The sequence below is a fragment of the Microcoleus sp. genome, assembly GCF_041354475.1.
GTDB lineage: Bacteria > Cyanobacteriota > Cyanobacteriia > Cyanobacteriales > Microcoleaceae > Microcoleus.
Map to the genome: position 1 here is coordinate 55,167 of NZ_JBGJZU010000014.1, position 42,784 is coordinate 97,950.

A 42,784-nucleotide genomic window follows, 5' to 3' on the forward strand; every position below is an offset into this window, starting at 1 on the left:
CCTCGCTTTGTCAGCTTAATTGGAGCAGGCGCAGCCCTAGAAAGAGCGATTATTCAATTCATGCTCGATAGGCACACAAAAGCTGGTTATGTAGAAGTAATTCCCCCATTTTTAGTCAACACTGAATCTCTCACAGCAACAGGTCAATTACCCAAATTTGCCGAAGAAAGTTTTAAATGCGACCAAGACGATTTGTGGCTAATTCCGACTTCGGAAGTTCCGGTTGTCAATCTGTATCGAGGTGAAATCTTGACAGCAGAACAGTTGCCAATTCATCACTGTTCCTTCACTCCTTGTTTTCGGCGGGAAGCTGGAAGTTATGGCAAAGATACGAGGGGATTAATTCGATTGCACCAATTTAATAAAGTTGAATTAGTGAAACTGGTGCATCCGAGTACATCCCCGGAGGAACACGAAAAGTTAGTGCAGGATGCCGAAGGAGTTTTGCAGGCGCTGAAATTGCCTTATCGGACGATCGAACTATGTACAGGCGATTTAGGTTTCGCGGCGGCAAAAACCTATGATTTAGAGGTGTGGCTGCCGAATGCCGGCAAATACCGGGAGATTTCCAGTTGTTCCAATGTCGCAGATTTTCAGGCACGGCGAGCAAATATTCGCTTTAAAGAAGCGGGCAAAAAAGGCACTCAATTCGTGCACGCGCTCAACGGTTCGGGTTTAGCTGTGGGGCGTACAATGGCGGCAATTTTGGAGAATTATCAGCAGCCAGACGGGACTGTAAAAGTGCCGGAAGTCCTCCAATCCTATTTGGGACGAGAGGTGTTATAAATTGGTTGGTAGTGAGGACTAAAGGGGTGCATCTCAATGAGTGCAAATATATTCGTAGGGGCGAAGCATGACCGCAGACAATTTATTAGTGATAACCAGAGATTTACAGCGGTCATGCTTCGCCTATGCAAAATCGAGATGCTCCCGACTAAAGTCTTCACTACCAACTGGGAAGAAATATTTTAATGCTTATTATAGTAGTCGCAAAACATCTAAAACCCCAACTCCTTGCATAAGTTGGGGTTCTAGATTTAGTATTCATTTTCAATTTTTTCGTTATTCTAGATGATTGACAATTATTTTTACCAGTTAAGCTGCAACTGTGTTGGAGTTGGACGCTGCTATCGGTAAATTCTGATTCACCACTACCCACTTGCCTGTCATGGGATCGCGGTAAGTAATAAATGGATTAGATTTCAATGGTTTAGTCGCTGAGGTTAAAAGCATTTTGATACACTCCTAAGAACCGATCCTGAATCAAAAAATAACTTGATATTTATGATAATCGCAGATTTTGAATTAAATACGTGTGATTAATACCTCAAAAAAATGTGATAAATCTTACACTTTTAGGTGATATATCGCACTGGCTAATGTGATCTATTACCGCATTTTTAGTGAGAGATGTCACTTGCTAAAAAAACGAAAGTTAAAGTTAGCTTGTAGGCGATCGCTTTTAACTTCGACAGTGCCACTATTTTAACTGTACATCTGATATAACTAAGTAAGGTAAAGATGTTTATCAGAGATCCCCCTCACAAACCTATGGTGCTATTTGGATTTGGCAAAAAGTCGAGCCTGCCCTCTTCCCAGGACGCATTGCCGGGACGGGCAGAGTCGATGCCGGTACCGGCAACTCACTTTGTTAACGGCAATCCGCTCAAACCTCCTTTTCCCAACGGCATGGAAACTGCTATGTTTGGTCTGGGCTGTTTTTGGGGAGCCGAACGCAAGTTTTGGCAGCAAGATGGAGTTTTTTCAACCGCCGTTGGTTATGCGGCTGGGATTACTCCAAATCCTACTTACAACGAGGTTTGTAGCGGAATGACGGGACACAATGAAGTGGTTCTGGTTGTGTTCGACCCCCAAAAAGTTAGTTACGAAACGCTGCTCAAAGTTTTTTGGGAAAGTCACAATCCGACTCAAGGAATGCGTCAGGGAAATGATTCGGGGACTCAGTATCGATCGGGAATTTACACTTATTCAGCTACCCAAAAGCAGCTAGCCGAAGCATCGCGGGATGCTTACCAGCAAGCTCTCAAGGCAGCAGGTTACGGCAATATTACTACTGAGATTATTGACGCTCCTGAGTTTTATTACGCAGAAAGCTATCATCAGCAGTATCTGGCTAAAAACCCTAACGGCTATTGCGGTTTGGGCGGTACAAAGGTTTGTTTGCCTGCAATGTCTCAAGTTTAAAAAATTTAAGCTGAGATTGAGGCTGATTTTTGTCAACAGGCAAGATGCCTGTTCCACAATCTCGAAAAAATTATTGTGGGGCGGGTATCTTCTCTGTTACAAAAATGTAAATAGGCTAGTTAAAAACAGGTGAAAAATGCTGGCTGCTGTCATAATCATCAATGTATTCATATCTCTGGTTGGCTTTTATATAGCCTGGAAAATATGGCGAATGGGTAGGACGATCGCACTTTGTGAAGCGAGAATCACCGCCCTGGAGCGCTGTAGCACCAATGTCCTTGCCAAATCACCTAATTTCTTTGCTAGAAAGCAACAAGGTGCTCACCAGTTGCGGCGAAATTATCAACAACTGGAATGGCAACTTCAACAACTTCAGCAACTTTTGGGATTGCTAGGTTTGGGGCGAATGCTTTGGCGGCGGCGCGATCGACCATTGAGCTAATCAGAAATTATATTTATAAAGGTGGTAAAAGTATACTTTTGGAGGTCGCGATCGCAATGTCAAATAAACGTTCAGGATTATTTATTGGTGGTTTGCTGGTGGGTTCGGCCATCGGGGCTCTGACGGGCTTGCTGATGGCACCGAGAACGGGCAAGCAGACGCGGCAGATTTTGAAAAAATCGGCGGATGCTTTGCCGGAGTTGGCCGAAGATTTATCAACTAGCGTACAATTGCAAGCCGATCGACTTTCGGAATCGGCACTGCTCCATTGGGACGAAACTTTGATTAGACTTAAAGAGGCGATCGCCGCCGGTTTGGAGGCGACTCAACGGGAACGCCAAACACTTTCGGAAACTGAAGCAGCAGCGACTACCCAGTCGCCGGAGCACCGCTAATTCCACAACTGTTCGGGACTACCTTTGGGACTGATCCCACAATCAAGTAAAATTAGACCCACATATAAATTCCCAAACCCCCAATCCGAGATTTCAGTGCGCGAACCCATCTTTTGGTTAGGACTTTCGATTTTGCTAGTCGCAGTCAGTTTAACGGCTGTGTTAGTGACTCTCATACCTGCGGTGCAAGCCTTGACGCGGGCGGCGCACAGCGTGGAAAAGCTCGCTGATACCCTTTGTCGTGAATTTCCGCCGACTTTGGATGCCATTAGGTTAACGGGGCTGGAAATTAGCGAATTGACGGATGATGTTAGTGAAGGGGTGCAAAGTGCGGGGGAAGTTGTCAAGCAAGTCGATCGCAGTCTTGGTACTGCCAAAAAGCAAGCGCACAATGTCCAAGTTACAACTCGTAGCCTGGTGACTGGGGTTAAGGCTGCTTGGAAAACTTTAACTCGAAAATCGCCGCTGTCTGGGGGTAGGAGTCGAGGGGGCGATCGATTGTCACCCACTCAAAGAAGTGTAATTTCGCTGAGGGATTCGGGTTTAGATGACCGAAAACAGCCGGGATACAAGCCTAACGATTCATCGGTGGATCAATAAAAAAATTGATTTCCTGATATAGCAATCCTAAATGAGTCGCAAGTTTTTTACCCCACCCCAACCCTCCCCGAACTCGCGGGGAGGGAGCAAGAAATTCACAAATGATTTAGGATTGCTATAGTAATATCAAATCCTCTCTTCATTGGAATTATTAAACTCTCTCTTCTCTTCCTCTTTCCCCCCTTGGGGGGGGCAGGGGGGGGTCGTCCTTAGCGCCTTCGCGGTTAAATCATTCCGATACAACCGGAATTGATATAACCCACATAGAAAGAAGGTCGGTTACTATCAAGAAATCTGGCAGGTCATCACTTTGAAAGTTGACAGCAATGCCACGGGGCATTGCTATACATAATCCTTTTATTCTTCGGTAGTCAAGACTGAATCTGGCTGCTGGGAATTTCTGTAAAAACTGGCAATAATCGCTACCATCAACCACCACAGCATATTCACTTCCGGTCGATACCAAACTGTATCGAAAAAGCCGTGGGCCATCATGCCGACTAAAGTGGCGATCGCCGCTATCAACCAAAACCCCTGATTAGATGTGGGACTTGGGGATTCTTCCTGGGAGTTAAGCTGCTGAAATTGTGCATCCCGCAGATTTTTGATCTGCAACAAACCTTGATTGATGGTGACAGTCAGCAGCCACAGAAAACAAGTCAAACCGATAAAACCAGTTTCTACCGCTATTTCTAGAAGCACCGAATAAGCACTCAAAGCCGTGTATTTCGGCTTCATATACAGTGGATAAACTTTATTAAAAGCAGTGTTACCGGGACCAATGCCGAGAATTGGTCGATCGCGAATCATGTCAATCACCGCAGTCCAAACATTAATCCGAAAATTGTTGCTGCTGTCACCGCGGCCGATAAACATACTCGTCACTCGTTCTTGCAGGGATGGTACTAAAACTACTCCCAAAATTAACGCCACAGCTAAACCTCCTAACCCCAACGGCAGGGCTAAAGTCCGCCAGAACCGAGGCATTAAAGGACTATACCAATACCACAGCAGGATTAAAAACACCACCAGTAAAGCTACAAAACCGATCCAAGCCCCACGGCTGTCGGTGTAGCGCAAACAGGCGCAATTCACGACTAACATGGTCAATGCCAAAGCTTTAGTTCCCCATCCTTTCCACACAAAAAGTGCTGCTGCACTCAATGCAATTGCCGGTAGCAGATAGGAACCAAGCAAGTTGGGATTTCCTAAAAAACTGTAAACTCGCGTGACATTTGCTTGACTAGAAGTGGGATCGTTCCAAGTAGCTAGGGGTGGTACTTTATCAATCCACTGTCGCACGCCGTAGAAACTGACGATGAGAGAGACGTTCAAAAACACGGCGATTAACCACGATCGCCAACGGGGCGATCGCAATATCCTAGCCATCAATGCAAAAAACAGCAAATACAGCGTTAGCTTCGTCCAGCCTGTAAAAGCTGCTGCTTTCACTGGGGACATGGCGGTGGCGACGGTAGCAATGCCCCAGTACAGGAATACTAGCAGGTGAATCGGTGTCAGGGCGATCGCGCGATCGTCGGAAACCGTCAGCAGCACCCAAAAGGCAGCGCCAGCAGCCATCAACACACCCACCAGGGCATTGTTGACAAAGGGGCCCAAACCAAACGTCAAAGCCAGCAATACAAAACCCAGTGGTTCTGCCCATTGCATCAGCCAGCTACTTTGCCGCCAACTTCGCGCATTACCAATGGCGACATTCAATAAATAACTTCCATTTTGCCATTGTAAAAGTGGGAAGTTTGCTAGAGTTAATTTTTGCCAAACTGAATTCATTTCAATTTAAAATTAGGAAGTGGTTATTGGTGATTGGGGATGCCTGGTGATGGGTTATTAGTTATTCGTTATTCGTTATGAGAATCAGAAATAACAAATAACTAATCACAACTAACTTTACCTTTCCAACAAATCAGTAGCATTGACGCAAGGAAGCGAAAGCACATAGCGATACCCAGATTCCGGCGTTCCTTGAATTGAGAGTTTACCGCCTTGAATTTCCACCAACTGACAGCACAGCAGCAATCCCAAACGCTCCCTATCCCCGTAGCCAGCTAACACTGGTGTGGTATCGGCGGCATTTTCCGCTACCAAAGTCGCCAACTCAGAGAAAGAAAGCTTTAATGGCTGGGAAGCTTGTACTGCTGGCGAATATTGAGATTCAATTCCCAATTCTCGGCTGTGGGAGTTCCCTAGGGAAGTTTGACTCGATTCAAGTTTTAACAAGTGGTCGGAGTAGAGTTTAGCATGGGGCAAACTTTCTCCCAACCAAGGGTGAAACACCCAAACTCCCATATTGATGCCATCATCTTTGCGAACAACGTGTACTCGAATTACGCTACCTGCCCCAGCAGATTGAATCACGCTAAAAATTAAGTGGTGGAGCATTTGCTGAACTTTTTCTTTGTCTGCCAGCCAAATACGGGGCCCTGGACTGATAGACAGGTTAATTTCTTGCTCTCTTTTAGATGCCGGTTGCGATAGGTTAGTCACAACCTGCTGGCACAAAGTTTCTATATCTACTGCTGTTCGCTTGACGGTGAAACAGGATTCATCCAATTCTGCGAGTCCTAAAATTTCTTCAACTAGCGATCGCAAAGACCGACTACTATCTTGGATTACATCGATATATTCTTTTTGCTTACTTGTCAGGGGACCATAAATTTCTTGGTTCAACACACTGGCCATCCCATTAACTGAAGTGAGGGGAGTCAGCAATTCTTGGGCTAAATAATTCAGCAGTTTTATTTTTATTGAGTTACTAGACAAATTGATAGGTTTGTTACTCATTGCTTATTTTTCTTGGTTATTATCAAGGGTTTATTTTTTAGGGGTGGCTCAGACCTCTTTCCAAAGTTTATCAGGAAATTGGGTTGCGAACCCTGTCCTTATAGGAAGGCTTAATGACTACTGACTACTGACTCCTGACCATTCAACGAAGGTGAGCCGCCACCGCTACTGACTAATGACTAATGACTAATTAATTAGCCCTTCTAAAGCTGCTTGTAAGTCTTGAGTGAGTTCGGCAACTGCTATTCTGCGACTGGTTTGATATCCCTCCCAGCGATCGTCCACGGATATCGGTTCGCCCACGGTCATTGTTACTTGCTGTTTCCCCAAATGCGGTCGCCCGAAAGGATTTCCCCCTTTGATGCGAGCCAGTACGTCGGACAGTAGTAAAGTTGTTTCGGCGAGGCGTTCTGCCGTCAGTTGTTCTTGTACATATTTGCCCGTAACGGACACGAAGCTTTCTACCAGTCTCATGTGCCACATTCGGAGACTGGCTTCTTCGGCTAGGCGATCGGCTAATCCTCTTTCTAAGGGACAAAGTGCTGCAATATCTTTGATATCTTCTCGATAAATATAGTCCCATCCTGCTTGTTCCAATCGGCGGCATCTGTCGATCAAACTGCCTTTTGGCTTCAAGTTAAAATACTGTTCTGCCACTTGTAAAGCCACATCTAAAAGTGATTTTAATCTAGAGATAATCACTTCATTGTCCAAATCATTATTGGTGATTTCCGTCATCAGTTCTGATATTGATTTATCGGGATGTGGGGGTAAATCTTGATGATAAAATCTCCGATAAAACTGTTCCATTACTGACAATAAATAACTTCCCAATCGAATTAGTCGTAAATATTGAAATTTGTGATGGTGAATTTCGGAATTCGGATGATTCGTGTCTAAATTAGGAAAATTGTTACTATCTAATGTTGCTAATCCGCAATCAGTTTCTAACTGAGTTAAAAGTTTTTCTAGTTGTTCCCAAGGTGGCTGGACATAGCGGTATTGAATACCAAGTGGTACGATTACCACTTTTTCCGGGCGTCCGGCTTTTCGTAAATCTTCAACGCACCAGAATCCCATTTGAGCAATACCGGGTTCGAGGGGGCTAACTATTTCATTGTGACCGTTGGTGGCGCCTTCGGGAGCGGCGGCGATGGGAAATTGGCTGTTGGCAAATAAATCGCGTGCCGATCGCAATCCAGCTCGATCGATCTTACCGCGAACGATGGGAGTTCCACCGAGCCGAGAGTATAGCCAACCGACACCCGCACCAGCCCACAGAGGAATTCCGCGATCGTAGATAAAGTGGGAATGTACGGGAAATTTCAGGGGAATCCCTTGTTGGCGCGCCACTTGGGGTACGAGTTTCCACACCAATTGTCCCAAACAGTAGGGATCGTTTGAGTTGGGGTGGCGGAAGGCTAGTAAGAAGCGAACTTTCTGATTTTGAAATTGGTGAAACAGTTCGGCGAGGGTTTCGACATTTTCCGCTTGAATGTCGCTGATATTTGTCCGAAATCGCAGCCACCAGGGGAGTATTTGTTGGCAGCCTTGGACGATTAGGGGGTTGTACGCTGGGGGGATAAATTCCAGGGGTGGCTGAACTTGGCTAATTGAATTCGGCATTTGGGGATTGGAGATGGGAGATTTCTCGGCTGCTGTCAGCAGTAGCAATTTTGACTAACTTCCTACTCTATCAGGACTTACGCAGAAGAACTAAAGAAAATAGGTTTTTTACGCTATAGTCGTCCCTTCATCCGATGGAAATTTCTACTGTTTTACGTCGCCCAAATCCCAAACTCCAAATCCTAGGGCGCTGCTTGCAGAATTACTTCTTGGAATTGAATTACATCCGATCGCGGATCGCAATGAGTGACTTTAACTTCAAATCGATCGCCTATTTCGACCGATCGACCAAAGCGCATAGCTAATTCTAAACCCAACTCTTCCAACAAAATCAATCCCAGATTGCTATCTTCCCTCAGCCAGCGCAACATTAAAGCTTCCCAGACTTGATCTGGGTTGCGCCGCAAATATTCCAATCCCCAATAGCGATTGGTTTGGCGTTCAACACTAGAAGCTTCTCTGACTGCTGTACCCAGACACATCACAATGTCCTGCATTTCTTCAGCAGAAAAAGGCTGGGGTTCGCCCCGCAGATGAGCTTTAATTTGGAAATGAGTCAGTAAATCGGTATAACGACGGATGGGAGAAGTAACTTGAGTGTATGCTTCCAAACCCAAACTAGAGTGTCTTCCAGGGGTGAGATTCATTTCGCTGCGGGGCATACAGCGGCGCACAGCACAAGCACGGGCGGGGCCTGCCGGCACAGCTAAAAGTTCTTCCTCTGGTGGGAGTTCTGGCTGGGGCTGATGGCGATAGGGTATGGCTAGGCCGTGAGTTTGACCGTAGCGGGCGGCCACTTCGCCGGCGAGGATCATCATTTCAGCTACTAGCAATCGGGCGGTGGAGTCATCGATGACATAAATGTTGATGTCCTCGCCTTTGACTTTGATGACCGATTCGGGCATGAAAATGCTGATTGCACCTTGGGTTTCCCTCCATTTTTGCCGCAGTTTGGCCGCTTCTGCTAGTGCAGCTATTTCCGGTTCTGCTGGGATTCCCAACTCCAGCATCTCGTCTACCTCATCGTAGGTTAAGCGGTAGGTAGGTTTCACCGTGCTGATGTGAATGCTGTAATCTTGGGCTGCACCAGTTTCATCTAAGGTGACGCTGAAGCTGAGAGCGCTGCACTCTTTACCTTGAATTAAGCTCATTGGCCCGGTTGCCAACTCTGGGGGAAACATGGGTATCATCCCCGTGGGCAGGTAAACTGTGGTGGTGCGCTTCCTGGCTTCGAGGTCGAGTTCGTCTCCGGGGGAGAGTAAGCGGGTGGGATCGGCGATGTGTATCCACAGGCGCTGCTGGCCGTTTTCCAGGAATTCTAAGCTGAGTCCGTCGTCTATTTCTGTAGTGCTTTCATCGTCGATGGTGTAAACCTTGAGGTGAGTTAAATCGAGACGACTGGTGTCGGCATCGCTTGGGAGATTTTCTAGGCAGCGTTGAGCTTCTTCTAAAACCTTGGCAGGTAACTGTAGGGGAATTTGGCTACGCCGCAAAAACAGGTTTTCGTGGTGACTCCACAGGCCGAGATCGACTAATAGTTGAAAGGCTGCTTCCGGTGTTTCGGGACGTTCTAGGCTGGCTAATGTTTCTAGGGCTGGGGTGCGGTGTGTTGCTTCTTCTCCCAGGGTGGCAAATCGTTCTAGGGCATCGAGGCGATGGCGATCGCTATTTGCCCAGTCTACATTTTCCCCGACCAGTCGCTGCTTGACTCGATCCCAAAATCCTTGGGCTTCTTGATGTCGTTGCTGTTCTACTTCTTGCTGGTGTTTGATTTCTGCTACTTGGGCTGCGGAACGCGGTTCGTAGCGATCGCCCTTTTGCTTGAAATACAATTTATCTGTGGACAACAAAGAGTAAGCTGCGTAACACTGAGCTGGGGTTTTTTCGGAAAATAGTAGCATGGCTAAGGATTCCGGGTCCGCTGCTTCTCCGTCCCCTACTAGCAGTTCCCAAGCTACTTCGAGACTGGATGGATCTGAGTAAACTTCTACTTCTTGATGAAATTTTGGGATGTCCGAGGGTTTGTAGGTTTCTCCGGCAATTTCGTAGGTGATTTGTTTCGGCGGTATGCTGTGCGGTTGACCGTTTTCGTCTACCACCACCCAGTTTTTTTTGCCGTCTGGGCGATCGGCAACGGCTAGACGGCGGTCGCCGTGCAGTCTAAATTCTACTAAGGTTCCCTTCTCCACTTGCCAGTTATATAATTTATATTTTAGATTTTTACATGGGCTACTTGTCTGGTTTCGACTTGGGGATTTTAGATTTTGGAGAATTGTATTTTTTCTGGTTAAATCACGTAAAAAACGTTACTTTTGCCTAGTTTTTATGACCGTCCAAAATCTAAAATCTTAAATCCAAAATCCGATTAACCTTCTTGGTTGACGAAGGGCATCAAAGCTACAATTCTGGCTCGTTTGATGCTTCTGGTCAGGTCTCGTTGTTGTTTGGCTGTCAAGCCTGTAATCCGCCGAGGCAGGATTTTACCCCGTTCGGTGACGTATTTTTTGAGCAAATCGACATCTTTGTAGTCGATCGGATCTCCTGGTTTAATTGGCGATACACGCCGGCGAAAGTAAGTCATGGTTCTTTGGTAATTGGTAATTGGTAATTGGTAATTGGTAATCGGTAATCGGTAATCGGTAATTGGTAATTGGTAATTGGTAATTGGTAATCGGTAGACCCTCACAAATAACAAATAACAAATAACCACTGACTACTGACCACTGACCACTGACCACTGATTACTTGATCTCTTTGTGATTCGTGTGCTTGTTGCAATGGGGGCAGAACTTTTTGAGTTCTAGTCTGGCCGTCGTGTTCCGACGGTTTTTGGTCGTGGTGTACCGAGAAACGCCTTTTGAGCGTTTGCTGGCATTAGTTCGGCACTCAGTACACTCTAGAGTAATTATGATGCGGACGCCTTTAGCCATAATTCTAAATAAATTTCGACTAATTTAAACACAATTTATTATCTTCTCACATTGCTGTGCACTTGGTCAAGCAATCTTTTGACTTTGATGTCTAGGGAGTAGCCACGGCGGGTGCCGACGATGATCGTACCACCAAGGCGATCGTGAAATGCCTGGGGAAACCGGGCGGTGTCGGTGAAAGCAACGCTACAGTCGATCGCCAGGGGTAATAGGAGTAACAAAACGGCGGCATTGGTGGATGTGAGTCCCCCTATACCTAGGAAGGCTAGGGCTGCACAGCCACCAAGCACAGCCTCGCGTTTGCACAGTTCTTGGAGGCCGGGAGTGCGATCGAGTCTGGGATCGACAATTTTCATGTCCAAAGCCCAGCGGCCGAGACTTTGGCCTTTATTTTTCCTGACGATGGCTACTCGCAAGATCAGCCAGAGTATAACAAAAAAGATGATTTGGACGATCGGATTTGTACCAAGAAGCAAACTGGGTAGCCCAACGGCGATCGTATCAATGCAGAAAGCAGCGGCGCGACGGCCAATGGATACTTTGGGCAGGAGAGGAACTAGATCGGAACTCATGGGCAAAAAAGAATTACTTTAAAGTGCGTAAGTCCTGTTTATATCATAGCTGAAACTTCAGAATTTATTGCACCCTTTAATAAACGTCATCATGGCTTCCAATATTAATCAATAAAATTACTATTTCTAACAATTCCTCTCCCGATCTTCTACTGATAAACTTTGAACCAGATCGATAATTTCTTGTAAAGTCATCATACAGCATCCTTAATTATTCCAAAAAATATTAGCAATACCTTGAGTTGCCCTTTCCAAATCAGGCAAATAATTCTCTATAATATCCCAGATTCGATTAAGATCGATCCCGTCTAAATAATCGTGAACTAAAATATTTCTAAACCCCGACAAAGCCCGCCAATCAATATCTACAATACTTGTCTTTAAATCATCCGATAACCTTTGAGTCGATTCTGCCATCGTTTGCAAACGTCGCAAAACTCCATCTTGCACCAAATCATCGCGCATAAAGCGTTCCCGATCGTTGCCAGTATACTCATTTATCTTGTTGATACATTCCAAAATATGCTCAATATAAACCCGATCTCGTTCTAAATTCATAGAGACTTGGCCTCCGCCAAAACCCGATCCTTAATCAAACGACTTAACCCCTGTTCCGTGACAATATCTACCTTACAACCTAACATATCTTGCAAATCCATCAATAGCCCCCCTGGGAACCAAGGCGAAATTTTTTGTAAATCATAATCCACCAACAGATCGATATCGCTACTCTCAGTCTCCTCACCCCGCGCCACCGAACCGAACACCCGCACATTAAAGGCCCCATGTCGCAGCGCCACCGCCAGAATATCCTCGCGCTTGGACTGTAATAACTGCTGTAGTTTCATCATACAATTTCCTCAAGCATCAATTTAATTTGAGACTTTAAACTCGGCAACTCATTCTCCACAATCAGCCAAACTAAATCTAAATCAACTCTAAAATACTCATGGACAACCAAATTGCGAAAATCAATAATATCTTGCCAACTTACCTGTGAATAGCGTCTCCTAATATCCTCAGACATCGACCTTACCGCCTCACCAATAGTTTGTAGATTGAATAAAACCCAAGTCTGTACCAACTCATCATCTAAAAAATTCTGCTTTCCCCTGACAGTGTATTTTTCAATTTTTGCGATCGCCTCATCAATATCCTTGAGTCGTTCAGTATCACTTCTCATAACAAAATACAATCCTGCAAAACCCGATCGCGAATTCGATCCTTTAGCCCCTTCTCCGTCACCACATCCACCTTCCGACTTAATAAATCCTCCAAATCTCGAATTAACCGCACAGGAAACCAAGGCGAAATTTTCTGTAAATCATAATCCACCAACAGATCGATATCGCTACTCTCAGTCTCCTCACCCCGCGCCACCGAACCGAACACCCGCACATTAAAGGCCCCATGTCGCAGCGCCACCGCCAGAATATCCTCGCGCTTGGACTGTAATAACTGTTGTAGTTTCATCATACAATTTCCTCAAGCATGAATTTAATATAAACTGCGTAATGTCTCCAAAAGTGCGATCGCCACGCCCCAAATATCCATTAAAGCAAATAGTCATCAGATTTGCCACCGCAGTCATTGCTGCTTTGATTTTTATCAACATTCCTCACTCCTTAATTCCCATGTTTCCAGAATCCCCATCAATAGCTAGTCTACCGCCAGAAATCGAGAACATCCTCGCCGGCAAGCGCAGAATTGTCACCATTGGCGACAGCATCACAGAAGCCGGCAAATACCCCGGAGGTTACGTTTGGCTACTGCAACGCTATCTAAATGGTCTGTATCCCGATCGCGCGATCGAAATCATCAACGTCGGCATCTCCGGGAACAAAGCCACAGATATGCAAGCACGTTTCCAGCAAGATGTCATTGACAAAAAACCCGATTTAGTCATGATTAACGTTGGAGTAAACGACGTTTGGCACGCATTCTTTGACTTCCAAAACCGTCAATTTCATCCCCAAGGAAACTTATCCACCGGAGTAGGATTAGCAGAATACAAACAGAAACTCACACAAATGGTGGAAGCAGCCAAAGCAGCAGGAATTCGAGTGGCGCTACTTTCTCCTACTCCCATCCGTGAAGTTCTCGACGGTCCAGAAAACCAGCGTTTACAAGAATATATTATCGCCATGCGAGAAATTGCTTTACAGAATCAATGCTTATTTATTGATTTAAATAAACCTTTTCGGGAAGTGATCGGCACTTTTCAAAGACACGCTGGCAAAACTCTAAATTTGTTAGCAGCAGACGGAGTGCACCCGAATCCATCGGGCTATCGAATCATGGCTTTTAGTATTTTGCGAGGCTTGGGAATACCAACGAAAGATATTGAAAATTTGGAAATCAAGAATTGAATTGCCGAGAGTCTGTGCCTCAGTAAACATAAGTTTGGTAGGGGCGGGTTTTACCAACAATAATTGCCTAAAACCCATAATCTCATAAACCCGCCCCACCCAACTGAATTTCCCCCCTTGGGGGGGGCAGGGGGGGTGACTTCTTCCTTCTTCCTTCTTCCTTCTTCCTGAATTTCCCCCCTTGGGGGGGGCAGGGGGGGGTGACTTCTTCCTTCTTCCTTCTACTTATCGCTCGATTATTCAATTGGTGGATGATACCGTTTCAACCAACAACTACCAATAATCACCAAAGCCACGACTACAATAATTTCCGTCCAAAAAAACGATAAGAAATCACTGGCAGTTCCCACGGGAGGCACTCCCGGCTGAGCGTTACGAATAGCCGGAAAAGCAAACAACATCACAGCCGTCCAACTCAGCATTCCAATTTCCGGTAACTTACCCGATTTCATCACTTTCAATGCCAGCAGCAGTGCCATAGTTGATAGCACCCACATAATCACGATAATGGTTAAAGCAAAAAATTTTACCGGGAGCGATCGAGTTATGCGGACATCGATATAAATAAAGATAGATGAATTTTCTTCCAGAGGCTTGTATGTGATGTCAAAACCGGGAACATCGGCATTGAACTTAAATAGCAGCGGTACGGGGTTGAGTTCAAAAGGGGCAAATTTTTTCCTAATCGAAGGCAGCGGATCGATGGAAATAGCTATTTTAGCAATGTGCCTGTCAAAGGGATAATTGTTAATTTTACCCTTGACTAAATTGAACTTTAAAGCCGGAAAAATCATCGGTTTACCTGCTTTGAAAGTAATCTCTGAATCTTCTATATTTGCACCGTTAACTGTCATTAACAAATCTTGAGCTGGATAGGTAGGCCCTTTTTTGTAAATGCCTTTTAGTTCAAATTCTAAGCGTGTTTCTAATTCGTTTTTTACGGGATCGACTCCGATCGCAGTCATTGTCACCTCTACTAAGCCTTTGGGAGCCGCAGAGCTTTCTGGATTTGGGCTGTAAGGTTCTTGAGCATGAGCTACTGGAGAGTAAATAGATAAAGTAATTGCAAAAATTAGGATGAGATTGCAAATTAAAATAAGTATTTTTTTGAGGTTATTGTGGTTGACAATTTGCATGAATTAGATAATAATTCGGAATGATTTAACCGCGAAGGCGCTAAGGACGCGAAGGAAGAGAAGAGTGTGTTTAATACAAGACGATGAAGATAGGATCTTATATCAGAAACCGGATTTTTTACCAGGTTCGATGGTAATAATATTAGCGATGTCTTGTTCAGACATCGCACTTTTCCTTGAGATTCCAGCGGACTGCTAACCTATGGTTTAAGGAAGAAATACATTTGATGTGAAACTTCCATGCAAACCGTAGGGAATATGATATTTTAAATGCAACCGCGCCACAGGCCCTTTCGCGATATCCCTAGCATCTAAAATTACTAAGGTCGATCGATGATTAGCAGCATCGTACATCAAAACCAGGAGCCAGCCATCATCCTCAGCAACAGCATCGGGACGCGCCACAAACACTGGTTCCCCAGCAAAACCGCGCGGTGCCGCACTCCAAAGTTGCCTTTCACCAGTCAGGAAATCAAATTTGAGAATGGCTTGCAGAGGAGCATTGCCGGTGGGAGCATCGGCGGCACCAATGTAAAGATATCGGTAAGGCTGTCCGACGTTATTTGGATGTAAAGTTGGAAATTCGCAGCACCGAGTTTCAACTACTTGATGCTCCACTGTTTCCGCTTCTAAATTCAGCTTGAACCGCCACAATTCCCCGGCGGGAATGCTATCGAAATCAATCTCGCGAAAATCGCCATCTGGCTCGACATTGGGGAATGATTCGTAGCACACTGAGTCTACAAAGACTTCGCCGTCTTCTTCCCAGGCGTTGCAATGGTGGAAAACAAAACATGGTTCTGTTTCTAATATTTTCACTTTATCGGTGCCGTTGCGCGGAATTAAAATTACTTGCGTGGGCTTGTTGGGTGAAAATTGAATGCACTGGGCCGCACTCCGCATTCCTAACACGAAAGGTATAGGATTGAAGCTGACGGGATTTTGGAAAAATATACAGTAATTGGGGGTAATTACCATGTCGTGTAGAAAGGCAAAACCTGGTATTGCATGGGCGTGTTTTTGCAAAAGTTTGCCACTTTCGTCGAGTTCGTAAATGGTAATTACGCTAGACAAACCAGGTTTGACAGAAAAGTTTATGAGTCTGTCTCCGGCTCCATTTTTGCCTTTTTCAATTCTGGGGTGAGCGGCGAAAGCTTCACCGGGCTGCAAGATGCCGTCTAGGGTATCTAAGCCGATGGTTTCTAAGGTGGAAGGGTCTAGTCTGTAGGGTTCTGCTGCTTCCCAAAGTGCTAATAGTTTGTCTCCCCAATAAATGATGTTGGTGTTGGCAATGTTTTTGATTTTGAGGTCAAATATATTACTTAGCCAACCTCCTGGTTTCTGGGTTCCGAAAACGCCTCGATGGAGGATTTTTCCGGCTGTTTTTTCTGCTAGATAGCCTTCGGTGTGGATGAATCTGTTGCGGAAGTAGGCGCGCCCGTCGGAAATTGCGATCGCACAAACCATCCCATCGCCATCAAAGGGGTGGTGAATTTGTTCGCCGTTGATATCTAGCAAACCCGGCCCGTTGCGAAAGAATGTACCTTGTAAGTCGGGGGGGATTTCACCTTCTATTTCGTCTATCCAGTAGTCGGATTCGTTGCGCTGGGATTCGTAGCCGCGTTGCCAGTCGGTGCGATCGTATGATGAGGTTTTGGCTGTTGTTTTTAGTTCGGAAGTTTTTAGGTTTTGCATTGGTAGAATAAGCTTTTATTGATTTAACCACAGAGGCCACAGAGAGATGGGGAGGGTAGGCACGCACCATCCACTACCCCTACACAATCATTATTTTCTTGAGAATGAAACCGCCCTCCTCCTTGGGGGGTGACTTCTTCCTTCTTCCTTCTTCCTTCATTTACTATCTGCGGTTCGGCTTTCTGAGATTACTGTTGGTACTAAGTCGGGAAAATATTCCGGCATGAAATGTTGTCCTGTTGGTTTGGTTCTTCCCATTTCCACTTCTAATAATGGCAGTGTGTTTTGATTGTTTGGCTCGCCAGTTTCTGTGTCTTCAGCGGGTAGCCAACTTAGGAATGGTAGCGGTAGAAGTGTGGACAGGTTGGTGATGAGGACTAGCAGCCAGAGATTGTCGAAATTGCGATCGGTAATTCCTAACCAGTGAGTCAAAACTGCACCACCTTCGTAGGACAAAAGTCCGGCTAAATTGGTGATGGACATCAGCAGCGCAAATAAAGTTGCTTCTACGCCGGGGGGACACAATCGCGCGCACAATACCAGCACTGGCATATAAGCAATTTGCCCGATTACTGTTAAGATGAGGCTATCTCCGATGCTGAACCACTGGTCGTCTATTCCTAAAGCTCGGTTGGCGTGAGTTACTAATATTAAACTTGTCAATCCCAAGACTGTGGCAATTACTGTTGACCAGCCGAAAATTACTCGAAATGGAATTGTTTTGAGGAAGCGCTGAAACAGCCAGATACCGACAATTGCCGCCAGACTGGTAACTAGGCGCACGCGGCCGAGAAATTCTGGTTGGAAGCCTAATTCGTTGGTGGTGAAAAAGAAGAAGGCGGAGTCGGAACTTGGGGTTGCTTGCCACAGGAAAAGAAAGGCGGTTGGCAACCAAATTGTTTTTTGGCTAACAGCTTGTCGCAGTTGTTTGACTTTATTTTTTACTGTTTCAAAGTCGGTTCTTTTTTTGACTTTTTCTTCGCTAATTAACCAGGCTGTTGCTGAGACGATGAGCGGGAAAGATGCGGTGATTAAAAATATGGTGTGGGTGGAGAAGTTTTGGAGTAGGGAACCGCTGAGGTAGGCGGTGATTAGTCCGCCGAGGGCTGATGCGCCCCAGGATAGGGATTGCAGGGAACCGGCATCGGTAAGGGATTCTTTTCGGGCTCTTTCGACTACTAGGGAGTCTGCGATGACGTCGCTGACGGCGAGAGAGAGGGCACTGAGGGCGATCGCCCCTGTAGCGGCCAAGGGTGTCTGTACTATTGTGGCTAGCGCCACCCATGCTGAGGTTCCCAACAGCCCGGAAAGGACGATGTAAGGCCGTCTGCGGTAGCCAAATATCGGCAACCCGTCCGACATGAAGCCGAATAGGGGTTTGATCATCCAAGGTAGGGCGACGACGCCCAGCATGGCTGAGACTTCCGCGGGGCTCATGCCGAGTTCGTCTTTGAGAAAGAAGCTGACGGCTAAGCGGGCTAGTCCGAGGATACCTTGGACGAAGTAAATCAGTAATATGGCTATGAGTTCGGGGGTTGGCTCATTCCCAAAGAATACTTTTTCTTTTAAAGATTCTTTGAGTTTGCTGACACCGGAGGAGGAAAGGAGCATTTGAGAAATATTTCTTAATGAATCTCAATATTTATAACACATTCTTAATGGGTTGCGGGAACTGTCGGAGGTAGGATGCCACAGTGGTGCGGTTCTGGCAAGTGGTATAAAATTGTATTTATCTCGAATTAATGCGTGTTTTGTAATTATGAAAACAGAAATTAAAATTGTTTTTCTCACGGTGGCGGCGATGGTGGGGGGATGGGCTAATTTGGCCAGGGTAAACGCATCTTAACTTTAACCCAAAATATGCTACAGTTATATCCGACTAATTTTCTATGTAGTTTGTTGTAGTTTAGTGGTGCTATCAATGGAATAAAACCACCACAGAAGCTCGTTTTTACTTGAGTAGTTTAAGCAGTAATGCTGAGACAATTGCTGGGGCGATTCGCAGTCATTGGGGCATTGAAAATAGCTTACATTGGACGCTTGATGTTACATTTTGTGAAGATAAAAGCCGGATTCGCAAACAGAACTCTCCCGAAAATTTTGCACTTCTACGTCGGCTAGCCATAAATTTACTGAAACAAGAAAAAACTGCTAAACAAAGTCTAAAAATGAAACGGTATCGAGCCGCGATGGACAATAATTATTTAGTTAAAATTTTAAACTCTGCCAGTTAATACTCGAAATATAACATTTATCTAAGAAGGAAAGTTATCCGGCTTTAAAAAGTTCAGAAAATCTTAAGGTTCTGATTTAATCTGCTCAAGTCGGGTTAAAATTAATAATTTTCAGAAGGTTTTTTTAGTTATTTAGTAATGCACAAATTCACGTTTTTGTCAAATTAATTTAGATGCGTTTACCCTGGCATCACATCGCCTGCATTCAACTGTCTGACGATGGAGTTATTGGTGCCAGCGCCACTACGGCAGTTGAGTTTGTCAGCCCTTACTTGCCACAGGGAACCAGCCATCAACCGCGGGGGGCAATGCCTTTCTGGGGGGCTTCGTTGCTGTAGTAGTCGCCAAAGCGATCGGGCGCGTTTTCTGGGGGGTTTTGGCCGAGGCTGACGCTAGCCAAGCTAGACAGGTAAGAGGCAATGAGGGCAAGCGCTTGGAGACGGTACTTCATTCTGTATCCCCCCTATTGATCTGGTACACACTTAGACATTTTTCTGCGGAAGCTCTTGACAATTAATGCTATAATATTGTAATGTTAATTTAATATATTTTTAACTAAAATAAAAGTTTTAAAACTTTTGTTTGCGAAGGTATGCCACGTAAATAGTAGAAAAAGTTGCCTTTTTTTTAATTAGGGTGTAATTCAACAACACAAGTCTTACTTTTTTGGTAAATTTGATGACTCCCCAAATCAAGCCTAAGACAATTCGCCTAGAAGCATCAACCCATTGCCAGTTAAAATGCCCTTCTTGTGAAACAGCACAAGGAAAAACCCATGAAAAACTCGGTGGCGGTTTCTTAAAATTTCAAGACTTTCAAAAGTTGGTCGATCAAAACCCCTGGCTCTCCCATATAGAGCTTTCAAATTGGGGAGAAATTTTCCTCAACCCTGATTTATTGGAAATCATTAAGTATGCCAACAGCAAAAGCGTGGCGCTGACAGCCAGCAATGGAGCCAACTTAAATACAGTCAAAAAAGAACTCCTTGAAGCTGTCGTTAAATACAAATTCCGGCACATCACTTGCTCGATTGATGGAGCCAGCTCAGAAATCTATAGCATTTATCGCCAAGGTGGTAATTTCGAGCGGGTCATTGAAAATATCAAAACTATCAATGAATATAAACGTTTGTATCGCTCTCAGTTTCCACTGTTAACTTGGCAATATGTTGCTTTTGGTCATAACGAACATGAAATTCCCGCAGCTCAAGCCCTCGCAAAAAGCTTGAATATGAAATTTTACGTTAAGCTGTCGTGGGATGAGAACTTTTCTCCTGTTACCAATGGCGATTTAGTCAGGAAAGCGAGCAAACAGGGTGTCGCCTCCCGCAGCGAGTATTTAAAGAAGCATGGCAGAGATTACCTGCAAAAAAGAATATGCAGCCAACTTTGGCAAGATCCGCAGGTGAATTGGGATGGAAAGATTTTAGGCTGCTGCTACAATTATTGGGATAATTTTGGCAATGCTTTTGAAGACAACTTAGGAAAAAGCTTAAACACTGAAAAAATTGATTATGCTCGGCAAATGCTTTTAGGAAAAGTTGAGGCAAAAGCTGACATTCCTTGTACGAAGTGCGGCCATTACCAACAAATGAAAAAAGAGGGCAATTGGCTAACCATGAGTGACGTCAATTCGGCTCAATCAAAAAGTGAAAAATACCCCTACAGTTTAGGGAGATTCGGAGTCTGGCTAACCAATAACTTGCCGTTTGGCACAAAAATTTACTCCCTGGTTTTTGAGAGGTAGCTGGTAGCATGAGAGCGGCAAAGATAGATGAAAATTTTACTGATCCATGACTATCCTACCTTAGGGGGTGGTGCGGAATTAATGATGCAGACTTTGCGATCGGGACTGCGGCAGCGGGGACACGATGCTCGTCTCTTTACTAGCTCAGCGCGATCGCTAGCGGGCCCCAGTATTGCGGACTACGAATGTTTGGGTACGACATCGAGTTTCCGTACTCTGCTTCAGACTTTTAACCCGTTTGCTTTCTGGAAATTGCGCCAAGTTCTAGCAGAATTTCAGCCGGATATTGTTCATGTCAGAATTTTTTTAACGCAACTTTCTCCCTCGATTTTACCCTTACTCAGGGACATCCCCAGCATCTATCACGTCGCTTGGTATCGCCCTATTTGCCCCCTTGGTACGAAGATGCTGCCGGACGGGACGAGCTGCGAGTTCCCTGTGGGGGGGGCTTGCTACCGCCAGGGTTGTCTACCCCTACAGGACTGGCTACCATTGATGCTACAGATGAAATTGTGGCGGGAGTGGCGGGATGCTTTCAACTTAATTGTCGCCAATAGCTCAGCGGTTAAGGAGCGGTTGGTGGCAGAGGGGTTTGAATCCGTAGAAGTCGTCTGGAATGGCATTCCTATTCGGCCCCAGAGACCCCCCCTGACGAGACCGCCTACCGTTGTCTTTGCGGGGCGACTGGTGGCGGAAAAAGGGGCGGATGTATTGTTGCAGGCTTTCGCCCAAGTGGTGCGGGCGATTCCAGAGGCCAGGCTGTTGATCGCTGGAGAGGGGCCGGAGCGCGATCGCCTCACTTCTCTCATCGCTCAACTAGAATTGAAAGCCAGCGTTTCCTTACTGGGCCACCTCTCTCGTTCTGAGATGGATCGGCAGTTTGCTAACGCTTGGGTGCAAGTGGTTCCCTCCCGCTGGGCTGAACCTTTTGGTATTGTGGCGATCGAGGCGATGATGAGTGCTATTGCTGTGATTGCCAGTGGTGCCGGCGGCTTGGCAGAGCTCGTTGAACCGGGCAAGACAGGATTCTTGGTTCCGCCGAATGATGTGGATGGGCTAGCTGAAGCGTTGCTCAACCTCTTGCAAAACCGCGAATTAGCAGAAACATTTGGTCAAGCTGGGCGAGAGAGAGCGCTGGCTCATTTCAGTGAAGTGACGTTTGTCGATCGATTTCTCACGTTATATGATCAAAGCCTAAAAACCCCGCGTTAAGCTTACCCAAACCCTAAACCTTGATAAGTGCTGATGGAAACGCCTTTTTTCTCGATTATTATCCCGACTTACAACCGCCCGGAACGGTTGGGGGAATGTTTGCAAGCTCTTGCTCAACTAAACTATCCTCGCGATCGCTTCGAGGTGATCGTGGTGGATGATGGTAGCCAGGTGCCGTTAGATAGTGTGGTGGCGACCTTCCAAAGTGAGATTGAACTCGTGCTGCTGAGGCAAGCGAATGCAGGCCCAGCGACCGCCCGCAATTGGGGAGCCCAAGGGGCGAAGGGTGAGTTCCTCGCTTTTACTGACGATGATTGCAAACCGGCTCCTAATTGGCTGAGAGTTCTAGCAGCACGATGTGGCGAGGCTCCGGGCGGTATGATTGGTGGCCACACGGTCAACGCGCTGCCGGACAACCTCTATGCGACTGCGAGCCAGATTTTGATCGATTATATTTATAGGTACTATAACGCTAATCCCGCTCGCGCCTACTTCCTCACTTCTAACAATATCGCGGTGCCAGCAGAGCGCTTTCGGGCTATTGGGGGGTTTGATACCAGCTTTCCGCTGGCGGCGGCGGAGGACCGGGAATTTTGCGACCGCTGGCTCAGATGCGGTTATCCGATGATTTACGCTCCCGAAGCCAAGGTGGATCACGCCCATCACCTGACGCTCTCGACGTTTTGGCGACAGCACTTTGGCTACGGTCGGGGAGCTTTCAGTTTTCACAAAGTGCGATCGCGCTCCTTGCGGTTGGAACCCTCACCATCTGTCATTCAGCAGATCAAGGTGGAGCCTCTCTCGTTTTATTTCAATTTGCTAACTTATCCGTTTGTGCAGACATCATCTCAGTCGCCGCTGTTGCTGACAGTATTATTGTTCCTGTCGCAGTTGGCGAATACAGTGGGTTTCTTTTTGGAAGCTAATCAAGCTGCTTCTGCGAAGGTGTCCAACGGTTAGGTCATAGGAATTTCTGCTTCATTGATCATTCATAAAAATAACACGGTAAGCGGGAAACTCAGTGTCTTCAGACCTGAGAGGGAAGCGAGCGAGGCAATTTATTGCCTTTAATCTTTTTAGTTGACTATATTCACCGAATAAATGCTATAATGTAAGCATGACACAAAAAGCTTTCAAGTACCGATTCTATCCAACTTCTGAGCAAGAAACCTTGCTGAGAAGAACGATGGGTTGCGCTCGATTAGTCTATAACCGCGCTTTAGCCGCAAGGACAGAAGCATGGTATGAGCGTCAAGAGCGAGTCGGATACGTTGAAACCTCAGCAATGCTCACTAGTTGGAAGAAGCAGGAAGAGTTGCAATTTCTTAATGAAGTTAGCTGTGTGCCATTACAACAAGGATTGAGGCATTTACAAACCGCATTTACTAATTTCTTTGCAGGACGGGCAAAATATCCCAACTTCAAAAAAAAGCATCACGGTGGTAATGCTGAATTTACTAAGTCAGCTTTCAAGTGGAAAAACGGCAAAGTATTTTTAGCAAAAAGTACCCAGCCCTTAGATATCCGTTGGAGTCGTCAACTCCCCGAAGGTGTAGAGCCGTCAACCATTACGGTGAAGCTCTCGCCCTCTGGACGGTGGACTGTTTCTTTGTTGGTAGATGTCGAAATTGAAACACTACCTGAATCTCAAGAGTCAATTGGTTTAGATTTGGGTATTACTAGCTTAATGGCTTTGAGTGATGGCGAAAAGATCGCTAATCCTAAAACATTCAAAGCTAAGAAACGCAAACTGCGTCAAGCTCAAAAAGCGCTTAGTCGCAAGAAAAAAGGATCTAATAATCGCCATAAAGCTAGGTTGAAAGTCGCTAAAGTTTATGCAGAAATTAGCGATGCTCGCAATGATTTTCTTCACAAGTTGACAACTCGACTGGTTCGTGAAAACCAAGTGATTGCAGTTGAGGATTTGTCGGTGAAGAATCTGGTCAAAAATAGAAAACTCGCTCTCTCAATTAGTGATGCTAGTTGGGGTGAAATTGTCAGGCAACTGGAATATAAGTGCAACTGGTATGGTCGCACTTTTGTCAAAATCGACCGATGGTTTCCTAGCTCTAAAAGGTGTGGACATTGCGGCTACGTTGTTGATAAGTTGCCTTTAAATGTCAGAGAGTGGGATTGTCCTAAGTGCAGTACGCATCACGATAGAGATGTAAATGCTGCTAAAAATATTCTTGCCGCAGGGCTTGCGGTTAATGTCTGTGGAGCGACTGTAAGACCCGAACAGAGTAAATCTGTTAAGGCTGGTGCTATGAAGCAGAAACTCTAAGAAGCGATTCTTAGAATCTCAGTTGCTTCAGCGCTGAGAGTAGTCAACTGTCTCTATGCTCCACTCAAGCTGAGCGATCGCCAAGTTCCTAGCATCCTCAATGCGGTCAACCCAAGCTTTGAGGGAGCCTAAATCTTCAGAGATAAATCGGCGATCGCTCAAGGGGTCGTAAGCTTCCCAGTCTCCGCTAACTTCCCGAAATTATTTAGTTAAAATTTTAAACTCTGCCAGTTAATACTCGAAATATAACATTTATCTAAGAAGGAAAGTTATCCGGCTTTAAAAAGTTCAGAAAATCTTAAAAGGAGTATTTTTATGATTGTGAATCCTGAAAATGTGCCGGATATTACAGGCTCTAAATATCCTCAGCAATTTCAATCTGCGGTGGCGGGAAGGGTGAAAAAACGCTTGGGCGATACTGCCGGATTGCAGAATTTTGGGGTAAATTTGGTGAGACTTGCGCCGGGAAGTTGTTCTGCTCTGAGACATTGGCACTCTCGTCAAGATGAGTTAATCTATGTTCTGGAAGGGGATGTTTCTTTGGTGACTAATGCGGGGGAGCAAGTGCTAAAACCGGGTATGGCTGCGGGTTTTCCGGCTGGGGATGTTGATGGGCATCATTTAGTGAATCGCAGTAATTCTGATGTTGTTTATCTGGAAATTGGCGATCGCACTCCGGGAGATTCAGCAAATTATCCCGATGACGATTTAATTGCTAAAGCTGAGGGCAATAGTTGGATTTTTACGCGCAAAAATGGCGAAGTTTATGAGGATTAAAAAGTAATGAGTCAAGTCAATCTTTGGAGTTCTGCGGAACACGCTTTGTGGTATCTTGCTAAAGCTGATAGTATCCCCCACCGCACGGAAGGTGAAGCTGTACTTTTGGGGGAGGTTCCGCAAAATGTACGGCGGATTCTGGATATTGGTACGGGTGATGGGCGGTTGTTGGGTTTGCTTAAGTGCGATCGCCCGGATGTTGAATGTGTGGCGATCGACTTTTCGGCTACAATGCTGGAAAAAGTCAGAACTCGTTTTGCTGACGATCGCACTGTCACAGTAATTGAACATAATCTTGATGATTCTCTGCCGGATTTAGGCAAATTTGATGCGGTGGTTTCTAGTTTTGCAATTCACCACGTAGAGGACGATCGCAAACGTTCGCTTTATACCGAGATTTTCGAGCTTTTGGAACCCGGAGGCATTTTTTGCAATTTGGAACACGTAGCGTCGGCAACAGAGGCTTTACACCATAAATTTCGAGAAGCGCTGGGTATTAGCGATTCGCCAGACGATCCATCTAATAAATTGCTGGATGTGGAAACGCAACTGCGCTGGTTGAGAGAAATTGGTTTTACTGATGTAGATTGTTATTGGAAGTGGTTAGAACTAGCTTTGTTAGTTGGGGTGAAACCTGTTTAGCTGCGGGTAAGGACTGCATTGTCCTGTGCTTGAAAAATTGGAAATAGTCACAATTAGTAAGGTGCGTCAGATTTTTAAACCCTCAATAATCGTTCTAGAAATTATCCTGACGCACCCTACAGTTTGATTTTAGTATGGGTGGCTCGCACATTGGGATCTTACCCAGTTAGAGGGCTGTTTTAAGAGTTATTAACCAAACGATCGAATTAACAACAAACAAAAAGGTATAAAAAATATAGATTGATGGAGCGCAGATAGCTCGACCTAAAGAAGGCATTTTAATATTTTTTAATGAACCTAGCGGGTGAACAAGACCTTCCGGTATAGAACGGGTATTAAAACTTTCATCTAAGGCGCTTTCATTATTCAAGAATTCGGTAATTGCATGGACTCTTTGTATGTAATAAAATTGCACCTTCCAGTAGGTAGCTTCTAAAAACCAGAAACCAAAAATTATAACGTATCCTAGGGGAACCAACGCATCTATTTTACTTGTAAACACCCAACCAATCAACGCTACCCAAATGGTAATTGCCGCAGTTTTTAATTGGATCATAATTGTTGTGAAATTAGCTATTTTTTTCTCTAGTTCCTCTGCTCCTTTTTGGAGCATTGCTAGCTGAAATTCAAATCTATCCATGTTTGACTCGGCGAACGTTTATATTACATTTATCTAAAAAATTATAATCTTCTTTTCTTTAGGTGTCCTTAGAGAACTTCGCCTGACGCACCCTACAAGTCAATGTTATACCAATTTTAAAAAAGAATGCAACAGTAGTCTTGTCCCTCCCCTTTATAAGGGGGGGTTAGGGGGGGTCAAAGATTGTTGCACGATTTTAGAGAAATGGTATTAGATTATATAGTAAGGTGCGTCAGATCCCGAAATTCCCGATCGCCGTTAGAGAACTTCGCCTGACGCACCCTACAAGTCGATTGTTGTGTGAAATTTGCGTCCAGGACTATTAAAGTCACGCACCCTAATAAATCAAATTAGATCCGGTACTTGAGGTTTAATTCGTCGCTCGTACCAATTCATTAACGGCGTAGAACTAATGCCGTGCAAAATCACAGAAATCACGATCGTTGAAAAAGTAATCCAGGCAATTTGTTCTCCGAGTTCGCCTTTTAAACCTTTCCCAAAAGCATAGGTAAGATAATAGATAGAACCGACACCGCGAATGCCAAACCAACCGCACAGCCAGCGACTGGCGGGGTGCAAAGGACTGCCAATCGTACTGATCCAAGCTCCCAAGGGGCGAATCAAGAAAAACAACAATCCCGCCACTAACAGCGAATCTGCTGCAAAAGCCAACATAGGTTTTAGGCGCAACAAAGAACCTAAAAGTAAAATAGTGGCTACTTCCATTAACTTTTCAATGCGCTCGGTAAATCGCAATTGGGAAAGCGGTTTTTCTGGGTCGCGGTAACTGCGCTGCACTACAATTCCTGATACAAAAACTGCCAGAAATCCGTAGCCGTTGACTACTTCGGTTAGAGAATAAGTGAGCAAAATTGTACTCAGGGCGATGAAATCTTCCATTAATTCATCGGCTGGTCTGTAGCGTTGCAATCTTTTATCGATCCAGGTGACAGCTTTAGCTACTAAAATGCCCATGACAATTCCAGCGGCAACTGCCCAGATTATATCAATTACTACCCACTGCGAAAACCAGTTCGGCCAATTACCATCTTTTAGGGAATAAATTCCGAAATAAACAAAGGGAAAAGAGAGAGCATCGTTTAAGCCACCTTCTGAGGTTAAACCAAAGCGCAATTCATCTCGATCGTCTAAATGTGCTAACTGAACTTCGGAGGCTAAAACTGGATCGGTGGGAGCGAGAATTGCTCCTAATAAAATCGCAGCCCCCCAATCTAAATTCAAAAAGAAGTGACCGACTGCTGCTATACTAAAAATCGAAATAGGCATTAAAAAACCGATCAGGCGCGCTGTGGAATTCCAAGCCCAAAGTTGCAGGGGGCGGTTCATTTTTAGGCCGCAACTGAAGAGAGAAACAATCACTACAAATTCTGTGAGTCTTTCTAAAAATTGAGCATCAGGGCGCAATTCAATCAGTTTGACACCGTAGGGGCCCAATCCGATGCCAACTAACAGGTAAATTAAGGCATAAGACAGTGGCAATCGGGAAATCCATCCTGAACCTAATGTGACAATCAGCAGGAGGATGCCAATAACTAGCAAGTTGAGAATGTAATTATCCACCATAGCGATCGCACTTTAATCAAGTTGAACAATTGCAATCGTGGCACATAAAAGCCGCCCGCGCATCTGCCGACTGCTAGATTCTGCTATCTTCCCAAAGTTAGATTTATTTATTATTAGTTATTTATTTATTACTGACTTTTTTCCGTAGCGATGATGTGCAAATCTACGTGTTTGAGCGATCGCACTAATTGCTGAGTCAAAGAACCCCGCAACAACAACTTCCAGCGGGATTGCTGGCTTTCACCAATCACAATTTGAGTAATGCGATACTGTTTAGCTACATCAGAAATTGCTTTGGCTATATTCTGACTCTGCACCCGCAGGAATTGCCCGTTAAATTCTTGGCAAAGTTTCTGGCACGTTTCAATGTGTAAGCTTTCGGATTTTGTTAAAAAGCGATCGGGGTTCTCCACAAATAAAACATAAAATGGTGCATTCATGTAACTAGAAATTCTCCCACCCCGTCGGAGAAGCTGCAAAGAATTTGGATAAGTGGAAACGCATACTAAAACTCGTTCGTGAATGTTGCAAGCTTGACCTTTTAAAGTTGCGGCCTCCTCTTCAACGTTGTCTGCGACTTCTCGTAATGCTAGTTCTCGTAATGCAATTAAATGACGACGCTGAAAAAAGTTTTTTAAAGATTGTTCAATTTTTTCGGGAGCATATATTTTACCTTCTAGTAACCTTTCTTCTAAGGTTTCTGGTGTCACATCAACCACGAGTATTTCGTCAGCTTCTTCCAGAATGCGATCGGGTACTCGTTCTCGCACGACAACTCCGGTAATTCGCGCTACTAAATCGTTGAGACTTTCTATGTGCTGAATGTTGAGAGTTGAATAAACATCAATGCCAGCATTCAGGATTTCTTCGACATCTTGATACCGCTTTTCTCTGAGAGAACCGGGAATATTTGTATGAGCCAGTTCGTCGATTAATGCTAATTGAGGGCTGCGGGCGATGACAGCTTCTGTATCCATTTCTGTTAGAGTTGTTTCACCTCGCAGCATTTGTTTTCGTGGCACTACTTCCAGTCCCTCAGCTTTGGTTGCTGTCTCTTTTCTGCCGTGAGTTTCTAACAATCCAACAACTACATCAATGCCTTCTGATTTGATTGTGTGTCCTTCTTCTAGCATTCGGAAAGTTTTGCCAACACCGGGGGCCATCCCGATAAAGATTTTGTGCTTTCCCCGACGGCGGGTGCGATCGTAAGTGCGATTCGGCTGGGCGTAAACTGCGTCGGGGTTATTTTCGAGTTCGCTAGAGTGAATCATAGCTAAATAGTTAGTTGGCAGTTGATAGTTGACAGTGGGTAGTTGGTAGTTGGCAGTTGCTAGTTGCTAGTTGTCAGTTGTCAGTTGCTAGTTGTCAGTTGCTAGTTGGTATTTGGTAGTTGCTAGTTGTCAGTTGCTAAAAACAACAGATAACAAATAACAAATAACAAATAACAAATAACAAATAACAAACAACAAACAACAAACAACAAATAACCAATAACCAATAACTATTTTAAAGCATCTAAAGCTAGATTGAGCTTGAGGACATTAACTCCGGGTTCACCGAAAATGCCGAGAAATCTGCCGTCTGTATTTTGGGAGATCAGAATTTCGACTTGATTGGGATTGAGCGATCGCACTTTTGCTATCCGTTGAACTTGCGCTCTAGCAGCCTCTTCGCTAAGATGAGGGTCGAGGCTAGAACCAGAAGTATACACTAAATCAGCCGTAGGTGTGATGCCAGCTTTGTTGAGACGATCGATTTCAGATTGAATTCCCTGAAAACCATCTTTATCATTACCTCTTTTCAGCAAATCTGAGTTGCTGGGACCGATATTACTAGCTCCAGAAACACCTGTTCTTTGACTTAAATTCTCGGCTTTTGTCGGAGCGTAATCTGGGAAAGTGCTGTAATTTGTGGTACTGGGACGGCTCACAAAATATTTTTCAGAGGTAAAATTCTGGCCAATTAATGAGGAGCCAAGTACAACTCCTTGCTTAGTAATTAAGCTACCATTTGCCTGGGAATTGAAAGCTATTTGACCGATGGCTAGCAAAATCAAGGGATAAACAATGGCTGTAATTCCCCACAGGACTAAAGTCACGCGAATTGCTCTGATTATTTCTCTCATATTTTTGATTTTGGTGTTGTGAAAAAGTTAATTTTTGGTTTTAGATATTCAGCTAAAGGGAGCATCCCGAATTTGCAAATATATCGGTAGGGGCGAAGCATGACCGTAGTAAATCTTTCCTTTTAACCAATAACTTATCTGCGGTCATGCTTCGCCTATGCAAAATCGAGATGCTCCCGTTATGCTTCGCCCCTACGAATATATTGGCAAAATTGAGATGCAACTCAGCTAAAATCTTTCCGGCTGAAATATGACCACCAACAGGTAAATAGAAAGCGCGATAATCACCAAACCCAGCAGACTTAAACCCCAGACAGCTTTGCGGGTTAAATCTTCGCCAGAAGCTGCATAAACAGCGGGGGCAATGATGGCATTGAAACACATTACTAGAAATAGCTGCACCGGGATTGGGTGACGCTGCCACAGGGTTTGTGCTAACTCAATAATTGCTTGAAAATCCGTGGGCAAAACATCATTCAGCCAATTATTACGTTTCATGAATCCTCCTTGTTTTGGAAATAAGTATCTTTGTTTATCAGTTGCCGAACTTGTTCTATGCTAAGCCAACGGCTGCAATGCAAATATCGATAATTTTGATGGCAATAAATGGCGCGATCGCCCCGCCAAATCCGTAGATTAAAATGTTCCGCTGCAACAGTTGATTTGCCGTTAAGGGGCGAAATTTTACCCCGGTTAATGCTAGGGGAATCAAAGCGGGAATAATCAAAGCATTGTAAACTAATGCCGATAATACTGCCGATTGACCGCTAGCTAAACCCATCACGTTCAAAGCGCCAACGGGGGCAAACATTGCGGGAATAATGGCAAAATATTTCGCGATATCGTTGGCTAGGGAAAATGTAGTCAGCGCACCGCGTGTAATCAGTAATTGTTTGCCGATTGTCACTAAATCAATCAATTTTGTGGGGTCGGAATCTAAGTCCACCATGTTTGCAGCTTCTTTCGCGGCTTGGGTTCCCGAATTCATGGCTAAGCCTACGTTTGCTTGGGCTAGGGCGGGTGCGTCGTTGGTGCCGTCCCCGGTCATTGCTACTAATTTACCCTCGGCTTGTTGCTTGCGAATTACTTCGATTTTGTCCTCTGGAGTTGCTTCGGCGATGAAGTCGTCAACGCCGGCTTCGTCGGCAATTACTGATGCTGTAATTCGGTTGTCTCCAGTCAGCATAATTGTGCGGATGCCCATTTTTCTGAGTTGGTCAAATCGATCGCGAATTCCCGGTTTAATCACATCTTTTAAATAAATAATGCCGTAGATGTCGCTGCCTTGACAAACTCCCAAAGGTGTGCCTCCCAGCCGGGAAACTCGCTCGTAAGCTTCATCGAGATCGGGGCCGATGTTACCACCGCGCGATCGCACAAAACCCTTCACCGCATCCACCGCACCCTTGCGAACCTCCGTACCATCGGGCAAATCCGTGCCAGACATCCGCGTTTTTGCCGAAAATTCCAGCCCGGTGGCGTTAGCGCGATCGAAAGTTGCTGTAGCGCCCAATTTTTCCGACAAACGGACGATCGACTTTCCCTCCGGTGTCTCGTCAAACACGCTCGCAGCCAGCGCTACAGCAGCCACATCCTCCAGCGAGTGACCGTTTACCGGGATAAACTCCTCAGCTAAACGGTTGCCCAGGGTGATTGTCCCCGTTTTGTCCAAAATCAGCGTATTCACGTCACCACAGGCCTCCACAGCGCGTCCAGAGGTCGCTACGACGTTAAATTGAGCCACGCGATCCATCCCCGCAATCCCGATCGCACTCAGCAAACCGCCGATCGTGGTTGGAATCAGCGCCACCAGCAGCGAAATCAGCGTCACCACACCCACCGGAGTTTTCACGTAAGTTCCCACCGGCGGAATCGTAGACACCACAATCAAAAACACCAGAGTCAGCACCGCCAGCAACACCGTCAGCGCGATCTCATTCGGTGTTTTCGTGCGTTCAGCGCCCTCCACCAGCGCGATCATCCTGTCCAAAAACCCCTTACCGGGGTCGGCCATCACCCGCAGCGTTAGTTCGTCGGAAAGGATGCGCGTCCCGCCCGTAACGGAACTGGCGATGTCCGAACCCGGTTCCTTGAGCACCGGGGCGGATTCCCCGGTGATTGCAGATTCGTCTACAGAGGCGACACCCGCGATCACTTCGCCATCAGCGGGAATGATATCGCCTGCGATTACTTTAATTTGATCGCCGCGTCTGAGGGATGTGGAGCTCACTTCCTGCAATGAACCGTCTGGTAAGAGTTTGCGGGCGATGGTGTCGGCTTTGGTCGATCGCAGTGCGTCTGCTTGGGCTTTGCCGCGCCCTTCTGCTACGGCTTCGGCAAAATTTGCAAACACCAAAGTGAAGAACAAAATAAACGTTACTAAACCGTTGAAAACAACTTGATTTTTGCCGGGAACTGGGCCGAACAGGGTCGGATCGATGGTTAATAATGCAGTCACAATTGTGCCTACCCACACCACAAACATCACCGGATTTTTCAACATTACCCGTGGATCTAGCTTGATAAAAGCTTGTTTGAAAGCTCTTTGGTAAAGGCCTTTGGTATTTGCTTTTGGTGTATGTCTGCGGGATTCGCGAGAACCTCTGGAACGGGGATTTTTCTGAGAATTGGTGCTATTGGAAGAAGCCATATTTTTGATTTTTAATGAACCGCAGAGGACACAGAGAACACAGAGAAAGAGAGGATTGATGTTGACATTTTTTTGCTACAGAGGTGGAGGAGTTGGTGTGGCTAAAGGTGTTGCTGGTACTGTGGTCGGTGCAGGTTCAAATTTGCCACTGCTAATTTCATATCCTTCGGCAATTGGTCCTAAAGCTAGCACCGGGAAAAATGTTAATGCGCCTAGAATTAAGATTACTCCAGCGGTGACACTGGTGAATAAAACTGAGTCGGTTCTGAGAGTTCCTGTTGTTTCTGGTACTGGTTGTTTGTTCGTCATGCTGTCTGCTAACAGCAGCAGTGCCACAATCGGAACATAGCGCCCTAATAGCATACTAAAACAGGTGCTTAAATTCCACCACATTCCGGTAGGCGCGGGTTGAGAGTCTGCCAATCCTTCAAAACCTGAACCGTTGTTGGCGGCGGCCGAAGCATATTCGTACATCACCTGGGAAATGCCGTGAAATCCGGGATTGCTGATGCCGCTCAAGCTGTCGGTAAATGCGAGGGTAATTGCGCCGGGAATTAAAACAGCGATGGGATGAATTAACAGCACAACGCTGGCTAAAACTATTTCCGGTTTTTCTATCTTTCTGCCTAAAAATTCTGGGGTTCTGCCCACCATTAATCCGGTGAGAAATACGCTCAAGATTAAGTAGATAAATAGGTAAGCTGTACCCGTTCCTTGTCCGCCCCAAACTATTTGTAGAAACAAGTTAAATAAAGTAGCAAAACTGCCGGGAGGCATTAAAGAATCGTGCATTCCGTTGACAGCACCGCACATTGTGCCTGTTGTAGTCACTGCCCAAAGGGCGGTTTGGGCCCAGCCAAATCTAATTTCTTTTCCTTCTAAATTTGGCTGCACTGAGCCTAGTAATTTGTTGATGAGAGGATTGCCTTGGAATTCGCCGACTGCTGCAATGCCAATCAAGAAAACGTAGATGCTAAAAACCATCCAAAAAATTAGCCAGCCTTGTTTTTTATTATTGGCAAATATCCCGTAAGTATGAATGAGCGCTGCCGGAATTGAAACCATGGCTATGGTTTCCAGCAGGTTAGTAAAAGGGTTGGGATTTTCATAGGGGTGAGCCGAGTTAATGGCAAAGAATCCGCCGCCGTTTTCTCCTAGTTGTTTGATGCTTTCAAAGTGAGCAACCGGGCCACGGGCTATTACTTGGGTGCTGCCTTCTAAGGTGGTGGCAACTGCTGGACTTGCTAGGGTTTCTGGTACGCCATTAATTAGTAGAAGCAAGCCAAGGATTAAAGAAATTGGTAGCAGGATGCGGGTGATAGATTGAATTAAATCGATGTAAAAATTGCCTAGAGCTCTACCTGTTAATCCTCGAATAAAGGCAATGCCTACTGCTAAACCGGTGGCGGCTGACGTGAACATTAAAAAGCCTAGAGTTAACTGGGATAGGTAAGTAAATGTTGTCTCGCCGGAGTAATGCTGTTGGTCGGTATTGGTGAGGAATGAAATAGTTGTGTGCAGGGCGGTATCCCAGGTTGGTGTACCTAAGCCGGTAGGATTTAAAGGGAGAAATCCTTGAAGCATGAAAATGAGGAAAACAAATATGCCCATGGCGATATTGCTGTAGAATATCGATCGCGCATATTGCCAACCTGTCATTGAATCTGCCGAGCGAATATTGCCAGCTTGATAGATGATTTGTTCTAGGGGTTTAGCGGCGCGATCGAGGATGGTTGCTTCTCCCATGTATACTCGTGCCATGTAATTGCCAAAAACCGGGGCGATCGCTACTACTATGATTAGCGTTAAGGCGATTTGAATTAATCCTTCAATCATAAGGGAGTCAATACTTTCTTAAAAGTGCAGTCTACTTTTAACAATCAATATACTTGAAGTTAGGGTGGTTGATAATCAACCCCCAGGTATAAGTTGCTGTTTACCAATTATGTATAACTGCTATATGTTTTAGTGGTAGACCAATGTTTAGATTTTTTCAAGTAACTATACTTAGAGATATATTTTGGATCTAAACGCGGGCTATTTGCGTCAAAACAAATGAAATATATAGATAAAATATGGATGAATTAATGATGTTAAAAAAAATCTTTAAAATCAAGGAAGACTTGGCTCTGGGAGAGAAATATTGGCGGGGCAGATGGTCGATCGCTACTTTATTTGCCATTGTGGTAGCACTAGAATTGAGCACGCCTTCGGAATATTTATTTGGATATTTGTATACTGGACCGATTTTAATGGCAAACTCGCGCCTGAGTCGGTTGGGTAAGTTGCAAATTACCCTGGTAGCAGCGCTATTGACTCTGTTAAATTTGGTTCTTCCTTATGGAGAAAGGATCGCCCTAGCAACTGTAGCAAATAGGGCGATCGCTGTCATGGCTTTGGGGGTTACTGGCTATTTGAGCGATCGCAATCAGCAGTACGAAGAAGCGATCGCCCTTACCAAAGCGCAATTGCAGTCTCAGCAACAATTAGCTAGCATCCGAGAAGATTTTGTGTCTACTTTGAGTCATGATTTAAAAACGCCGATGCTGGGCGCGATCGAGACTATCAAAGCTTTTAAACAGGCCAAATTTGGCGATGTGACTTCTACTCAGCAAAAAGTTTTGGAAACCATGACGCGATCGCACAAAATGACTTTACAATTAGTAGAAACCATGCTGGATGTTTACCGCAACGATACTGAAGGTTTAAAACTACAGCTTGCTCCCGTAAATTTAGTAACTTTAGCAGAAGAAGTAATTGCCACTCTCATCGATTTATCGGCGGCGCGTCGAGTTTACATTAATATTAGTTACGGAGAATCAGATTTTCGTCGCTCTTTGTGGGTAAAAGGCGATGCAGTGCAACTTCAGCGCGTTTTTGTGAATTTATTGACCAATGGGATCAACCATTCCCCTCGTGGTGGTAAAGTAGAAGTGGTGATGGAATTTTATTCAAGTTATCATATCGTGAAAGTTATTGATAGCGGGTTGGGAATTACAGCAGAGGAACTGCCGCACTTGTTCGATCGTTTTTATCAAGGAAATGGCGATCGGCAAGCTAAAGGATCGGGATTGGGGTTATACTTATCTCGCCAAATTATTGACGCCCATGATGGTATAATTTGGGCAGAAAATAAATTGCCTCACGGTGCTTTATTTGGATTCCGACTCCCTGCAATCCCAGAGAAATGAAACCAGCTTATCCCTTGCGAATTCTCTTAGTTGAAGATGACGAACTGTTTCGGTTGGGGCTGCAAACCCGATTGCATCAAGAAAATTGCTTGCAAGTAATTGCGGAAGCCGAAGATGGCGAAACAGCGGTAGAATTGACTCAGGAACACTTACCGGATGTGGTGGTTCTCGATGTCGGTTTGCCGGGAATTGGTGGCATTGAAGCTTGTCGCCAAATTAAACAGCGGCATCCTGCAATTCCAGTTTTAATTTTAACATCTCATTCTCAAAAATCATTAATTGAAAGATTGATTGCAGCGGGGGCTCAGGGCTATTGTCTCAAGGGAATTGCGGCGGAAACTTTGGTGTTGGCAATTCGCTCGGTAGCGGCGGGTGCTTCCTGGTGGGATCGGGCCGCCACTGCGGAAATTAGGGCGGTTTTTGCTAATCCTGAACCTGTTAAAAATAGCCCTAAATCGGAAGTTTTGGAAAATCCACTGACGAAGCGAGAACAGGAAATTTTAGCTTTAGTGGCGGGGGGGAAAAGCAATCAGGAAATTGCTCAAATATTGTACATTGCGCCAGGGACGGTGCGGGTTCACGTTCATGCGATTTTGCAAAAGTTGGAAGTGCGCGATCGCACTCAAGCTGCTGTACTCGCAATTCAAAAAGGATTGGTTGCTGAAGAACTGTTAGGCAGTCAATTTTAAGTGTGGCAGTTTATAATTGTAAACAAAACATTTGTGACTCAGAACTATGAGATTTATTAATCCCAAAATAGACTTTGCCTTCAAGAAGATTTTCGGTTCTAACGAAAGCCGAGAAATTTTGATTAGTTTTTTGAACGCTATGCTGTATGCCGGCGAATCTGTTATCGAAGATTTAGAAATCATCGATCCTTATTTATCTGCTCAAATTTTTGGTCGCAAAGATACTTACTTAGATGTCAAAGCTACTATCAATGATGGCAGAATTGTAATTATCGAAATGCAAGTTTTGAACGTGCCTGCATTTGGCAAGCGAGTTTTGTACAATGCTGCCAAAACTTATGCACTGCAATTAAATCGAGGCGATCGTTATTATAGACTGAGACAAGTTATCGCTTTGAACATCACCGATTTTGAAATGTTTCCAGGTCAATCTGAAGTAATTTCGCGGTTTGCTTTCAAAGAGACGCAGCGGCTGTTTGATTATCCTGACAGCGAGATTGAGTTGGTTTTCATCGAGTTGCCGAAATTTAATAAAGAATTGTCGGAATTGGTAACGCTGACAGATAAGTGGATTTATTTTCTCAAAAACACTAGCAACCTAGAAACGGTTCCTGAAACCATGAGTACAGTGCCTGAAATTGAAAGGGCTTTTCAAATTGCAAATGACACGAATATGAATCAGAAAGAATTAGATGAATTGCAAAATCAAGAGTTTTGGATTCAAGATCAACAAGGTGCGATAGATCTAGGCATTCAGCAAGGCATTGAGCAAGGCATGCAGCAAGGCATTGAACAAGGCATTCAGCAAGGAAAAGCAGCATTGATAGTTCGTCAAATGATGCGGTTAGTTGGTGAAATTTCACCGGATATTCAAACGCGCATCCGCGAGTTAAATCTTGAGGAATTGGAGAATTTAGGAGAAGCAATGTTGGATTTTACGAGTATTTCAGATTTGCTGACTTGGCTGCAAGAACATTCTGTTTAATTCTCAAAAACTCGATCGAGACTCGATATCTAAATTTTACTAATGACATTGCTCGACTGAGTTGCTAGGTTGGACACACCTTAAATTTCCTTATCTTCATCTATCTTCAGGTGTATTATGTCCGAGTATATGGGTTTAGTCTCCACTTCGATCGCATTTATAGACTCCGCCGTTGCCGACAGCAAAACTCTCCGCGACGGTATCGAACCGGGGACAGAAGTAATTACCCTCGATGCGACGAGGGATGGAGTATCACAAATCGCCGAAGTGTTGCGGAATCGCAGCAATATTAAAAGCATTCATATCATTTCCCACGGTAGCCCTAGTAGTTTGCAGCTAGGCGCGATCGCTCTTAATTTGACAAACTTAAAAACCTATGCTAAGCAATTGCAGTATTGGGGGCGATCGCTGGCAGAGAGTGCAGAGATTTTGCTGTACGGGTGCGAGGTAGCTGCGGGCGAGAAAGGCGCTAACTTCGTGCAGCAAATCAGTCTGTTAACCAAGGCAAAAATTGCGGCTTCTAGTACGCCTGTAGGCAGCGCAGCTAAGGGCGGAAACTGGGAACTAGATTATACAACGGGAAGGATTGTTGCTGGAATGGCGATCGACCCAGCCACCAGAACCGCTTATCAATTTGCCTTCCCCCGAACCCTCTACGACGGCACAAACTATTCACCACCAGCAACAACACCAGGAATCGGGACAGCAGCGGGTACTCAATTAGCTTACGGACAAGTACCTCTTCCAGGCTTCGGTGGTCTTCTACCTACTGGTGCGTACTCGCCCAACACGGGCATTATGCTAGCGTTACCGCCGCGAATGATAATACAGGCTATGCAGGCTATACCAACTACCGATACACTCCTACTCCTGCGCCAGGAACATTTACTCTAGTCAGTCCAACTTTCCCCGCCCTCAGCCGCACCAACGGCTATAGCGTGTCTTTCAACGTTGCAGTGACGGCGGAAAACAGTAATAGTGACTGACGATCGCGCCGGTTTCAGCATCATCGCGATTAGCAGCGACGCTCAAACAGGTATTGAACTGGGTTTCACCAAGCGTAACCTAGGCGCCAACGGAGGCATTTTTGCTCAGCAAGATAATCCCCTGTTCACTCGCGGGGTAAATGCGAATCTTAACATCAGCACTGCTACCGACTACAAACTGGTAGTTCAAGGCAGCACTTACACCTTGTTTGCCGGTGGTGTAGCAATACCAAGCCTGACGAATCAGCCGCTGCGGAACTATACGGCATTTAATCCAACAACCAGCCAGCCAGCTTTACCCTTCAATCCCTACAGACAGCCAAGCTTTTTATTTTTCGGCGACGACACGGATCAAGCAAGTGCCACTTTTACTCTCGGCAACATCTCGGTTAATAACTTCCCGGTGGCAAATCCTGACACCTATACTACCCTGCACGATAAAGTTCTCAACGGACTTCCATCCGTCTTAAGCAACGACACCGACGCCAATAGCGACCCGCTGAGTGCTAGTTTAGTCACAGGCCCGACTAACGGGGCGATCGCCCTGAAATCCGATGGCAGCTTCAATTACACGCCCAAGCAACGGCGATGGCGGCAACGATCTCATTTTCGGGGGTAGCGGCGATGATGTGGCGATCGCTTTTTGTTGACCCCCCGGACAAGGCAGCGATTTTATTACTGATTTTATCCCAGGTGAGGATGTGCTGATTTTAACTAGAGGTTTGACGGTCGATCGACTCAGTTTCATTCCACAAAACAATGCAACTTTCATCACGATTGCCAATACTGGCGAAGTGTTGGCTGTACTGAATGGAGTGCAACCAAGGGCGATCGGACCCCTGGACTTTACCGTAATTTAAGTAAATCGATCGCCCCTTACTTAAAACCCAAATAACCCCCAATAAACGCAGATAAAGCCCAATTATCTGCGTTTTTTAGTCCTATCGTTTCCGATGCTACCGGAATTCTTTTTACCACAGAGAACGCAGAGGACACAGAGGGAGATAAGAGAGATGAATGCAGGCCGATGCTACCGCCTTTGATATAAGTCCTGTCAATTATTTAAAATTGTGCTTGACATATCTCCTCCGTACAACTATTATAATTTATCATATTTAATACTAATTTGGTATTATGTTTCAGTAGTTTTACGTAAACTATTGAGACCAAAATCAATTTAGGTTGTACCAATTTAATGGGTCGTTGCACATATCTCGATCCCCATCGCATCCCCCACCCCCCCCAAGGGGGAAAAAAGGGGGACTTCAAGAAGCTTCCGGTCCCCCCCTTCTTAAGGGGGGCTAGGGGGGATCGAATTCTATGCAGCCTCATAAAAAGTTGGTATTGCCAGTCCTAGGGCGGCAGTGCTTGACAGATAAAACATCGTTTTTATTTGAAATTTAGGTGCATCTATATGGGACAGATAATTATCAACGAATTCCGCAGGGCTACAGGAGACATTACAGGTAACGAGTATATAGAGTTATTGCTGACAGAAGATTTAACTGTAACTCAGCTTCAGAGCTATTTTGTGGGGGATTCAACTGTTCCCACAACAGCTAAATATTCAGCTTACAGATTTACTAATATGGCAAGTATTGCGCCTGTTTTTAAAGCAGGAACAATACTTGCTATTGGTGGCCCTCCGGCTAATCAAGAGATTGTTTACAATCCTCTACCGCTTGGCACAAATAATGATTGGAATATTACATTGAGTGCCGAAGGTGGATTTTTGACCAAGTTACTACCAGTCGGAAATTTTGATGGCGATTTAGCTGCTTCCGATGTTGTATATGTTGATAATACTACCCCTCTCAATACAACCAATACAGTAGATTCCATCGCCTGGAGGACATCAGGAACCCACGGAGAATTTGGCAATGCAGCTAAGGTGCAAATTGCAGCACCCAACAACGGTGGCATTGTCGAGTTTTCCAGTGCTGTGGGCGGAGTCAATAAAACTATAAATTATGCTGTCAACAGCCCCGGTTCCCTCGGTTTGCCCAATGGTGGAATTAACACTATTTATATTAACAGCCTCCGCAATCCCCAGGCAAATAGCGCTCCAAATTTGGCAAATCCTACTGTTAATCCCTCATTCCAGATTAACGAAGATATAACTAACTCAGCTAACACAGGATTTAGCTTTGGTGGCTATCTTGCGGAGTTGGGTAGTGATGCTAATCAGGATATGTTAGGAGTCGCCGTTACGGGAGTTGAAAATATTAACGGCAATTGGCAATTCTCGAATAATAGTGGAAATACTTGGACAAATTTTGGTAATGTTTCTGAAAATTCAGCAACTGTTTTAGGAGCGAATGTTGTTTATAATGGCTTACTTGGTAACACTCCCAGCGAGCAAGGTTGGCTGAATTTTACTAATTTAAATGCTGCGACTCCTGGGGTTATTGCTTCGGAAATATTTAGCGGGAATGGAGTTAATTTAAATAGCACTGCTGCTAATAATATTTATGCGGGGTATAGCAACAATCCTTTAAATCCTTCGTTTCCGATCCTCGATCGCAATTCGGGCTTTAGTATATCTTTTAATCTGCAAATTCTTTCCGAATCGCGCACTAATCCCAATCGAGCTGGTTTTAGTATTATAGCGGTAGCAAGCGATCGCAAAGCAATAGAAATCGGTTTTCAACAGCTATCTGCAACTTCTGGGAATATTTTTGCCCTGGGATACGGCATTACTCCTAATCCAGGGGGGCAAACTAATAGCTTATTGGTGGCTGCGGAAAATGTTGCTTACAACACTAATTTGGCTACTAATTATACTCTGAAAGTGCAAGGTGCAAATTACTTTCTTTATAATGATAGCGAGGTAATCCTAACCGGACCACTGCGAGATTATACTGCATTTAGCGGTCCGATCGATCCTTACGAAACTCCTAATTTTATATTTCTAGGAGACGATACTACTTCAGCCCAAGCTAACATTAACCTGACAAGGGTTTCGGTGCAAACACCTGGGAAAGTGCGTTTTTTACCCAACCCAGATTATTATACTACGTCTGGTAGCGAGCCAAAAATCACCTTTCGCGCGTGGGATGGAAGTAACGGAATTGCTAGCGGTACAACGGGTGTCAATGTTTCTGTCACTGGGGGAAAAACACCGTTTAGCACTAATGCGATAACATCTACAATTACTGTTAATCCAGTTAACGACGCACCCTCGTTTGTCAAAGGGTTCGATCGCACTCTCAACCGCAACGCAGGCCCGCAAAGCGTTACTGGATGGGCTACAGCGATTTCCGCAGGGCCAGCCAACGAGTCGGGACAAAGCCTCAACTTTCAAGTGGTGGGGAATGACAATACAGGTTTATTTAGTGTAGCACCTGCGATCGACTCTTTAGGACAACTAACGTTTACGCCCGCCCCTGGTAAAACTGGTAGTGCTACGATTACTATAAATCTCAAAGACAGTGGCGGTATTGATAACAGTGGCGTGGATACTTCGCCCAATCAAACTTTCAATATCAACGTCAATAATACAGGTACATTTAACTTTAGTCAAGCCGATTATACAGTTAATGAAAACGGTAATTTTGCGACAATTACTGTGACTCGCACTGATGAGACAAATGCAGTAGCTAGTATCGATTATAACACAAGTAATGGCTCGGCGAATGCTGGCAGCGATTATACCGCAACATCGGGTACTTTGAATTTTGCGATCGGCGAAACCAGTAAATCTTTCACTATTGAAATTATTGATGACACCTTAGTAGAAGGAAATGAAACTGTTAATTTAAGATTAATTTCTCCTACTAATGGGGCTGATTTGGGGGATCTTTCTACGGCTGTTTTGACTATTGTAGATACGACACCAATTCCAACTCCGACTCCAATTCCAACTCCGACTCCAATTCCAACTCCGACTCCAATTCCAACTCCGACTCCAATTCCAACTCCCACACCTGCGGAAACTCCGACTCCGATTCCAACTCCGACACCTGCGGAAACTCCAACTCCGATTCCAACTCCGACACCTGCGGAAACTCCGACTCCAATTCCAACTCCGACACCTGCGGAAACTCCAACTCCGATTCCAACTCCGACACCTGCGGAAACTCCGACTCCAATTCCGACTCCAACTCCTGCGGAAACTCCGACTCCAATTCCAACTCCCACACCTGCGGAAACTCCAACTCCGATTCCAACTCCAACTCCTGCGGAAACTCCAACTCCGATTCCGACTCCAACTCCTGCGGAAACTCCAACTCCGATTCCGACTCCGACACCTGCGGAAACTCCA

43 protein-coding genes and 1 pseudogene (1 of these 44 running past the window's edge) are annotated in these 42,784 nt (G+C 45.1%); 20 read left to right on the forward strand and 24 right to left on the reverse strand.

Features of this window, described 5'->3' with window-relative positions:
- Nucleotides 1–786: the 3' portion of a serine--tRNA ligase gene (serS, locus tag ACBR23_RS07930; protein WP_341736559.1), read on the forward strand. Its footprint begins 495 nt before the window's first position; the window shows 786 of its 1,281 coding nt (coding positions 496–1,281); the start codon falls outside the window, past its left edge; its stop codon occupies nt 784–786.
- Nucleotides 787–1,095: 309 nt separating this feature from the next.
- Here the strand turns inward: serS and ACBR23_RS07935 are convergent, their stop codons facing one another.
- A complete protein-coding gene (locus tag ACBR23_RS07935) occupies nt 1,096–1,233 on the reverse strand; it encodes a hypothetical protein (RefSeq protein WP_341734534.1) in 138 nt (45 codons plus the stop codon).
- Nucleotides 1,234–1,551: 318 nt separating this feature from the next.
- Between ACBR23_RS07935 and msrA the strand changes: the two genes are divergently transcribed.
- From msrA to ACBR23_RS07955, 4 genes are all read left to right on the forward strand, one after another.
- Nucleotides 1,552–2,205: a peptide-methionine (S)-S-oxide reductase MsrA gene (gene msrA, locus ACBR23_RS07940; protein ID WP_341736560.1), complete on the forward strand. Its 654-nt coding sequence runs from the start codon at nt 1,552–1,554 to the stop codon at nt 2,203–2,205.
- Nucleotides 2,206–2,341: 136 nt separating this feature from the next.
- Nucleotides 2,342–2,647 (forward strand): hypothetical protein, encoded by a 306-nt coding sequence (locus ACBR23_RS07945; RefSeq protein ID WP_371119072.1) that lies wholly within the window; start codon nt 2,342–2,344, stop codon nt 2,645–2,647.
- Nucleotides 2,648–2,703: 56 nt separating this feature from the next.
- Nucleotides 2,704–3,042: a YtxH domain-containing protein gene (locus ACBR23_RS07950; protein ID WP_371119110.1), complete on the forward strand. Its 339-nt coding sequence runs from the start codon at nt 2,704–2,706 to the stop codon at nt 3,040–3,042.
- A 96-nt stretch (nt 3,043–3,138) separates the two neighbouring features.
- A complete protein-coding gene (locus tag ACBR23_RS07955; RefSeq protein ID WP_371119071.1) occupies nt 3,139–3,642 on the forward strand; it encodes a DUF948 domain-containing protein in 504 nt (167 codons plus the stop codon).
- A 357-nt stretch (nt 3,643–3,999) separates the two neighbouring features.
- Here ACBR23_RS07955 and ACBR23_RS07960 read toward each other — a convergent pair whose 3' ends face one another.
- The 11 genes from ACBR23_RS07960 to ACBR23_RS08010 all read right to left on the reverse strand — a co-directional run bounded on the left by ACBR23_RS07960 (nt 4,000) and on the right by ACBR23_RS08010 (nt 13,048).
- The gene (locus ACBR23_RS07960; RefSeq protein ID WP_371119070.1) at nt 4,000–5,436 is read right to left on the reverse strand and encodes an IctB family putative bicarbonate transporter; all 1,437 of its coding nucleotides are present in this window, start codon (nt 5,434–5,436) and stop codon (nt 4,000–4,002) included.
- 117 nt (nt 5,437–5,553) lie between these two features.
- The gene (locus ACBR23_RS07965) at nt 5,554–6,447 is read right to left on the reverse strand and encodes a histidine kinase dimerization/phospho-acceptor domain-containing protein (protein ID WP_341736565.1); all 894 of its coding nucleotides are present in this window, start codon (nt 6,445–6,447) and stop codon (nt 5,554–5,556) included.
- A 186-nt stretch (nt 6,448–6,633) separates the two neighbouring features.
- Complete coding sequence (locus tag ACBR23_RS07970; RefSeq protein WP_371114432.1) at nt 6,634–8,073, reverse strand: 1-acyl-sn-glycerol-3-phosphate acyltransferase; 1,440 nt, start codon at nt 8,071–8,073, stop codon at nt 6,634–6,636.
- 182 nt (nt 8,074–8,255) lie between these two features.
- Nucleotides 8,256–10,262: a ribonuclease catalytic domain-containing protein gene (locus tag ACBR23_RS07975; protein ID WP_371119069.1), complete on the reverse strand. Its 2,007-nt coding sequence runs from the start codon at nt 10,260–10,262 to the stop codon at nt 8,256–8,258.
- Nucleotides 10,263–10,438: 176 nt separating this feature from the next.
- Nucleotides 10,439–10,654, reverse strand: a complete 216-nt coding sequence (rpsR, locus tag ACBR23_RS07980; RefSeq protein ID WP_006631377.1) for a 30S ribosomal protein S18 — start codon at nt 10,652–10,654, stop codon at nt 10,439–10,441.
- A 160-nt stretch (nt 10,655–10,814) separates the two neighbouring features.
- Nucleotides 10,815–11,003: a 50S ribosomal protein L33 gene (gene rpmG / locus ACBR23_RS07985; protein WP_371119068.1), complete on the reverse strand. Its 189-nt coding sequence runs from the start codon at nt 11,001–11,003 to the stop codon at nt 10,815–10,817.
- 38 nt (nt 11,004–11,041) lie between these two features.
- Complete coding sequence (locus ACBR23_RS07990; protein ID WP_371119067.1) at nt 11,042–11,575, reverse strand: RDD family protein; 534 nt, start codon at nt 11,573–11,575, stop codon at nt 11,042–11,044.
- A 207-nt stretch (nt 11,576–11,782) separates the two neighbouring features.
- On the reverse strand, nt 11,783–12,133 hold the full coding sequence (locus tag ACBR23_RS07995) for a DUF86 domain-containing protein (RefSeq protein ID WP_371119066.1): 351 nt from the start codon (nt 12,131–12,133) through the stop codon (nt 11,783–11,785).
- Nucleotides 12,130–12,423, reverse strand: coding sequence for a nucleotidyltransferase family protein (locus ACBR23_RS08000; RefSeq protein WP_371119109.1), 294 nt, complete (start codon nt 12,421–12,423; stop codon nt 12,130–12,132). The genes ACBR23_RS07995 and ACBR23_RS08000 overlap by 4 nt, the downstream gene beginning before the upstream one ends.
- Entirely contained in the window at nt 12,423–12,758 is a 336-nt protein-coding gene (locus ACBR23_RS08005; protein ID WP_371119065.1) for a DUF86 domain-containing protein, read from the reverse strand. Before ACBR23_RS08005 ends, ACBR23_RS08000 begins: the two co-directional genes overlap by 1 nt.
- Nucleotides 12,755–13,048, reverse strand: a complete 294-nt coding sequence (locus tag ACBR23_RS08010) for a nucleotidyltransferase family protein (protein WP_341736591.1) — start codon at nt 13,046–13,048, stop codon at nt 12,755–12,757. Before ACBR23_RS08010 ends, ACBR23_RS08005 begins: the two co-directional genes overlap by 4 nt.
- A gap of 41 nt (nt 13,049–13,089) precedes the next feature.
- On the opposite strand from ACBR23_RS08010, the gene ACBR23_RS08015 reads away from it, so the two are divergent.
- Nucleotides 13,090–13,944, forward strand: coding sequence for an SGNH/GDSL hydrolase family protein (locus ACBR23_RS08015; protein WP_371120907.1), 855 nt, complete (start codon nt 13,090–13,092; stop codon nt 13,942–13,944).
- 236 nt (nt 13,945–14,180) lie between these two features.
- Here ACBR23_RS08015 and ACBR23_RS08020 read toward each other — a convergent pair whose 3' ends face one another.
- The 3 genes from ACBR23_RS08020 to ACBR23_RS08030 form a co-directional block, all read right to left on the reverse strand.
- Nucleotides 14,181–15,080, reverse strand: coding sequence for a DUF4436 family protein (locus ACBR23_RS08020; RefSeq protein ID WP_371114311.1), 900 nt, complete (start codon nt 15,078–15,080; stop codon nt 14,181–14,183).
- A gap of 207 nt (nt 15,081–15,287) precedes the next feature.
- A complete protein-coding gene (locus ACBR23_RS08025) occupies nt 15,288–16,775 on the reverse strand; it encodes a carotenoid oxygenase family protein (protein ID WP_371114310.1) in 1,488 nt (495 codons plus the stop codon).
- Between the two features lie 156 nt (nt 16,776–16,931).
- On the reverse strand, nt 16,932–18,386 hold the full coding sequence (locus tag ACBR23_RS08030; protein WP_371114308.1) for a folate/biopterin family MFS transporter: 1,455 nt from the start codon (nt 18,384–18,386) through the stop codon (nt 16,932–16,934).
- A gap of 311 nt (nt 18,387–18,697) precedes the next feature.
- On the opposite strand from ACBR23_RS08030, the pseudogene ACBR23_RS08035 reads away from it, so the two are divergent.
- A pseudogene (locus ACBR23_RS08035) lies at nt 18,698–19,009 on the forward strand (ISAs1 family transposase); the annotation flags it as partial.
- 292 nt (nt 19,010–19,301) lie between these two features.
- On the opposite strand, the gene ACBR23_RS08040 reads toward ACBR23_RS08035, so the two are convergent.
- Nucleotides 19,302–19,460 carry a hypothetical protein gene (locus ACBR23_RS08040; RefSeq protein WP_371114307.1) on the reverse strand — a complete coding sequence of 53 codons (159 nt, stop codon included), beginning with the start codon at nt 19,458–19,460 and terminating at the stop codon, nt 19,302–19,304.
- A gap of 227 nt (nt 19,461–19,687) precedes the next feature.
- Between ACBR23_RS08040 and ACBR23_RS08045 the strand changes: the two genes are divergently transcribed.
- The 4 genes from ACBR23_RS08045 to ACBR23_RS08060 all read left to right on the forward strand — a co-directional run bounded on the left by ACBR23_RS08045 (nt 19,688) and on the right by ACBR23_RS08060 (nt 24,251).
- Nucleotides 19,688–20,755, forward strand: a complete 1,068-nt coding sequence (locus ACBR23_RS08045) for a radical SAM/SPASM domain-containing protein (protein ID WP_371119062.1) — start codon at nt 19,688–19,690, stop codon at nt 20,753–20,755.
- 27 nt (nt 20,756–20,782) lie between these two features.
- On the forward strand, nt 20,783–21,967 hold the full coding sequence (locus ACBR23_RS08050) for a glycosyltransferase family 4 protein (protein ID WP_371114305.1): 1,185 nt from the start codon (nt 20,783–20,785) through the stop codon (nt 21,965–21,967).
- 33 nt (nt 21,968–22,000) lie between these two features.
- A complete protein-coding gene (locus tag ACBR23_RS08055) occupies nt 22,001–22,927 on the forward strand; it encodes a glycosyltransferase family 2 protein (protein ID WP_371114304.1) in 927 nt (308 codons plus the stop codon).
- A 157-nt stretch (nt 22,928–23,084) separates the two neighbouring features.
- Entirely contained in the window at nt 23,085–24,251 is a 1,167-nt protein-coding gene (locus ACBR23_RS08060; protein ID WP_340522124.1) for an RNA-guided endonuclease TnpB family protein, read from the forward strand.
- A gap of 27 nt (nt 24,252–24,278) precedes the next feature.
- Here the strand turns inward: ACBR23_RS08060 and ACBR23_RS08065 are convergent, their stop codons facing one another.
- Nucleotides 24,279–24,413, reverse strand: a complete 135-nt coding sequence (locus ACBR23_RS08065) for a hypothetical protein (protein ID WP_371114303.1) — start codon at nt 24,411–24,413, stop codon at nt 24,279–24,281.
- A 153-nt stretch (nt 24,414–24,566) separates the two neighbouring features.
- Between ACBR23_RS08065 and ACBR23_RS08070 the strand changes: the two genes are divergently transcribed.
- Nucleotides 24,567–25,028 carry a cupin domain-containing protein gene (locus ACBR23_RS08070; RefSeq protein WP_371119061.1) on the forward strand — a complete coding sequence of 154 codons (462 nt, stop codon included), beginning with the start codon at nt 24,567–24,569 and terminating at the stop codon, nt 25,026–25,028.
- Between the two features lie 6 nt (nt 25,029–25,034).
- The gene (locus ACBR23_RS08075) at nt 25,035–25,670 is read left to right on the forward strand and encodes a class I SAM-dependent methyltransferase (protein ID WP_371119060.1); all 636 of its coding nucleotides are present in this window, start codon (nt 25,035–25,037) and stop codon (nt 25,668–25,670) included.
- Between the two features lie 166 nt (nt 25,671–25,836).
- Here the strand turns inward: ACBR23_RS08075 and ACBR23_RS08080 are convergent, their stop codons facing one another.
- The 7 genes from ACBR23_RS08080 to kdpA all read right to left on the reverse strand — a co-directional run bounded on the left by ACBR23_RS08080 (nt 25,837) and on the right by kdpA (nt 34,505).
- Nucleotides 25,837–26,310 carry a hypothetical protein gene (locus ACBR23_RS08080; protein WP_371114300.1) on the reverse strand — a complete coding sequence of 158 codons (474 nt, stop codon included), beginning with the start codon at nt 26,308–26,310 and terminating at the stop codon, nt 25,837–25,839.
- A gap of 345 nt (nt 26,311–26,655) precedes the next feature.
- Entirely contained in the window at nt 26,656–27,894 is a 1,239-nt protein-coding gene (locus tag ACBR23_RS08085) for a cation:proton antiporter (protein ID WP_371114299.1), read from the reverse strand.
- A 128-nt stretch (nt 27,895–28,022) separates the two neighbouring features.
- On the reverse strand, nt 28,023–29,165 hold the full coding sequence (locus tag ACBR23_RS08090; RefSeq protein WP_341736577.1) for a sensor histidine kinase KdpD: 1,143 nt from the start codon (nt 29,163–29,165) through the stop codon (nt 28,023–28,025).
- 230 nt (nt 29,166–29,395) lie between these two features.
- Complete coding sequence (gene kdpC, locus ACBR23_RS08095; RefSeq protein ID WP_341736578.1) at nt 29,396–30,019, reverse strand: K(+)-transporting ATPase subunit C; 624 nt, start codon at nt 30,017–30,019, stop codon at nt 29,396–29,398.
- A 228-nt stretch (nt 30,020–30,247) separates the two neighbouring features.
- Nucleotides 30,248–30,517: a K(+)-transporting ATPase subunit F gene (kdpF, locus tag ACBR23_RS08100; RefSeq protein WP_341736579.1), complete on the reverse strand. Its 270-nt coding sequence runs from the start codon at nt 30,515–30,517 to the stop codon at nt 30,248–30,250.
- A 55-nt stretch (nt 30,518–30,572) separates the two neighbouring features.
- A complete protein-coding gene (gene kdpB, locus ACBR23_RS08105) occupies nt 30,573–32,669 on the reverse strand; it encodes a potassium-transporting ATPase subunit KdpB (RefSeq protein WP_371119059.1) in 2,097 nt (698 codons plus the stop codon).
- 75 nt (nt 32,670–32,744) lie between these two features.
- Nucleotides 32,745–34,505 (reverse strand): potassium-transporting ATPase subunit KdpA, encoded by a 1,761-nt coding sequence (kdpA, locus tag ACBR23_RS08110; protein ID WP_371119058.1) that lies wholly within the window; start codon nt 34,503–34,505, stop codon nt 32,745–32,747.
- 239 nt (nt 34,506–34,744) lie between these two features.
- On the opposite strand from kdpA, the gene ACBR23_RS08115 reads away from it, so the two are divergent.
- The 7 genes from ACBR23_RS08115 to ACBR23_RS08145 all read left to right on the forward strand — a co-directional run.
- Nucleotides 34,745–35,860 carry a sensor histidine kinase gene (locus ACBR23_RS08115; RefSeq protein WP_371120906.1) on the forward strand — a complete coding sequence of 372 codons (1,116 nt, stop codon included), beginning with the start codon at nt 34,745–34,747 and terminating at the stop codon, nt 35,858–35,860.
- The gene (locus tag ACBR23_RS08120; protein ID WP_341736582.1) at nt 35,857–36,549 is read left to right on the forward strand and encodes a response regulator transcription factor; all 693 of its coding nucleotides are present in this window, start codon (nt 35,857–35,859) and stop codon (nt 36,547–36,549) included. Before ACBR23_RS08115 ends, ACBR23_RS08120 begins: the two co-directional genes overlap by 4 nt.
- Nucleotides 36,550–36,595: 46 nt before the next feature.
- Nucleotides 36,596–37,534, forward strand: coding sequence for an Rpn family recombination-promoting nuclease/putative transposase (locus ACBR23_RS08125; RefSeq protein WP_371114295.1), 939 nt, complete (start codon nt 36,596–36,598; stop codon nt 37,532–37,534).
- A gap of 117 nt (nt 37,535–37,651) precedes the next feature.
- Nucleotides 37,652–38,428: a DUF4347 domain-containing protein gene (locus ACBR23_RS08130; protein ID WP_371119057.1), complete on the forward strand. Its 777-nt coding sequence runs from the start codon at nt 37,652–37,654 to the stop codon at nt 38,426–38,428.
- Between the two features lie 84 nt (nt 38,429–38,512).
- On the forward strand, nt 38,513–39,139 hold the full coding sequence (locus ACBR23_RS08135; protein ID WP_371119056.1) for an Ig-like domain-containing protein: 627 nt from the start codon (nt 38,513–38,515) through the stop codon (nt 39,137–39,139).
- Between the two features lie 82 nt (nt 39,140–39,221).
- Nucleotides 39,222–39,380, forward strand: coding sequence for a hypothetical protein (locus ACBR23_RS08140; protein ID WP_371114292.1), 159 nt, complete (start codon nt 39,222–39,224; stop codon nt 39,378–39,380).
- Between the two features lie 554 nt (nt 39,381–39,934).
- Nucleotides 39,935–42,784: Calx-beta domain-containing protein (locus ACBR23_RS08145; RefSeq protein WP_371125637.1), on the forward strand; the 2,850-nt coding region annotated here is incomplete at its 3' end.

What these genes read in the sequence shown, in the direction of transcription:
- ACBR23_RS08040 (WP_371114307.1), bottom strand. Translation starts at nt 19,460, where the DNA reads ATGAAGTACCGTCTCCAAGCGCTTGCCCTCATTGCCTCTTACCTGTCT.
- ACBR23_RS08075 (WP_371119060.1), top strand. Translation starts at nt 25,035, where the DNA reads ATGAGTCAAGTCAATCTTTGGAGTTCTGCGGAACACGCTTTGTGGTAT.
- ACBR23_RS07990 (WP_371119067.1), bottom strand. Translation starts at nt 11,575, where the DNA reads ATGAGTTCCGATCTAGTTCCTCTCCTGCCCAAAGTATCCATTGGCCGT.
- ACBR23_RS08080 (WP_371114300.1), bottom strand. Translation starts at nt 26,310, where the DNA reads ATGGATAGATTTGAATTTCAGCTAGCAATGCTCCAAAAAGGAGCAGAG.
- ACBR23_RS08045 (WP_371119062.1), top strand. Translation starts at nt 19,688, where the DNA reads ATGACTCCCCAAATCAAGCCTAAGACAATTCGCCTAGAAGCATCAACC.
- ACBR23_RS08005 (WP_371119065.1), bottom strand. Translation starts at nt 12,758, where the DNA reads ATGAGAAGTGATACTGAACGACTCAAGGATATTGATGAGGCGATCGCA.
- ACBR23_RS07935 (WP_341734534.1), bottom strand. Translation starts at nt 1,233, where the DNA reads ATGCTTTTAACCTCAGCGACTAAACCATTGAAATCTAATCCATTTATT.
- ACBR23_RS08090 (WP_341736577.1), bottom strand. Translation starts at nt 29,165, where the DNA reads ATGATTCACTCTAGCGAACTCGAAAATAACCCCGACGCAGTTTACGCC.
- ACBR23_RS08125 (WP_371114295.1), top strand. Translation starts at nt 36,596, where the DNA reads ATGAGATTTATTAATCCCAAAATAGACTTTGCCTTCAAGAAGATTTTC.
- ACBR23_RS08010 (WP_341736591.1), bottom strand. Translation starts at nt 13,048, where the DNA reads ATGAAACTACAACAGTTATTACAGTCCAAGCGCGAGGATATTCTGGCG.
- ACBR23_RS08055 (WP_371114304.1), top strand. Translation starts at nt 22,001, where the DNA reads ATGGAAACGCCTTTTTTCTCGATTATTATCCCGACTTACAACCGCCCG.
- ACBR23_RS08120 (WP_341736582.1), top strand. Translation starts at nt 35,857, where the DNA reads ATGAAACCAGCTTATCCCTTGCGAATTCTCTTAGTTGAAGATGACGAA.
- ACBR23_RS08085 (WP_371114299.1), bottom strand. Translation starts at nt 27,894, where the DNA reads ATGGTGGATAATTACATTCTCAACTTGCTAGTTATTGGCATCCTCCTG.
- ACBR23_RS08060 (WP_340522124.1), top strand. Translation starts at nt 23,085, where the DNA reads ATGACACAAAAAGCTTTCAAGTACCGATTCTATCCAACTTCTGAGCAA.
- ACBR23_RS07945 (WP_371119072.1), top strand. Translation starts at nt 2,342, where the DNA reads ATGCTGGCTGCTGTCATAATCATCAATGTATTCATATCTCTGGTTGGC.
- ACBR23_RS08070 (WP_371119061.1), top strand. Translation starts at nt 24,567, where the DNA reads ATGATTGTGAATCCTGAAAATGTGCCGGATATTACAGGCTCTAAATAT.
- ACBR23_RS07950 (WP_371119110.1), top strand. Translation starts at nt 2,704, where the DNA reads ATGTCAAATAAACGTTCAGGATTATTTATTGGTGGTTTGCTGGTGGGT.
- ACBR23_RS08015 (WP_371120907.1), top strand. Translation starts at nt 13,090, where the DNA reads ATGTCTCCAAAAGTGCGATCGCCACGCCCCAAATATCCATTAAAGCAA.
- ACBR23_RS08025 (WP_371114310.1), bottom strand. Translation starts at nt 16,775, where the DNA reads ATGCAAAACCTAAAAACTTCCGAACTAAAAACAACAGCCAAAACCTCA.
- kdpC (WP_341736578.1), bottom strand. Translation starts at nt 30,019, where the DNA reads ATGAGAGAAATAATCAGAGCAATTCGCGTGACTTTAGTCCTGTGGGGA.
- kdpA (WP_371119058.1), bottom strand. Translation starts at nt 34,505, where the DNA reads ATGATTGAAGGATTAATTCAAATCGCCTTAACGCTAATCATAGTAGTA.
- ACBR23_RS08115 (WP_371120906.1), top strand. Translation starts at nt 34,745, where the DNA reads ATGGATGAATTAATGATGTTAAAAAAAATCTTTAAAATCAAGGAAGAC.
- msrA (WP_341736560.1), top strand. Translation starts at nt 1,552, where the DNA reads ATGGTGCTATTTGGATTTGGCAAAAAGTCGAGCCTGCCCTCTTCCCAG.
- ACBR23_RS08030 (WP_371114308.1), bottom strand. Translation starts at nt 18,386, where the DNA reads ATGCTCCTTTCCTCCTCCGGTGTCAGCAAACTCAAAGAATCTTTAAAA.
- ACBR23_RS08130 (WP_371119057.1), top strand. Translation starts at nt 37,652, where the DNA reads ATGTCCGAGTATATGGGTTTAGTCTCCACTTCGATCGCATTTATAGAC.
- rpsR (WP_006631377.1), bottom strand. Translation starts at nt 10,654, where the DNA reads ATGACTTACTTTCGCCGGCGTGTATCGCCAATTAAACCAGGAGATCCG.
- ACBR23_RS08000 (WP_371119109.1), bottom strand. Translation starts at nt 12,423, where the DNA reads ATGAAACTACAGCAGTTATTACAGTCCAAGCGCGAGGATATTCTGGCG.
- ACBR23_RS08020 (WP_371114311.1), bottom strand. Translation starts at nt 15,080, where the DNA reads ATGCAAATTGTCAACCACAATAACCTCAAAAAAATACTTATTTTAATT.
- ACBR23_RS07960 (WP_371119070.1), bottom strand. Translation starts at nt 5,436, where the DNA reads ATGAATTCAGTTTGGCAAAAATTAACTCTAGCAAACTTCCCACTTTTA.
- ACBR23_RS07995 (WP_371119066.1), bottom strand. Translation starts at nt 12,133, where the DNA reads ATGAATTTAGAACGAGATCGGGTTTATATTGAGCATATTTTGGAATGT.
- kdpB (WP_371119059.1), bottom strand. Translation starts at nt 32,669, where the DNA reads ATGGCTTCTTCCAATAGCACCAATTCTCAGAAAAATCCCCGTTCCAGA.
- ACBR23_RS07965 (WP_341736565.1), bottom strand. Translation starts at nt 6,447, where the DNA reads ATGAGTAACAAACCTATCAATTTGTCTAGTAACTCAATAAAAATAAAA.
- ACBR23_RS08050 (WP_371114305.1), top strand. Translation starts at nt 20,783, where the DNA reads ATGAAAATTTTACTGATCCATGACTATCCTACCTTAGGGGGTGGTGCG.
- rpmG (WP_371119068.1), bottom strand. Translation starts at nt 11,003, where the DNA reads ATGGCTAAAGGCGTCCGCATCATAATTACTCTAGAGTGTACTGAGTGC.
- ACBR23_RS07970 (WP_371114432.1), bottom strand. Translation starts at nt 8,073, where the DNA reads ATGCCGAATTCAATTAGCCAAGTTCAGCCACCCCTGGAATTTATCCCC.
- kdpF (WP_341736579.1), bottom strand. Translation starts at nt 30,517, where the DNA reads ATGAAACGTAATAATTGGCTGAATGATGTTTTGCCCACGGATTTTCAA.